Source organism: Bifidobacterium minimum, assembly GCF_000741645.1.
Taxonomy (GTDB): Bacteria; Actinomycetota; Actinomycetes; order Actinomycetales; family Bifidobacteriaceae; genus Bifidobacterium; species Bifidobacterium minimum.
On record NZ_JGZD01000004.1, the window covers coordinates 1 to 56935 of the forward strand.

General features: G+C 62.3%; 48 protein-coding genes, 2 tRNA genes and 3 pseudogenes (1 of these 53 cut by a window edge). 20 read left to right on the plus strand and 33 right to left on the minus strand.

Annotated features, from left to right (window positions below; all coding sequences use genetic code 11):
- Positions 1 to 146: 146 nt before the first annotated feature.
- Genes BMIN_RS00630 through BMIN_RS00640 form a run of 3 tightly spaced genes read right to left on the minus strand, consistent with a single transcriptional unit; the run spans position 147 to position 2379 of the window.
- Positions 147 to 773, minus strand: a complete 627-nt coding sequence (locus tag BMIN_RS00630; RefSeq protein WP_022861441.1) for an NAD(P)H-dependent oxidoreductase — start codon at positions 771 to 773, stop codon at positions 147 to 149.
- Positions 770 to 1930 carry an LLM class flavin-dependent oxidoreductase gene (locus BMIN_RS00635; protein ID WP_022861440.1) on the minus strand — a complete coding sequence of 387 codons (1161 nt, stop codon included), beginning with the start codon at positions 1928 to 1930 and terminating at the stop codon, positions 770 to 772. Before BMIN_RS00635 ends, BMIN_RS00630 begins: the two co-directional genes overlap by 4 nt.
- Complete coding sequence (locus BMIN_RS00640) at positions 1927 to 2379, minus strand: winged helix-turn-helix transcriptional regulator (protein ID WP_022861439.1); 453 nt, start codon at positions 2377 to 2379, stop codon at positions 1927 to 1929. The genes BMIN_RS00635 and BMIN_RS00640 overlap by 4 nt, the downstream gene beginning before the upstream one ends.
- Before the next feature lie 113 nt (positions 2380 to 2492).
- On the opposite strand from BMIN_RS00640, the gene BMIN_RS08470 reads away from it, so the two are divergent.
- Positions 2493 to 2633 carry a hypothetical protein gene (locus tag BMIN_RS08470; RefSeq protein WP_156097289.1) on the plus strand — a complete coding sequence of 47 codons (141 nt, stop codon included), beginning with the start codon at positions 2493 to 2495 and terminating at the stop codon, positions 2631 to 2633.
- A gap of 10 nt (positions 2634 to 2643) precedes the next feature.
- Here BMIN_RS08470 and pgl read toward each other — a convergent pair whose 3' ends face one another.
- From pgl to BMIN_RS00685, 9 genes are all read right to left on the minus strand, one after another.
- On the minus strand, positions 2644 to 3486 hold the full coding sequence (gene pgl, locus BMIN_RS00645; protein ID WP_022861438.1) for a 6-phosphogluconolactonase: 843 nt from the start codon (positions 3484 to 3486) through the stop codon (positions 2644 to 2646).
- A gap of 61 nt (positions 3487 to 3547) precedes the next feature.
- Entirely contained in the window at positions 3548 to 4483 is a 936-nt protein-coding gene (locus BMIN_RS00650) for a glucose-6-phosphate dehydrogenase assembly protein OpcA (protein ID WP_022861437.1), read from the minus strand.
- A complete protein-coding gene (zwf, locus tag BMIN_RS00655; RefSeq protein WP_026647529.1) occupies positions 4480 to 6027 on the minus strand; it encodes a glucose-6-phosphate dehydrogenase in 1548 nt (515 codons plus the stop codon). Before zwf ends, BMIN_RS00650 begins: the two co-directional genes overlap by 4 nt.
- A gap of 171 nt (positions 6028 to 6198) precedes the next feature.
- The gene (locus tag BMIN_RS00660) at positions 6199 to 7269 is read right to left on the minus strand and encodes a 2,3-butanediol dehydrogenase (protein WP_022861435.1); all 1071 of its coding nucleotides are present in this window, start codon (positions 7267 to 7269) and stop codon (positions 6199 to 6201) included.
- A 280-nt stretch (positions 7270 to 7549) separates the two neighbouring features.
- Entirely contained in the window at positions 7550 to 7909 is a 360-nt protein-coding gene (locus BMIN_RS00665; RefSeq protein WP_022861434.1) for a fluoride efflux transporter FluC, read from the minus strand.
- A complete protein-coding gene (locus BMIN_RS08775) occupies positions 7906 to 8241 on the minus strand; it encodes a FluC/FEX family fluoride channel (RefSeq protein WP_051913480.1) in 336 nt (111 codons plus the stop codon). The genes BMIN_RS00665 and BMIN_RS08775 overlap by 4 nt, the downstream gene beginning before the upstream one ends.
- On the minus strand, positions 8241 to 8486 hold the full coding sequence (locus tag BMIN_RS08780) for a CrcB family protein (protein WP_051913481.1): 246 nt from the start codon (positions 8484 to 8486) through the stop codon (positions 8241 to 8243). The genes BMIN_RS08775 and BMIN_RS08780 overlap by 1 nt, the downstream gene beginning before the upstream one ends.
- Complete coding sequence (locus BMIN_RS07930) at positions 8483 to 9118, minus strand: universal stress protein (RefSeq protein ID WP_022861432.1); 636 nt, start codon at positions 9116 to 9118, stop codon at positions 8483 to 8485. Before BMIN_RS07930 ends, BMIN_RS08780 begins: the two co-directional genes overlap by 4 nt.
- 241 nt (positions 9119 to 9359) lie before the next feature.
- Positions 9360 to 10565 (minus strand): glycosyltransferase family 4 protein, encoded by a 1206-nt coding sequence (locus BMIN_RS00685; RefSeq protein ID WP_022861431.1) that lies wholly within the window; start codon positions 10563 to 10565, stop codon positions 9360 to 9362.
- A gap of 509 nt (positions 10566 to 11074) precedes the next feature.
- On the opposite strand from BMIN_RS00685, the gene BMIN_RS00690 reads away from it, so the two are divergent.
- Entirely contained in the window at positions 11075 to 11971 is an 897-nt protein-coding gene (locus BMIN_RS00690; protein WP_022861430.1) for a VIT1/CCC1 transporter family protein, read from the plus strand.
- Between the two features lie 178 nt (positions 11972 to 12149).
- Positions 12150 to 13805 carry a hypothetical protein gene (locus tag BMIN_RS00695; protein WP_156097290.1) on the plus strand — a complete coding sequence of 552 codons (1656 nt, stop codon included), beginning with the start codon at positions 12150 to 12152 and terminating at the stop codon, positions 13803 to 13805.
- A gap of 1321 nt (positions 13806 to 15126) precedes the next feature.
- Here the strand turns inward: BMIN_RS00695 and BMIN_RS08825 are convergent.
- The 3 genes and pseudogenes from BMIN_RS08825 to BMIN_RS08835 form a co-directional block, all read right to left on the minus strand.
- Entirely contained in the window at positions 15127 to 15762 is a 636-nt protein-coding gene (locus BMIN_RS08825; RefSeq protein ID WP_338010519.1) for an IS3 family transposase, read from the minus strand.
- A complete protein-coding gene (locus BMIN_RS08830) occupies positions 15648 to 16139 on the minus strand; it encodes an IS3 family transposase (RefSeq protein WP_238565568.1) in 492 nt (163 codons plus the stop codon). Before BMIN_RS08830 ends, BMIN_RS08825 begins: the two co-directional genes overlap by 115 nt.
- 63 nt (positions 16140 to 16202) lie before the next feature.
- Positions 16203 to 16286: pseudogene (locus BMIN_RS08835) on the minus strand (helix-turn-helix domain-containing protein); the annotation flags it as partial.
- Positions 16287 to 16618: 332 nt separating this feature from the next.
- Here BMIN_RS08835 and BMIN_RS00710 point away from each other — a divergent pair.
- Positions 16619 to 17806, plus strand: a pseudogene (locus BMIN_RS00710) (IS256 family transposase).
- 344 nt (positions 17807 to 18150) lie between these two features.
- On the opposite strand, the gene BMIN_RS00715 reads toward BMIN_RS00710, so the two are convergent.
- From BMIN_RS00715 to arsB, 6 genes are all read right to left on the minus strand, one after another.
- Positions 18151 to 20058 (minus strand): heavy metal translocating P-type ATPase, encoded by a 1908-nt coding sequence (locus BMIN_RS00715; protein ID WP_022861531.1) that lies wholly within the window; start codon positions 20056 to 20058, stop codon positions 18151 to 18153.
- Positions 20055 to 20429, minus strand: a complete 375-nt coding sequence (gene cmtR, locus BMIN_RS00720) for a Cd(II)/Pb(II)-sensing metalloregulatory transcriptional regulator CmtR (RefSeq protein ID WP_476559195.1) — start codon at positions 20427 to 20429, stop codon at positions 20055 to 20057. The genes BMIN_RS00715 and cmtR overlap by 4 nt, the downstream gene beginning before the upstream one ends.
- Before the next feature lie 424 nt (positions 20430 to 20853).
- Complete coding sequence (locus BMIN_RS00725; RefSeq protein WP_022861529.1) at positions 20854 to 22218, minus strand: FAD-dependent oxidoreductase; 1365 nt, start codon at positions 22216 to 22218, stop codon at positions 20854 to 20856.
- Between the two features lie 27 nt (positions 22219 to 22245).
- Positions 22246 to 24036: an arsenical pump-driving ATPase gene (gene arsA, locus BMIN_RS00730; protein ID WP_022861528.1), complete on the minus strand. Its 1791-nt coding sequence runs from the start codon at positions 24034 to 24036 to the stop codon at positions 22246 to 22248.
- A gap of 30 nt (positions 24037 to 24066) precedes the next feature.
- Entirely contained in the window at positions 24067 to 24480 is a 414-nt protein-coding gene (gene arsD, locus BMIN_RS00735; protein WP_022861527.1) for an arsenite efflux transporter metallochaperone ArsD, read from the minus strand.
- Positions 24481 to 24533: 53 nt separating this feature from the next.
- On the minus strand, positions 24534 to 25658 hold the full coding sequence (arsB, locus tag BMIN_RS00740) for an ACR3 family arsenite efflux transporter (RefSeq protein WP_022861526.1): 1125 nt from the start codon (positions 25656 to 25658) through the stop codon (positions 24534 to 24536).
- An 89-nt stretch (positions 25659 to 25747) separates the two neighbouring features.
- Here arsB and BMIN_RS00745 point away from each other — a divergent pair, with 89 nt between their 5' ends.
- Positions 25748 to 26116 carry an ArsR/SmtB family transcription factor gene (locus tag BMIN_RS00745; RefSeq protein WP_026647551.1) on the plus strand — a complete coding sequence of 123 codons (369 nt, stop codon included), beginning with the start codon at positions 25748 to 25750 and terminating at the stop codon, positions 26114 to 26116.
- A gap of 122 nt (positions 26117 to 26238) precedes the next feature.
- Here the strand turns inward: BMIN_RS00745 and BMIN_RS00750 are convergent.
- Together BMIN_RS00750 and BMIN_RS00755 are read right to left on the minus strand one after the other, a co-directional pair.
- Positions 26239 to 26311 (minus strand) — tRNA-Ala (locus BMIN_RS00750).
- 77 nt (positions 26312 to 26388) lie between these two features.
- Positions 26389 to 26462 (minus strand) — tRNA-Ile (locus BMIN_RS00755).
- Positions 26463 to 26605: 143 nt separating this feature from the next.
- Here BMIN_RS00755 and BMIN_RS00760 point away from each other — a divergent pair.
- The gene (locus BMIN_RS00760; protein WP_033507931.1) at positions 26606 to 27235 is read left to right on the plus strand and encodes a M48 family metallopeptidase; all 630 of its coding nucleotides are present in this window, start codon (positions 26606 to 26608) and stop codon (positions 27233 to 27235) included.
- Here the strand turns inward: BMIN_RS00760 and BMIN_RS00765 are convergent.
- Positions 27147 to 28718: an aminotransferase-like domain-containing protein gene (locus BMIN_RS00765; RefSeq protein ID WP_022861523.1), complete on the minus strand. Its 1572-nt coding sequence runs from the start codon at positions 28716 to 28718 to the stop codon at positions 27147 to 27149. The two genes, BMIN_RS00760 and BMIN_RS00765, sit on opposite strands and share 89 nt — an antisense overlap.
- 247 nt (positions 28719 to 28965) lie before the next feature.
- On the opposite strand from BMIN_RS00765, the gene BMIN_RS00770 reads away from it, so the two are divergent.
- Both BMIN_RS00770 and BMIN_RS00775 read left to right on the plus strand, forming a co-directional pair.
- Positions 28966 to 30291 carry an aminotransferase class III-fold pyridoxal phosphate-dependent enzyme gene (locus BMIN_RS00770; protein WP_026647550.1) on the plus strand — a complete coding sequence of 442 codons (1326 nt, stop codon included), beginning with the start codon at positions 28966 to 28968 and terminating at the stop codon, positions 30289 to 30291.
- Positions 30285 to 31142 carry an SDR family oxidoreductase gene (locus tag BMIN_RS00775; RefSeq protein WP_022861521.1) on the plus strand — a complete coding sequence of 286 codons (858 nt, stop codon included), beginning with the start codon at positions 30285 to 30287 and terminating at the stop codon, positions 31140 to 31142. The genes BMIN_RS00770 and BMIN_RS00775 overlap by 7 nt, the downstream gene beginning before the upstream one ends.
- Before the next feature lie 143 nt (positions 31143 to 31285).
- Here the strand turns inward: BMIN_RS00775 and BMIN_RS00780 are convergent, their stop codons facing one another.
- From BMIN_RS00780 to BMIN_RS00790, 3 genes are all read right to left on the minus strand, one after another.
- Entirely contained in the window at positions 31286 to 31765 is a 480-nt protein-coding gene (locus BMIN_RS00780) for a Dps family protein (protein ID WP_022861520.1), read from the minus strand.
- A gap of 52 nt (positions 31766 to 31817) precedes the next feature.
- On the minus strand, positions 31818 to 33131 hold the full coding sequence (locus BMIN_RS00785; protein ID WP_022861519.1) for a hemolysin family protein: 1314 nt from the start codon (positions 33129 to 33131) through the stop codon (positions 31818 to 31820).
- 304 nt (positions 33132 to 33435) lie between these two features.
- Entirely contained in the window at positions 33436 to 34173 is a 738-nt protein-coding gene (locus BMIN_RS00790; protein ID WP_238565563.1) for a carbonic anhydrase, read from the minus strand.
- Between the two features lie 449 nt (positions 34174 to 34622).
- Here BMIN_RS00790 and ahpC point away from each other — a divergent pair, with 449 nt between their 5' ends.
- Both ahpC and BMIN_RS00800 read left to right on the plus strand, forming a co-directional pair.
- Entirely contained in the window at positions 34623 to 35186 is a 564-nt protein-coding gene (ahpC, locus tag BMIN_RS00795; protein ID WP_022861517.1) for an alkyl hydroperoxide reductase subunit C, read from the plus strand.
- Position 35187: 1 nt separating this feature from the next.
- Positions 35188 to 37014, plus strand: a complete 1827-nt coding sequence (locus tag BMIN_RS00800; protein WP_081648044.1) for an FAD-dependent oxidoreductase — start codon at positions 35188 to 35190, stop codon at positions 37012 to 37014.
- Between the two features lie 156 nt (positions 37015 to 37170).
- Here the strand turns inward: BMIN_RS00800 and BMIN_RS00805 are convergent, their stop codons facing one another.
- Positions 37171 to 39927, minus strand: coding sequence for a phosphoenolpyruvate carboxylase (locus BMIN_RS00805; protein WP_026647548.1), 2757 nt, complete (start codon positions 39925 to 39927; stop codon positions 37171 to 37173).
- Between the two features lie 514 nt (positions 39928 to 40441).
- On the opposite strand from BMIN_RS00805, the gene BMIN_RS00810 reads away from it, so the two are divergent.
- The gene (locus BMIN_RS00810; protein ID WP_152595220.1) at positions 40442 to 42001 is read left to right on the plus strand and encodes a threonine/serine exporter family protein; all 1560 of its coding nucleotides are present in this window, start codon (positions 40442 to 40444) and stop codon (positions 41999 to 42001) included.
- Positions 42002 to 42228: 227 nt separating this feature from the next.
- Here the strand turns inward: BMIN_RS00810 and trpS are convergent, their stop codons facing one another.
- Complete coding sequence (trpS, locus tag BMIN_RS00815) at positions 42229 to 43320, minus strand: tryptophan--tRNA ligase (protein WP_026647546.1); 1092 nt, start codon at positions 43318 to 43320, stop codon at positions 42229 to 42231.
- 155 nt (positions 43321 to 43475) lie between these two features.
- Between trpS and BMIN_RS00820 the strand changes: the two genes are divergently transcribed.
- From BMIN_RS00820 to BMIN_RS00835, 4 genes are all read left to right on the plus strand, one after another.
- Positions 43476 to 43856, plus strand: a complete 381-nt coding sequence (locus tag BMIN_RS00820) for a DUF3073 domain-containing protein (protein WP_022861512.1) — start codon at positions 43476 to 43478, stop codon at positions 43854 to 43856.
- A 360-nt stretch (positions 43857 to 44216) separates the two neighbouring features.
- A complete protein-coding gene (locus BMIN_RS00825) occupies positions 44217 to 45191 on the plus strand; it encodes a glutamate ABC transporter substrate-binding protein (protein ID WP_022861511.1) in 975 nt (324 codons plus the stop codon).
- An 8-nt stretch (positions 45192 to 45199) separates the two neighbouring features.
- Positions 45200 to 45883 (plus strand): amino acid ABC transporter permease, encoded by a 684-nt coding sequence (locus BMIN_RS00830; protein ID WP_022861510.1) that lies wholly within the window; start codon positions 45200 to 45202, stop codon positions 45881 to 45883.
- Positions 45874 to 46692 carry an amino acid ABC transporter permease gene (locus BMIN_RS00835; RefSeq protein ID WP_022861509.1) on the plus strand — a complete coding sequence of 273 codons (819 nt, stop codon included), beginning with the start codon at positions 45874 to 45876 and terminating at the stop codon, positions 46690 to 46692. Before BMIN_RS00830 ends, BMIN_RS00835 begins: the two co-directional genes overlap by 10 nt.
- A 127-nt stretch (positions 46693 to 46819) precedes the next feature.
- On the opposite strand, the gene BMIN_RS00840 is transcribed toward BMIN_RS00835, so the two are convergent.
- A complete protein-coding gene (locus tag BMIN_RS00840; protein ID WP_022861508.1) occupies positions 46820 to 47209 on the minus strand; it encodes a sterol carrier family protein in 390 nt (129 codons plus the stop codon).
- 241 nt (positions 47210 to 47450) lie between these two features.
- Between BMIN_RS00840 and BMIN_RS00845 the strand changes: the two genes are divergently transcribed.
- The gene (locus BMIN_RS00845; protein ID WP_022861507.1) at positions 47451 to 49913 is read left to right on the plus strand and encodes a glycogen/starch/alpha-glucan phosphorylase; all 2463 of its coding nucleotides are present in this window, start codon (positions 47451 to 47453) and stop codon (positions 49911 to 49913) included.
- Positions 49914 to 50116: 203 nt separating this feature from the next.
- Here BMIN_RS00845 and BMIN_RS00850 read toward each other — a convergent pair whose 3' ends face one another.
- Entirely contained in the window at positions 50117 to 50386 is a 270-nt protein-coding gene (locus BMIN_RS00850; protein WP_051126394.1) for a hypothetical protein, read from the minus strand.
- A 165-nt stretch (positions 50387 to 50551) separates the two neighbouring features.
- On the opposite strand from BMIN_RS00850, the gene BMIN_RS00855 reads away from it, so the two are divergent.
- Entirely contained in the window at positions 50552 to 51256 is a 705-nt protein-coding gene (locus tag BMIN_RS00855) for a rhomboid family intramembrane serine protease (RefSeq protein WP_026647545.1), read from the plus strand.
- 600 nt (positions 51257 to 51856) lie between these two features.
- On the opposite strand, the gene crgA is transcribed toward BMIN_RS00855, so the two are convergent.
- On the minus strand, positions 51857 to 52402 hold the full coding sequence (crgA, locus tag BMIN_RS00860) for a cell division protein CrgA (protein ID WP_022861505.1): 546 nt from the start codon (positions 52400 to 52402) through the stop codon (positions 51857 to 51859).
- A gap of 85 nt (positions 52403 to 52487) precedes the next feature.
- Between crgA and BMIN_RS00865 the strand changes: the two genes are divergently transcribed.
- From BMIN_RS00865 to BMIN_RS00875, 3 genes are all read left to right on the plus strand, one after another.
- Positions 52488 to 53279, plus strand: a complete 792-nt coding sequence (locus BMIN_RS00865) for a DUF881 domain-containing protein (RefSeq protein WP_022861504.1) — start codon at positions 52488 to 52490, stop codon at positions 53277 to 53279.
- Positions 53276 to 54397, plus strand: coding sequence for a class E sortase (locus BMIN_RS00870; protein WP_022861503.1), 1122 nt, complete (start codon positions 53276 to 53278; stop codon positions 54395 to 54397). The genes BMIN_RS00865 and BMIN_RS00870 overlap by 4 nt, the downstream gene beginning before the upstream one ends.
- 75 nt (positions 54398 to 54472) lie before the next feature.
- Positions 54473 to 55117, plus strand: coding sequence for an anthranilate synthase component II (locus tag BMIN_RS00875; RefSeq protein WP_022861502.1), 645 nt, complete (start codon positions 54473 to 54475; stop codon positions 55115 to 55117).
- Positions 55118 to 55378: 261 nt separating this feature from the next.
- On the opposite strand, the pseudogene pknB reads toward BMIN_RS00875, so the two are convergent.
- Positions 55379 to 56935, minus strand: a pseudogene (pknB, locus tag BMIN_RS00880) (Stk1 family PASTA domain-containing Ser/Thr kinase) (it continues 479 nt past the right edge of the window).

Sequence of the window (56935 nt, forward strand, 5' to 3'; positions counted from 1 at the left end):
GCCAGGCGAGGGCGGAGCGGCGCCGTCTGCGCCGCGGAGCTGTTGTGGGGCCGGCCCGTGGGCCGGTCCGTTGTTGCTGGGCCCGGAGGGGAGCCGGGAGGCCCGTCAGGTCGAGGCGTAGCCTCGCCGGGCGGTGGCGACGGCTTCTATGCCAGAGAGCGTCCGCTGGGGTGTCCGCCATCCGAGGCCCGGACGGGTTCCTTCGCTTCGTCGGCTGCGTGACGGTCGGTCCCGTTCGGTCTCAGCAGGGGTGCCAGATCGTCGAGGGCGCGGTCGATGCGCTGGGGGATTGCGGGGTCGAGCACCCGACCTCCGTCGAAGTCGGCGGAGGTGGCGAACACGGCGGTGGGGGCCGTGTAGGCGTGAAGGAAAACGAAAAGCGGCCGCAGCACATGGTCGATCATGAGCATGTGCCGGGGGCTTCCGCCCGTGGCCATGAGCAGCACGGGCTTGCGGTCGAAGGGCCTCTGCCGGACGATGTCCATGAAATGCTTGAACATCCCCGGATACGACCCTCGGTAGGTGGGGACGGAGACGACGAGCAGGTCGGAGTCCTCCACGGCCTCGAGGGCCTTCTCGGTGGCGGCGTCGACGTCGGTGCGCGTCACCGCCGAGGTGAGTCCGGGCCCCAGATGGTAGACGTCCACTCGCGTGACGTCGGCGTCGTCGTACCGACGGCGTAGCGCGGCGACGGCGTAGTCGGCCAGCGTGACCGACGTCGATGGGGTGTTGGGGCTCGCGCTGAGCACGACGACCTTCAGTGGTGAATTCACCGTTCCTCCTTGCTTGAACGATTCGTGACCTGGGATGGACGCTCCGCCCGATGGCACCATGCCTGATCGGGTGGGGCGTCAGACGCGGATGACGGGGGCGCGGACGGCGCCGCATCATCCTTCGTCAGTCTTCTGATCTCCGGAGCGACCCGCGTTCCCAGCAGTTCGATGGCCTTCAGATGCTCCTTCTGGGGCACTCCGCCGAAGCCCATCTGTAGCATGATGCGGTCGATTCCGTAGAGCCGTCGGTAGGTCATGATCTTGTCGACGACCTCCTGCGGGCCGCCGGCCACGATCATCCCGCGGGGTCCCGCCTGCAGGTCGAAGGCCTCGCGCGGCAGCGGGAAGGGCTCGTCGCGCCGGTGGTTGTTCTGGCTCATCCCCGCGACGAAATGCGGGTACATGACGTCGCGGGCGTGACGCATGTGCGATGCCACGAATCCGTGGACGCTGGCGCCGATGCGCAGGCTGCGCGGATTCACGCCGGCGCGTGACGCGGCAGCGTGGTAGGAGTCCACGAGCCCCCTCTGCGCGTCGATGGGACCGGCGAGGAAGGCGATCATCAGGGGGAGACCCCGTCGTCCCGCTCCGATGGCGGACGCGACCGTGCCTCCCACGGCCTGCCAGATGGGCAGACGCCTCTGCAGGGCATGCGGGGCGATGTCCGCATCGGTCAGAGGCGCGCGGAAGCGGCCCGACCAGGTGACGGGGTTCCCGTCGCGGATGCGCAGCAGCAGGTCGAGCTTCTCGGCGAAGAGCGCGTCATAGTCGTGAAGCGAGTATCCGAACAGCGGGAACGATTCGGTATAGGAGCCGCGTCCGGCCATGATCTCGGCGCGGCCGCCGCTGATCTGGTCGATGGTGGCGTACTGCTCCCAGATGCGCACGGGGTCGTCGCTGGAAAGCACGGTGACCGTGCTGGCGAGTCGGATGCGCGTGGTGACGGCGGCGATGGCCGAGAGGATGACCGGGGTGGCGGAGGCTATGAAGTCTCCGCGATGGTGCTCGCCGACGCCGAAGACGTCGAGGCCGACCTCGTCGGCGAGGCGTGCCTGCTCCAGGGTGTCCAGCAGCCTTTGCCGGGGTGACGGCATCCGGCCCGTGGACGGGTCGCGCGTCATCTCGCCGAAGGTGAGGATTCCGATCTCCATGCTCATGATCGGTGGCTCCGGCGCGTCGGTGGAGTCACGTCGCCATGCCGGACGAAGCGTTCGCCCCAGTCCGTGATGTCGTTGAGGACGGGGGCCAGAGCGCGCCCGGCGTCCGTCAGATCGTAACGGACCTTGACGGGTCGCTCCTGGCTGACTGTCCGGATGATGAGGCCCTCGGACTCCAGCTGTTTGAGGCGGCGCGAAAGGGAGGCGTCGCTGAGGTTCTCGGCGAAGTGCGAGATGTCGGTGAAGCTGGCGCATCCCTTGGCCAGAGCCTGGATGATCAGTCCGCTCCAGCGCTGTCCGATGATGGACATCGCGGCGACGAAGGACGGGCAGGCCTCGATGGGATGTCCGTCCGATGCCTTCTGCGTCGTCGATACCAGGGTCGTCGACGGACGGCCTCGGTCATCCGCTCCGTCCGCCGCTCCAGGTCGTGGTCGTTGGATTGTCATGCGCTCCCGTTCCCTTTACGCGGGGAATCTCCCCGCGCCATCACTGTCATCTATAAAGTAGCTTTCTTTTTGAAAGTTTTCTAGTGGCTTACGCGCACGGCATGGCAATGGCCATGGGCAAGATGGTGGACGCGGTGATGGCCAAGATGGTGGACGCGGTGATGGAGGAGGCCCTTGGGCGTGGGGGACGGGTGGGCATGGAGAGGCTGGGCGCGGGGCGCGACGCCGTGACCGGGGTGGGATGGCTGGTATGAGACCGCGGCGTCAGCGCATGGTCGCCGCCGTGGTCATCCACAGCGTCTGCGAGGTCCCCGCGGTGAATGACGCGGGAACGGAAGCGTCGCGAGGATGGCGCAGGGCGTGCGACAGCGCCGAGATTTTGGAGTCGCCCGCGGTGAGCATCCATGTCCGGGTGCTGCGGGAGAGCAGGGGGACGGTCATGCTCAGACGTCGTGCGGGAGGCTTGGGCGAGTGGTCGACGCCGACGACGAGTCGATCGGTGACGGCGATTTCGGGATGGCCGGGGAACAGTGAGGCGTAGTGGCCGTCCGGACCCATCCCCAGAATGAGCAGGTCCATACGTGGATCGTCGCCCAGTTCACGTCGCAGTTCGGATTCGTAGGCCGCCGCGGCCGCATCCAAAACTCGGGAGGTCCGCTCGTCGTCCGCGTTGTCGGCCTGCGCTGCGGGACGCGCGTCGGCGGGCATCTCGTGGATGTTGGACTCGGGAAGACGGCCCTCGTCGACCAGTCGGCCAAGGAGCCGGGCGCGGGCCTGCAGCGCGTTGCGATCAGGATCATCCGAGGCGACGAAGCGCTCGTCCGCCCACCACACGCGCACGAGACTCCAGTCGATGGCGTCCGTCAGAGAATCCCGCGACATGAGCTCCATCATCCGCAGGGCGTCGGATCCTCCGGTCAGCGCCAGATCGACATGATGGCGGGCGATCGGAGCCCTCCCGTTCCGGGCATCATCCCCGGTCGCGTCGACCGAGCACTGCGCGTCAATTGAGCACTGCGCGTCGAGGATGGTGAGCAGAGCTCGGTGCGATGCCGCCATCGCCAGGGTGGAGGCGTCGGGATAGGCGAGGACTTGTGCGGTTGTCATATCCGATCCTTGTGCGATGGATGGTCTGATGGATGGTCCGATGGATGGATTCCGATGGATGTCAGCGGTGGGTCAGATCCCAGCCGGTGTTGATCACGTCGGCGTAGATCTGGTCCGGGTCGATGCGGCGGAGCTCCTCGGTGAGGCAGTCCTCAAGGGTGCGTACCGGCACGGAGACCGGCTGCGCGGGCTGCCCTGGCTGCTTGATGACGGCCTGATCCTCATGGGGGCGCTCCAGTGAGACCACGCCGTCGGCGCGGGTCAGGAACACGCCGGTGATGGCCTCCGCATCGGCGTCGGTCTCGACGTGGACCGGCACGTTCAGGGACAGTCGCAGCCATGAGCACAGAAGCTCGGTGGGCAGGAAATCCTTGGGGCCGGTGACGCGTGCGTCGGTGATGGGAAGATGGGGCGGCTGGTCGAGCATGGAGGCCAGCATCGCGCGCCAGACGGTCAGCCGCGTCCATGAAAGGTCGATGTCCTCGGGCGACCAGTTGCGCCGCAGGCGCTCCATCGTCGCCTCGGGGTTGGTGGCCAGCATCGCATCGGTGATCCGGCTGCGCGCCATTGCCCCGATGAGGTCCTTCGAGGGGTTCGATGGCGGGTTCGTGGGCCACCACGCGACCACGGGGGCGTCCGGAACCAGCAATGGTATGACGAGGGTGTCCGGATGGGAGACCAGCCCATTGCGCGGCCACAGGATGATGATCTCTCCGGCGCCCGCATCGGCTCCGAAGCGAACCTGCGCGTTGAGGTTCGACTCATCGGTGTCCTCGTCCGGATTGGGGTTCAGGTCGGGCACCACCGCTATGACGCGGCAGGGATGCTCGCGGCTCGCGGTGTTGGCGACTTCGAGCGCACGTTCGAGCTCGGATGCCTCGGTGGAGATGAGCAGGGTGAGGACCCTCCCGGTGGCTGATTCGCCGCGCTCCTTGTGAAGCTCGTCGATCTTGCCGGCGATCTCGCGGGTGCGGGTGTTGGGCATATCGATGATCATGGCATCCTCCAGTGGCGTCCGTCTCGCGCCAGCATCTCGTCGGCCTCCGACGGCCCCCAGGTTCCCGAACGATACGATTGCGGCTGTCCCAGCGTCGCCCAGAACTCCTCTATCGGATCGAGGATCCTCCAGCTGAGATTGACCTCCTCGGTGGTGGGGAACAGCGGCGGGTCGCCCAGCAGCACGTCGAGTATCAGGCGCTCGTAGGCCTCCGGGGAGCTTTCGGTGAAGGACCGGCCGTAGCTGAAGTCCATGGAGACGTCGCGCACCTCCATCGCGGTTCCGCCCGGAACCTTCGCGCCGAAGCGCATGGTGACGCCCTCATCGGGCTGGACGCGGATGACGATGGCGTTGTTGCCCAGCTCTCGCACAGCGGTCTGCTCGAAGGGCAGGTGGGGTGCCCGCTTGAAGATGACGGCGATTTCGGTGACGCGCTTGCCCAGACGCTTGCCGGTGCGCAGATAGAACGGGACGCCGGCCCAGCGCCGGGTATCCACATCCAGTCGGATGGCGGCATAGGTCTCGGTGGTGCTGGAAGGGTCGATGCCCTTCTCGTCCAGATATCCGACCGCTCTGTGCGAGCCCTGCCAGCCGGGCCCGTACTGTCCGCGGGCGGTGTTCAATGACAGGTCTTTCGGCAGACGAACGGCGGAGAGCACCTTGGTCTTCTCGGCGGTGAGGTCCGCGGCGGAGAAGCTCACCGGCTCCTCCATCGCGGTCAGCGCCATGAGCTGCAGAAGATGGTTCTGGATGACGTCGCGCGCCGCGCCGATTCCGTCGTAGTATCCGGCGCGCCCGCCGATGCCGATGTCCTCGGCCATGGTGATCTGCACATGGTCGACGTAGTTGGAGTTCCAGATGGGCTCGTACATGGAGTTGGCGAAGCGCAGCGCGAGGATGTTCTGGACGGTCTCCTTGCCCAGATAGTGGTCGATGCGGAACACGGAGTTCGGGTCGAACACCTCGGAGACGACGCGGTCGAGCTCCTTCGCGCTGGTGAGGTCATGCCCGAAGGGCTTCTCGATGATGACGCGGCGCCATGCGTCCCTATCGGATCTCGCCAGTCCCGATGCCGCGAGCTGCTTCGAGACGATCGGGAAGGCCTTGGGGGGGACCGACATGTAGAACGCGTGGTTCCCGCGCGTTCCACGGTCGCGGTCGAGTTCGGCGACGGTGTCGCTCAGCCGGTCGAAGGCGGCGGGATCGTCGAATGTTCCCTGGACGAAGCGGATGCCGTGGATGAGGTTGGACCAGGTCGACTCCTTGAAGGGGGTGCGGCACCGATCCCGGACGGCGTCCTTGACGAAGTCGACGAAATGCTCCGTGGTCCAGTCCCGTCGGGCGAATCCGATGAGTCCGAAGCTGGGGGGAAGGAGCCCGCGATTGGCCAGATCGTACACCGCGGGGAGAAGCTTCTTGCGGGACAGGTCTCCGGTGACGCCGAAGATGACCAGACTGCACGGGCCGGCGATCCGTGGCATGCGGAGATCGCGTGGATCGCGCAGGGGGTTGATCCACGGTGAGGATTCGTTCATAGTGCTCATCCTAGCCATGGGGATCGGCGTGGGAACGAATCCCCATGGCATATCGCCGCCAGCGATACCGTTGCGGAGTGTCATCTGTCGGGGGAGGCCTGCGGTTGCGGAAAGCCCGCAATGGAGGACGGTCCCGCATAGGGTCCGGGGAATCTCATCCGCGGGACCATTCCGGTGGAATCACGCCTCTGGAGAGACCATGATCTTGACCTGGGTCTTGTCGGATGACAACGCCAGTATCCCCTTCTCGAGCGCGTCGTCGAGGCCGATGACCTTGGTGACGAGCGGGGCGAACTGGTCCCGGTGCGAATCGATGATGCGCAGGACCGCTGGGAAGCTGTTGTTGTAGCACAGCGTTCCGATGATGTCGATGCCCTGCATGATCACGTCGTCGGTGAGGTTGATGCTGACGGGCTTGCCGAACAGGGCTACGATCTGAACGATCCCCGTGCGTTTGGTGACCTTCAGCGCGGTGTCGAGAGTGGCCTGCACCCCCGCCGCCTCGAAGCCGATGTCCACTCCATGGGGTTCCTCGGCGCGGATGGCCGCAACGACGTCCTCCTGCAGCGGGTTGATCACGTGGTCGAATCCCAGCTCGCGGGCTTTCGCAAGTCGCACATCCGACACGTCGGATATGTAGATTCGCGTGGCTCCCGCGATTCTGGCGAGGATGGCCGTGAGCAGTCCGATGGGTCCGGCTCCCATGACGGCCACGGTCTGGCCGGCCCTGAGATGGCTCTTTTTGAGGGCCTCATAGACGACGGCCGTCGGCTCCGCGAGGGCGCCGAGCTGGAAGGACAGCCCGGAGGGCATCGTATGGGCGAACCTCGCCTTGACGTTCGCGTATTCGGCCATTCCGCCATCCTGGGAGAATCCGAGGAAGTTGCCGGCGCCGTCGGCGGCCTGAGCGCGATCGCAGAAGTTGTAGTTGCCGGCCCGGCAGTTGTCGCAGCTTCCGCAGGCGATGAGCGGCTCGACCGCCACGGCGTCGCCCACGGCCAGATCCGTGACGTCCGAGCCGATGGCCGTGATCTCTCCGGAGAACTCATGGCCCAGCGTTATCGGCAGCGTCCGGCCGGTCAGGGGATGGGGCTGGGTCGGAAGCCCCCAGCCCTCGAGGTAGGCATGCAGGTCGCTTCCGCAGATTCCGCAGTATTTCACGCGGATCTGAACCTCGTCGGGGCCGGGGTCCTGCCGGGGTACGTCCTCGATGCGGATGTCATTCTGTCCATGGATGCGCACGGATTTCATCGTGAGGTCCTTCCACTATGTCGAATGGCAGGCCTCCATTGGCCGCCAACGTCATCCATATTGTATGGCGTAATCCGCGAGGGGGGTGTCCGTCGCTGGTCGACGTGTCGGACCCCTTTGATATCGGGGTGCTTCGCGGCGCGGACCACGCAATACGCCAGGCACATTGCCACGCTCATACGCTGCGACCGCATATCGTGACCGCATACCGCGACCGCGCATAGCGACTGCACATCACGCCCGCGCATGCGCATACGCAGCGGGGTCAGTTCGGTGGAGGTCAGATCGTCAGCGCGTATCCTGCCAGCGTGGCCGCAAGGCTGATCACCAGCATCCCTCCGGTATGGACGATACCCTCCACCGTCCGTCCGGAGCGAAGAAGGCGCACCCCCTCCACGCTGGCGGTGCTGAAGGTCGAGTATCCTCCGAGGAAGCCGGAGCCGAGAAGGGTGCGCACCCCGTCGGACCCCGCGTGGGACAGGGCCCATCCGGTGAGCAGGCCCATAAGAAGGCATGCGGTCACGTTCACGACGATCGTGCCCAGGGGGATCGTCAGACGGTTCCGTTTGTTGATCGCCGTGTCGACGAGGAACCGGCAGACGGCGCCGAGACCGCCCAATAGCGTTGTGACGATGATCATTGCCGTCCCTCCGGTCCCGTCGCGCCGATGTGCGGGGCGCCATTCCGGGGCGTCTGCGCCGGTCCGGCAGTTGTCGCAGCGTCTGCGTCCGGGGCTTTCGTGTCGGAGGTGCCCGTGCCAGGGACGTCCGTCTCGGGGGCGCCCGTGCCGTCGTCGGTATCCCCGCCGATGCGCCGGCCTGCGGCCCCGCCGGCCAGAATGCCTCCCATGGCGGCGAGAAGACCCAGAAGTATGGAGCTGATGGCATAGGCGGCGGCGATAAGAGTCGCGTGACCGATGAGTCTGCTGTCGGTTTCGAGGATGAAGGTTCCGTACGTCGTGTACCCGCCCATCACCCCAGTGCCCACCGCGAGCCGGAAAAGCCGCCGCGCGCCGACGTCGCGCCCGTGCTGCCGAGGAACTCCAGAAGGAATCCCAGAAGGAAGGCTCCGGTGAGGTTGATGATCATCGTCATCCATGGCCAGACGGCACTCGCGGGCTGCATGGCCTCCAGAACGAGCCGCACGAAGGATCCGACGCAGCCTCCGACGAACACCGCCACCGCCGACTGCATGAGGGTTCGGTTTCGGGTGTTCATTGACGTCCCTCCGCGTCGTTCCCGGCGTCGTAGCTGCCTTTCAGAGGAACCACGATAATCGGCCGCGCCTGGATGTGCTCCAGTCTGACCGACACCGATCCGCGCATCCATTCCTCGATGGCGGCCAGAGGGCCACGTTCCCGCGTGCCCACCACGATCGCGATGGCGTCGGATCGGTCGGCCTCCCCCCGCAGGCCGTCGGCGGGATCGCCGGGCACCACCGTGAAATCCGAGGTCATGTCCGGCGGCAGATCCAGCGACATCATGCGACGGGACAGCTCGTCCGCCGCCCGAGCGCGGGACTCGTCGAGGCTGTCCGAATCAAGAGGCTCCATATATCCATCGGACGCCGACGTCATGGTGGGGTCGACGTACACGAAATGGATCCTGCGAAGTCCCATGCGGGCGGCCCATTCGATGGCCGTCCGGGCGACGGCGTCGGGTTGTCCCGGCGCGACGCCCACCAGCAGCGACCCCACCAGCAGCGACCCGACCAGCAGCGACGGAGTGTGGCCGGCTCCGTCGGAGGAGGGGCTGATGCCGGTCTGGCCGCGTTCCTCGGTGTCGGACGCCGGGGCGCCATCGGATATGGATTCACCGCGGGAGGTGGATGGCGATGTCATGAAGGACATGATGCTCCTTTCAGCGTATGGCCATACCTCGGCCATTGTCTGTAGGAACCATCAGCGTATGCGGTTCGGATGCGCGTCCACGCCCGCACCGGTCGTATCGAGCCGGAGCGTGTCGGGCGGCGTATCCAGGCGGGGCCCATCACCTGTCAGACGGCATGATAGCACCGGCGTGGACGCATCGCTCCTGAATGCCCAGAATGCCCGGCGGGCGTCCGGCTTCACCTTATCGGTCGGCTTCACCTTATTGAAGAATCCGCTTCTCCGGCCTGTCGGTGTGCCGGGAGCCGCGTCCCGCGGGGGAGGGACTGGGCGAGCGGAGGTTCCCGCGCGTGTTGCCGGTCCAGATGTCGCTCAGATCGGTGCGCGTCTGTGCGGCCATTCTGCGGATGGTCTGCTTCTGCCGTTCGCGCGTGTGGACGATGTCGATGACCTTCTCGTAGGCCTTGAGATACTGTTTCGTCATCGTTCGGTAGTTGAACAGCATGCGTGCCCGCTCGGCGATGTAGCGTCTGTCCATGTCGAAGCAGCTTTCGATCTCGTGGTAGCCCTCCACGAAGTCCTCGACCAGCATGCCGGTGCGTCCCTCCTCGATGAGCTCCGGCATGGATCCGCGTTTGATGGCCAGCGTCGGGGTTCCGCAATACGCCGCCTCGAGCACGGTCAGTCCGAAGGGCTCGCGGAATCCGGTGGGATGCAGGTTGCATCGTGCGTGGGAGAGGAGCCTGACCTTGTCCTCGAATCCCAGTTCGCCAAGGTATTCGACGAGGGGGTTGGCAAGAAGGGGACGGATCTCCTCGTCGAAGTAGCCGTCGCCCTGATGATCGATTTTGCCGGCGACCTTGATCCGCATTCCCAGATTGATGGCCAGCTGTATCGCGAGATGCGGGTCCTTCTCCCTGTCGAATCTGCCGAGGAAGCAGAGATAGTCGTCGGGTTCCGTGACGATCGGGAAGCGTGAGGGATCCTCGCCGTTGTAGACGACGCCGACGTATTGGAGGTCGGGAAAGGCGTCCTGCTGGTTGCGTGAGATGGAGGCGTAGAACAGGTCTCGGCGATGATCGTAGTAGTCCAGCTGCTGGAAGGTGACCGGACCGTGCATGGTGGTGAGGTTCGGGAAGTCCTGAAAATCCTTGAGATCGAATCCATGCGAGTGGATGATGTCCACGTCGTCGAGGATTCCCCTCAGTTTGGCGGCGGTGGTTTTCTCGATCTCCTTCGCCCGCGCCAGATAGGCGGGGAGGTCCTTCCTGTGCCGTGGGAAGAAGATGGCCTTGTCCGTGATGGGGACGATGGGGCAGTCGATGGTCGAATCGGCCGAGGCCAGAAGGATGGGTTCGTGACCCATCTCCCGAAGTCCACGGATAAGATTCGCGATGACCAGCTCCGTGCCGCCGTACTGTTTCGGCGGGACGGGCACGTAGGGTCCTGCGATGACCGCGACGCGCACTGCTGCGCTCCTTTCTCTGTCGGACCGCGGCTGCAAGCGATATGAATGCGATTGGGTGTGATGCGGGACCTGCGTCGCGGTCGTGATGGTGTTGATGGTGTGGCCGCACCACGGCGTTGCCCATGGACGATTTTAGCACTCCGCCGTCATGAGTGCTAAGTGAGCATGATGACGGGGAGAGCGTGCCGGCAATCGTGGGGCCGGTGCTGGCCGGTGTCGACCAGCGTCGACCAGCGCCAAGGGGCCACTGCATTGGCGGGGTCACTATTTTTGGTCGGGTCGCATTTGGTGGGGGTCACATTGTATTGGTGAGGCCATTGGGTGAGGTCACTGTGTGGAACGTGCGGAGACGGTGACGTGCGGATCGCCTGCGGATCGCCATGTGGTATTCCTAAGTCACGCGATTAGGATCGGCGCCGTCGTCCGCCTGCGGTTCCCTCCCCACCCGTCGTGCGCGTGGATCGGGGGCTCGGACGGATCGGAGTTCGGACGGATCGAGGGTGTGGAGGATGTCGTCGCCGAAGGCATGGGAGGTCGTCATGGAGAGGGAACCATTGGGGAACGCGGGACGTGTGGATGAGGAGCGTGCGGACGAGGAGCGCGCCACCATCCGCGAGAACGCGGCCGGTTACGACGTGCCGTCGGCCGAATCGGGCGGCTGGATAGCGCTCAATCGTCATTCGCCCGCGGCGGTTCCCGTCATCCCGCACCCCGGAGAACAGCATGAGGAGCAGGTGTCGGGCAAACTCAACTGGCTTCGCGCGGGCGTTCTTGGTGCGAACGACGGGATCGTCTCTGTGGCAGGCACCATCATCGGCGTGGCCGGAGCGGATCCGAATCCGCGCTCTCTTCTCACCGCCGGCATTGCGGCGCTGGCGGCCGGAGCCTTCTCGATGGCGGGCGGCGAATATGTTTCCGTGAGCGCCCAGAGGGACACCGAGAAGGCGCTGCTCGCCAAGGAGCGGTGGGAGCTTGAGACCATGCCCGCACAGGAGCTTGATGAGCTGGCCCAGATCTATGAGTCCAAGGGCATGACCGCGATGACGGCGTTGAAGGCCGCCGACGAGGCGATGCGACATGATGCGTTGCGCGCGCATTCCATCGACGAGCTGGGCGTCGACCCGGGTGAGCTGACGAATCCCTGGAGCGCAGCCTTCTCGTCGTTCCTGTCATTCGTGACCGGCGGCCTTATCCCTCTGGTGTTCTCGCTGCTTCCCGCCGCGGTGCCGGTGCGGATGACTCTGATCGTTCTGTCCGTCGCGTTGGCGCTGACCGTCACCGGATTCGTGTCCGCGCGGCTGGGTGGAGCCCCTCGTCGACGTGCGATGATCCGCAATGTGGCGATGGGACTGGGAACCATGGTGTTCGCGTGGGTCGTGGGCGCGTTGTTCGGCGTGGTGGCGTGACCATGGACCGCCGTGACCATGGATCGTCGTGACTATGGACCGCCGCAATCATGACCGACGGCATCGTTCGGTGCCGTCCGGGAGCTCCGGGGAACCGACATGGTTCGAAGACCCATCGCGCACCAACGGCCGGAGCGTGAAAGGCGTCCCCGGCCATCGGCCGCATTTGTGGATGAGGTTGATTGCTCTGGTGTCCATCTGCATGATCTCCGTGGCGGTCGTCGTCGCTGGCCTCGCGTTGTTTCGCATGCGTCTGGCCGGCGTCAGGGATATCCGTGCGGGAGTCGAGTACTCCCGCCGGCTGCGTCATGCCACGCGGCGGCTCTCGCCGACTCAGCTGGAGTATGCGGATGGGTACCATCCCGTCGGTGAGGTCCCCGTCACGGGCAAACGCGGCGGAGACCATGCGGTCCTCATCGTCAAGGCCGGAGCGGTAAGCAAATACGTGTGTTGGACGACCGGTTCGCCGCATCGTGCCGCTCTCGTCGTTCCGGGAATCACGTGGAAGTCATACCACGGCTCCAGCGTGACCGTATCCGTCAGTCTGCGCCATCGCGCCACGATGGTCGAGGGCACGCCGCATATCAGCGCTTCCGGTGTGGTCCGTGCGATTGATGCAGGACTTGTGGCCAACGGCGTCACGGACAACACGGCGCGGCTCAATGACGTTCTTCGGATGCTTCCCTCGCAGGGGCGCAAGACGCTGGTCTTCCCGCGCGGGCATTTCGCCTTCACCGGAGTGATCGATATGGTCAGCGATCTGACGATGCGGGGGACCTCGGGCGGAGTGAAGCACGGCACGGTTTTCCAGATGCCTCGCCATCGTCATGGTGGATTGGTCATCTGGTATCCCACGGGTGGAGCCAGCGGATATGACGGCATGCATGACGTGACGTGGAGCCATATCGCCTTCTATGGCGGGCATTCGGCTGATCTGGTTCCAACGCAGACCATCTACCAGCAGCTCATCCACGCGCGGGACATCGTCTTCGATCACTGCGTCTTCGAGATGGTGCAGAGGTGCTTCGGGCATGTGCTCGACGTCGATGGCAGCACGGGCGTGACCGTGACGCACAGCACGGTGATCGGGTCGGCCAACCGTGGCCAGACGTTCAAGGAGGCCTTCCAGATGGACGTCGCCGCCCTTGGTGCGAGCGGCTACTACGACAGGCATACGGTGTTCAACAACCTGCCGACCACACATATGACGATCGAGCACAGTCGATTCCTTCCGCTGCGGGATTCGCAGGGAAGACTGCTCCTTCCCGAGGCCGCACCCTTCGGCACGCATATGGCCTATGCGAAGACCACCGACGACTCCAGCTACATCCGCTACGGAGTCTTCAGGGACAACTACGTCGAGGATCCCGTATCCTACGAGGGCGCGGGAACGGAGAACAGCGCGGTGATCCATTTCGACGCCGCGGACGACATCACCATCACGGGGAACACCTTCGTGTGGACGGGCGAGACGCGGCAGTCGTCCTGGGCGGTGGCGTTCTACGCGCGGTCGCATCGCATGGTCAAGCCGCGCGGATGGCATGGCGTCACCATCACGAACAACGTCTTCCGTGGATTCGCGCCGCGGGTGGGTGTCTTCGATCTGTACCGGGAGCCGGACAGCGTCAGTGATCCGGGGGGTGCGACGGTGGGGCGAATCACCGTGCGGGGGAACCGCTTCGAGGGGACGCCCCTCCGTCTTGCGCTGCAGTGGCTTGGCGGGTACTCGTCGCGTTTCCTGGTGACCTATGGCCGTGATGTCCGCGGTTCGGACAACGTTGTCGATGGGGTCATCCACCTTGATGGAACCTCCGCCGACATCCATACGGGATGACAGGATGCCTCGAGCTGGGGGCATACTGCTACAGATTTCCAGGTATCCCTTAAAGAAACCCTCCTGATGTCCGTGACCGCGGTCTATCTGTTGATAAATATTTTTAATGGTGCTCCAATAGCTGATTGGATGATTACCATCCGCTTACTGGGGATTTGAGGGAATATGGGACTTTATGAAAAAAATTTCTTATCCAGAAAAGAATGAGAGGACGAACGACCAGATGAGGAGCGCCCTGTTGGTGGCCTTAGGCGTTGATGGTTGCTGGGCCCTGTTCAAAAGGTTGGTGTGATGATGTTCATCGGTACGTTGTCAGCTGTGATGTTTGCTTTCGCTATCGTTTGTCTGGTTGAATGCGTGTCTCGACTGTTTCCAAGGGCAATCAAATCTGCGTACGCCGCGGCCATAGTTCTGTTGTCGTTGGTCTGCATTGGTTCAGCATTCGTCTGTGTTGCTCTGATGCATAGTCATGGAAGACTCACGATAAACTGGATCGTCGCCATATCCCTACTCGCGTTATACGTGCTTGTACGAAGCGTAATCGTCCATGCGAAGTCGAAGAGTGAGGGAATGAACAATCCTCAGTAAACATTTCCGACAATTAAAGAGCTTTCCCAAGTTAACACTTGCGGAAACCTCTTCGCGTCCGAAATAACACCCCCCGTGCTCCCTCTCCGAGGCTTTTCCTCGGAGAAGGTTCCACGAGAATCTGATGTGAAGGAAATGTGATGTGGACACCTTTTCTATAGCTTGTTGCATCCATATGATCTAACAGGAGAGAGTGGAATCTCAATAGGGCGGATGTGTTGTTGATATGAGTGATCTGAGAATGGGATGATTGTAATGGAGCATATTCCTTTGTTTTGGATCATCGTCGGACTAGCTGCGGGAGTTCTGGCGATCATACTGCATGCAGTGATCTCACGAAAACGTCCCATATGGCTGAGGCCATCGTACACACACTCTATGTAGGTCTTATCGTGTTCCTCATGTATTCCGATGGGCAAAGCCGGGGCTGGACAGGCTGGGCAGGAGCGTGCAGAACCTCGTGGACCTGATGACGCTGCTGCCCGCCGTGCATGTGGGCGCGCTTGATTCGCCACATCCAGACCCGCGGCGATATCAACGACCCTGTCCCCGGCAAGCGTGCGATTGACGGCCTCGAGCTTGAGCGCCACCGAGTAACTTGTGATACGCGGCAAGGGCGATCGGCTTCCTTCTGCCCGGTTTGCTTCCTCGCGCCCAGTCGAACAACACGTGACGCGACGGATAGCCCAACAAACGCAAGATAAGGGGCTGCGGACGTTTTCTTGGAGATGGTTTAGGCCGCTAGCCCTTGTTGCATTCTATAGTGTACGGGACTTTTCCATCCCAGGGATTGTTTGATACGCTCATGGTTGTACCAGTGCATGTACGTGTCGACGTGTTCCATGACTTGACGGCAGGTCAATTGTTCCCAGTGCTCGGGGTAGACGGCTTCGGTCTTCATGCGGCCGAAGAATCCCTCGGCCGCTGAGTTGTCCGGGGAGCAGCCCTTCCTGCTCATGGAGCGGATGATACCGTGCTCCTGGCAGATCCGGATCCATTCGGGCCACCGGTAGTGGCAGCCACGATCTGAGTGCACGATCACCCTGGTATCATCGGGCAGGGTTCCGATCGCCTTTCTGAGCATGGTGTTGGCCAATCGGGCGTTCGGATGCAGGCCTGTCGTGTAGGCGACGATCTTGCCGTCGTAACAGTCGATCATGGGCGATACATACACTTTGCCGTCACACGCCTTGATCTCGGTAATGTCGGTCAGCCACTTCATGTTCGGCCTGCAGGCACTGAAATCCCGGTTGATCAGGTTGTCGGGGGCTGGCGTGGTCTCACCCCGGTAGGAGCTGTAACGCCTGCGGTGGGGATACGAGCCACCAGCCCTTCCTCTCTCATGATCCGGCGCACGATCTTCTCGGATACACGCAGATCCAAAGCGTGGTGGAGCCGACGGTAGCCGTAGCGTGAGGACGACTCCTTGAACAGTGCCCTCATACGCACTCGGATATCCGAGTACTTGTCATGCCCGGCACGGGCATGATGATAATGGTAGCTACTCAAGGGGATCATCAGCCTGCGAGTCAAACAGTTCAGTGAAAACATCGGGCGAAGCCGGTCGATGAGCCTGGTCTTCTCCCGGTTCGACAGGCGCCTCAGGCTGGCGCCTGGGTCTTTTTTTACCACGTCGACCACCTCCCGCATCAACGCGTTCTCCAGTTCAAGCTCCTCGACCCGACGGCGTAGCTCACCAACATCATCAGAAACAGGGCGGATTCTGGGCTTGTCTTTCTCCGTCATCGTGGTCCTCCTCCTAGGTTGCACTGCTACCAGACCCTTCTCACGATACGAGACCATCCAATGATGCACCACGGCTGGGCTGATACCCAATTGCGCCGCCGCCTGTTTCTGTTGCAGACCGGCAAGACACAGGCGTACGGCTCTCACCCGCTTGGAGAACGGGATGATCGGCTTGGCAATGGCATCGGCATACCGCGGATCCTCATGCAGCCAACGTTCCAAACACTGACGGGTGGGATAACCCAGATGCGTCCGCGACCTGCTGGGTCGTCATATCAGTGGAGAAATACAACTCCACGGCACGACCACGCTCCTCTTGACTGAACATAGAATCCTCTCGTTCAATCTCCAAGAAAACGTCCGCAGCCCCTAACGTCCGGATTCTTGCGCAGTTTTGAGGTGGTGGGAGCATAACCCGTCCTGTGTGTACGATTTTCAATCGCTGAAAGAGAAAACCGATTGGAAAGCAGGTACGGGCCATGCCCAAGCACATTTTACAGGTGAATCAACCCATGTTCGAGACTCAATTGGATCGCATGGTGTCCGAGAAGGTCACCGAGATCCGTGGGCCGGATGCCGGACGCTTCAGGCCGACGAGATCGCCGGCGCGGCCCGCTACGAGCGTTCCGATGGCAGGAAGGCGTATCGTGCCGGCCATTACGAACGCGATCTGACCGTCAAGGCCGGGAAAATGGCAGTGAGGGTGCCGAAGCTGAAGGGCGCCCTGTTCGAGTCGGCGGTGATCGAACGGTACCGACGCCGGGAGGAATCGGTCGAGGAGGCGCTCATCGACATGTACCTGGCCGGCGTCTCCACGCGTCGCGTCGACGACATCAGCCAGGCCCTGTGGGGCGAGCGGATGCCGTCGCAGACCCTGTCGGACAAGCTCAGGAAGGTCTACGGGGACATCGACGCCTGGCGTGAACGCCCGCTGTCCCAGCCCTACCCGTATGTGTTCATGGATGGCGTGTGGCACAAGCGTTCGTGGGGTGGCGCCGTGGAGAACGTGAGCATACTGGTCGCGATCGGCATCGGGTCGGACGGGCACCGGGAGGTGATCGGCGTGGCGGAGGGCATGAAGGAGGATTCGGCGAGTTGGAACAGCTTCGTCTCCTCGCTCATCTCGCGTGGGCTTACCGGCGTGCGCCTGGTGACCGGCGACCGGTGCGCCGGACTGGTGAACACCGTCAGTGGACTCCTGCCACGGTCCCGCTACCAGCGGTGCATGGTGCACTTCATGCGTGGGCGTGCTCTCGAGAGTCTCCCCTCGTCACACCCGGTGGGCCGGGGACGCGCTCAAGGCCGTGTTCGCGATGGAATCACGCGACTCGGCCCTGGCCAAGGCCGAGCAGGTCGCCACCGAGATGGAGGAGCGGAAACTCAGGGAGGCCGCCAAGTGCCTGCGCGAGGGCATCGACGAGACCACCACGTACCTGCTCAAGGATTACCCGGTCGAGCATCGCCGGCGCATCCGAACGAACACCATGATCGAACGATTTAACCGGGAGATCCGCAGGAGAACCCGCGTGGTCGGCAGCTTCCCCGACGGCAGGAGCGCACTCATGCTCATCAGCGCAAGAATCCGCTACGTCACCGGCAACCAGTGGTCCACCCGCCGCTACCTGGACATGTCCCGACTCCACGACACCATACAAGAAGCGAACTGACAACGCACACAGGAAACAAAAACCAAAGTGCGCAAGAACCCGGGCACTACCCGCGTCATAGGCGAATATTGAGGTTCTTGCTCCGTATGTAGGCGGTAATGAGAGCACTCAAAGTATCCATTCCATTAAAGCAGTGTGTCCAGTAATGGTGGTAGGAAGTTCCACCTATGACGTGGACTATTATTTCTCCGATCTGGATGGCTATGTTTTTCATTGTGTAACAGCAATCACTGCCTTTTTTCGATTATAGAGTAGATACTCAGCACTGTAATCAATACTAACGGTACTTTCGATCAGAACTGAGCGCCGATAGTGGTATTTTTTCTTGTCGTACGTTGCGAATCTCATGTGCTGCTCCGTCGTTGTGCTGCGCGCAGTCCGTTGAGGATGACGATGACCTCGGCGCCTTCGTGAACAAGTACCACAGCGGCCAGGCCAAGAACTCCGGTAATGGCCAGCGGGAGCAGAATCGCAATGATGAGTATTGACAAAACCACGTTCTCGTTCATGATCGTGCGCCCGCGGTGTGCGTGCGCAAGAGCTTGAGGGATGAGACGCAGGTCGTTCCCAGTAAATGCGACGTCCGCTGATTCAATCGCAGCATCGGCACCTTTGACTCCCATCGCGATTCCTACGTCTGCGGCCGCTAGGGCGGGTGCGTCGTTAATGCCGTCGCCGATCATCGCCGTGGGCTGCGTTCTGCATAGTTCTGCGACAGCGGCGTCCTTATCTTCTGGGCGCAGTTCGGACCGGACGTCGGTAATACCGGCCTGTGCAGCCAAGGCTCGCGCTGTGCGTGGATTGTCGCCAGTCAACATGGTTACGCCGATTCCGCGTTCGTTCAGCGTGCGTATTACCTCGGGCACTTCGGGACGCAGTTCGTCGCGCACTCCTACTGCCCCAACGGGTCTGCCGTCGCTATGCACGATGACGACGGTCATTCCCTCCATCTCCATCGCTCGCACCTCATCAGCCAGGGGGCCAGCATCGAGCCATCGAGGACTCCCGACGCTGACACAGACACCATCGATTACCCCAGAAATACCGCGACCCGCCGTTTCCGTGACATCATCGGCCTGTGGAGCGTCACTCACTGCGCTTGCGATTGCAGTGGCAAGCGGATGCGTACTGTGACCTTCCAAACTTGCCGCCCACTTCAGAACCTCGTTTTCACTCACACCATCGTCCGTCACTACGCGGGTCACGGTGGGGTTATTCACTGTCAGAGTGCCAGTCTTATCGACTGCGAGATGTCGGATGCCACCAAAACGTTCAAACGCCGCACCGGATTTGACGACCACCCCGAACGCGGAAGCCGCACCAATAGCAGAGACGACGGTGACCGGGACAGCTATTGCCAAAGAACACGGGGATGCTGCGACGAGCACAACCAGTGCGCGCGTAATCCATAGCTCAACGTTCCCACTGAGCAGTGACCCGAGTAGGCCGACCAGTACTGCGAGAATCATTACTCCGGGCACAAGCGGACGTGCGATCCGATCAGCTAGTCGGGCACGCTCACCTTTCTCGCTCTGGGCCTTCTCGACAAGCTCCACAATTGTGGTAAGCGAGTTATCGGTGCCAGCGGCCGTGGCCTCAACGTCGAGCGTGCCCGTGGTGTTAATGGACCCTGCCGAGACATCCATGCCAGGTTCAACTTCGACTGGGATTGACTCGCCGGTGATCGCGGATGTGTCCAGGCTGCTCCGCCCGGCACGCACGATGCCATCAGTGGCAATCCGCTCGCCCGCCCGAACCACCAGCACGTCACCAACGCGCAGATCCTTTGCCTCGACCTCAACCGTTGCATCGCCACGTTTAACCAGTGCGGTCTTTGGCACGAGTTTCAACAATGCCCGCAGTCCAGCGCGAGCACGATCCATTGCCTTGTCCTCAAGCGCTTCCGAAATTGAGTAGAGGAACGCCAGCGCTGCTGCTTCCTCAACGTATCCAAGAATCACAGCACCAGTCGCGCTGATCGTCATCAGCAGACCGATACCAAGCTTGCCTTTCGTAAACAACCCTCGCAGCGCACCCGGAACAAAAGTGTACGCGCCCAAAAGCAGGCCGATCCAGAACATCACTAGACCTGCGGTCTTTGCGCCGGTCAAATCACACACTAGGCCAGCAGCGAATGCAATACCCGATGCAATCGGAATCAGAACGCTCGGACTGCGATACCACGGCCGATCGTCATCATCATCGTCATCGAAGTCAGGATGCTCAACCTGCGAATTTGTTACCGTACTCACGCTCGCACCTCCCGTGCCTCGCAGCCCCTAACATTGCAGTCGGAGTCCATGCATGGCACGCTCTCATCAACTGCAAGTGTCACATCAATAAGGGCAGTCAGCGCATGGGCTAGATGGGGGTCGGCGATTTCGTAACGGGTCTTCCTGCCCTCGGGTTCAGCCACCACGATGCCGCACCCGCGCAAACACGTCAAATGGTTTGACACGTTCGAACGAGACAGCCCCAGTTCTAGAGAGAGAACGGCAGGGTAACTGGGCCCATCTAACAGCGCCATCAGAATCCGTGAACGGGTCGGGTCTGCCATGGCCCGACCTAGCCGGTTCATTACATCAAGTCGATTCGTAATAGTCAGCATGCGATGACTATACATTAGATGATGTACTGTTGTCAAGTCCGGACATCAGGTAGTAGGCAGCTACGGAAATCAGGCACTAACGAAGTCCATAAATCGGGTAGCGCACGTCAAAGAATTGACACAAATTTTGCAACGCGGATGAAGTGCAATCAATAATTGCATCACATTCTGTAGGCAAGAAATCTCGTCATGAACTCCACGGTGAAAACTCTGACCCCGCCTAGTTATATGGCCGTGTAGCGGATCGGCGACAGCCGGTGGAGTGGTCACGTTGAGCGGAAACACTTGCCCTACTCAGGCAAACGTTCTTACGATGCAAGTGCACGGAGTCCTGCGAGACAACGCATTCTCTATGAGTTTACCGACAAGAATCTTGGTTCAGATGGAATTTTGATGTGAGAGCAAATCGTCTCAGCACATAGGAATTGTTTTCTGAGGATTATTGCCAGTGTTGTGCGGTTGTCTGAATGGCGTCCCATGGTGCGGCGAGGGGTGGTGTGTAGGAGAGATCGAGGTCGGATAACTGCTGGATGGTGAGTCCTGCGAATATGGCGGTTGCGATCACGTCGGCACGTTTGGAGACTTCACTGCCGTAGGTTCCTACGAGTTGGCCTCCGAGTAATTGGCCGGTGGTGGGGTCTGCGGTGAGTCGGATGGTGATTGGGTGTGAGCCTGGGTAGTAGGCTTTGTGGTCGTCGACCGTGGCTGTCACCGAGCGTGCGGGAAGTCTGGCACTTTGGGCGTCGGTCTGGCGCAGTCCGGTACTTGCGGCGACGAGATCGAAGACCTTGACCGCTTGCGTGCCGAGGACGCCCTTGAAGGTGGCATCGCCGCCGGCGGCATTCTCTCCGGCAATGCGGCCTTGTTTGTGGGCTGTGGTGCCTAATGGCATCCATGTATTGCCGAGTAAACGGTGTTTGGTGATCACACAGTCACCGGCCGCGTAGATATCGGGCAGGCTGGTGCGCATCTGGTCGTCGACTGTGATCGCTGCGCCTGGCCCTGTCGTGGCTCCGGCCATCGTGAGCAGGCTCGTGTTGGGGCGTATTCCAGTGACGGCGATGACGAGATCGGTGCTGATTTTCTGGGTGCCGGTGGGGTCGTCACTGATGACGACCGGGCCGCGTTCGCCGCGTTGGATGCTGCGTACACTGGTATTGAGGTGTACGTGGACACCGTGGTGGACGAGCTCGCTGTGGACGAGGGATGCGAGGTCAGTGTCGAGGGTGGAGAGGACTTCGGGGCCGTGTTGCAGCATGGTTACGTCCAGGCCACGCCGGGTGAGGGCTTCTGCCATTTCGAGGCCGATGTAGCCGGCGCCGATGATGACGGCGCGGCGGGGATGCCGGGTGACGAGGGTGCGCTGGACTGCGTGCATCTGGTCGATGGTGTGAAGCTGATGCACGCAGTCTGCAGGGCCGAGAGCATCGGGACCGGTCAAGCCCGTGATGCCGGTGGCGGCGGGTCTTGCTCCGGTGGCCACGACGAGCCGGTCGTATCCGATCGTGTCTTGGTCCCCGTCGGGTGTGGTCACGTTGATCGTGTGGGCGGGGGCGTCGATGTTGGTGGCGCGGGTGCCAAGGCGCAGGGCAAGCCCGGCTGCTTCGAGGTCGGTCTGGGTGCGGTGGGCGAGGTCGTGCCAGTCGGGCACGTCGCCGGAGAGGTGGTAGGGGATGCCGCAGATAGAGTAGTTCGGATACTGGTCTGCGACTACGAGGGTGACGTCGGTCTGGGGGTCGAGTTGTCGGGCGCGCAGGCCGGCCATGATGCCGGCGTCCGAGCCGCCGATGATGAGTAGTCGCATGGCGCGTGGTGTCCTTTGATGTCGTGGTTAGCGGGTGGAGGCGGAGCGCGCCAATGGGGCGCTCTGGCTGAGACTGTGCAGAATGTCCTGCCCGATAGGGGGTGTGGGCAGCAGGGGAACGACGGCCATGCGTTCGGTGAGGTGCTGAACGTGTTTGATCTGGGGGAGTTCCCCGTCTGCGACGGTGTGAAGGAATTCGGAGGTGGGGTGAGCGGCGGCAACGGAGCGGTTGACGACCCATGCCCAGGGGGTGATGGATGCTCGTTCGAGGTCGCGTTGCAGTTGCTCGGCTTCGAGGACGGGTGTCGTCTCGGGCAGTGTGACGATGATCATCTTCGCGTAATCGGGGTCCTGGAGCCGTGTCAACGGGGTGGCGGTGAGATTGTCCCCCATCTGATGGAGCATCTCGCGGTGATAGGAGCCGGTAGCGTCGAGCAGCAGGAGCGTGTGTCCGCTGGGCGCGGTGTCGATGACAACGATGCGATCATGTGCTTCGCGGATGGCTTCAGAGAACTTGCGGAAGACGGCGACCTCCTGGGTGCAGGGGGATTGCAGGTCTTCCATCAGTTGGGCGCGGCCCGTCGCGTCAAGGCGGGTTCCTTTGGTGGCCAGGACTTCGTCTTGATACTCGCGCAGAGCCTGATCGGGATCGATCTTCGCGATGGTGAGGTTCGCGACGGTGCCATTAAGCGTCTCGGTGAGGTTTCCCGCGGGATCGGTCGTGGTGAGTAGTACGTCGCTGCCGCGTTCGGCAAGGGCCACGGCGATCGCCGTGGCGACGGTCGTTTTGCCGACTCCGCCCTTGCCTAGAGTCATGAATAGGCCGTGGGTCTGCGCCGCCAACTGGTCCACGAGGTCCGCCAGGGGCGGATAGTCCCTGGGGGGTTCGTGGGCGGGGTAGGCGGAATGTACGGGATGCGTGGGAGTGGTTGCGAAGAATTCACGGAGCTGGTCGGCACCTACGACGTTGCGCGCGTGCAGCGTGGTCGTGGTGCGGGGCAGGTGGGCGAGGCGGCTGGGGAGTGCGGCGAGTTCCCTGTGCTCTTGGTCGCGGATCGCGGCGGCCAAGGGATCGTCGTCGAGATCGGGCATGAGGGCATTGATGAGTAGATGCTGGTTGCCCATGCCGAGAGCTGTGAGTTCCCGACTGGTGCGCTCGGCTTCGTGGATGGCCGAGTGCTGGGCGCGGGCGACGAGCACGAGCACGAGCACGGTGCGGGCTGGGTCGGAGAGCGCATTGACCGTGGCGCGGTAGACGGTGCGGCGTGATTCGAGGCCGGCCATGGGGCCCAGGCAGGAGGTGTCGCCCTTGCCTTCGTCGATGAACTGGCTCCAGTCGCCGGGTAGCTCCAGGAGTCGGATGGTGTGACCTGTGGGGGCCGTGTCGAAAAGCACGTGGTCGTAGCCGCCGGTGCGGTCGGAATCGGCGATGAGGTCGGCGAATTCATTGAAGGATGCGATCTCGGTTGTGCAGGACCCGGACAATTGTTCGGTCATCGCTTGAATCTCACGCTCTGGAAGCAGGCCGCGTACCGGGCTGATGATCGATTCACGGTATGCGGCGGCGGCGGCCTCCGGGTCGATCTCCAGGGCATCGACACCGGGAGCGGCGCTCAGGGGCGTGATCCGGTTGCCGATTGGCTGGCCGAAGACCTGTCCAATGTTCGAGGCAGGGTCCGTGCTCACGAGCAGCACCGTTTCGCCTCGATCTGCCAGCGTCAGCGCTGTCGCGCAGGCCGCAGACGTCTTGCCGACGCCGCCCTTGCCGGTGAAGAACGCGAACTTGGGAAGGTGGTCAAGAAAGGTGGGTTGGTTCATGGTTTCTGGTCCCCTATTCTGCGGCGTGGTTCAGCAGCATCCGCTTGCCCCGCAGCAGCATCCGGACTGTTCGGCTGTGTTCTCGGAGACAGGGGTTGTCGAGGGCGCGTCGATACCTGCCATGCGGAATAGTTGGTCGCGTGTCGGGTATGTGCCGGTAAGGACCGTCTGCCCGTCGACCTGGACGATGGGCAGCGCCTGTGAGCCGATACTGTCGAGTGCGTTGCGGACCTGAGAGTTTGCGACGAAGTTTTCCGGCTCGCTGGCAAGGTTGTGGCGCGTTATCGAGATCCCATTGCCCGTGATGGCCGCACAGTCGGCGGTGAACGCGATCAGTGTGGCATCCGGGTCACTGCCACAAACCCCGGAACTGCAGCACATTGCCGGTTCATAAACGTCAATGCGAGGGAGTTGAGTCGCTTGGTGTGATGTTGTATTTTGCATGATGAGATGCTCCTTACTTTCTTGTTTGTTAATGGCTTGACTATTTGTTGTGTTTACTGAATCCTGACCGGTTCTAAGTCGTCGCCGGTCCGGTCGTGGAGTGGGAACAGGTGAGGCCGTAGCCACAAGGCGACATAGACGAGGCCGAGCAGTACCGGCACTTCGACCAGCGGGCCGACGGTGCCGGCCAGGGCCTGGCCCGAGACGACGCCGAAGGTGCCCACGCACACGGCGATCGCGAGTTCGAAGTTGTTGCCGGCACCGGTGAACGCGAGGGTGGTGGTTTTCTCGTAGCCAAGGCGCAGGGCGTGGCCAAGGATGAAACCGAGAGTGAACATGGTCGCGAAATAGATGACGAGCGGCGCCGCGATGCGGGCGACGTCCCACGGTTCACGCGAGATGCGTCCGCCTTGCATGGCGAAGAGCACGACCACGGTGAACAGCAGTCCCCAGGTGGCCAGTGGACTGATCCGCGGAAGGAACCGGCGCTCATACCATGCACGACCCTTAGCACGCTCTCCGAGCACACGGCTGGCCCAGCCGGCCAGCAGTGGCACGCCGAGGAATACGAGCACGGATTCGACGATCGCCCAGAATGAGAAACCGGCCGATGTTGTGGGCAGGCCGAGCCAGCCGGGCAGTATCTGGAGATAGAACCAGCCGAGACCGGCGAACGCGAGAATCTGGAAGATCGCGTTGAGGGCGACGAGAACGGCGGCGGCCTCACGATCCCCGCAGGCCAGGTCGTTCCAGATGAGTACCATCGCGATGCAGCGAGCCAGTCCAACGATGATGATGCCGGTACGGTATTCGGGCAGGTCGGGCATCAGCAGCCAGGCCAGTGTGAACATGAGGGCCGGGCCAACCACCCAATTGAGGGCAAGGGATGCGATGAGCAGCCTACGGTCGTGGCTCACCCGACCCAGCCGGTCGTAGCGGACCTTTGCCAACGGCGGGTACATCATCAGCAGGAGGCCCACGGCGATCGGCAGGCTCGTGGAACCGAGTTTCACCGAGTCGATGAGCCCTGCCAGCCCCGGCCACACCCGGCCCAGGCTCACGCCCACGGCCATCGCCGTCAGAATCCAGACCGGCAGCAGCCGATCGGCTGCCCCGAGTCGTGCAGGGTTTCGCGGACGCGCGTCCACTGCGGGCGTACCCAATCCGGTCTCATGCATCGCACCCTCCTAACATAGACAAACATCTATATGACTAATCCTGACTCAACGTATAGACGTTTGTCGATATGAGTGGGAGACTGGAAGACATGACCACCACGCAACAGAACCCTACGAACTGTCAGCAGGATGCCTGCTGCACGCCGACACCGACAGTGCTGCGTTGCCCTGCCAAGAGCCGCGACCTCGCGCGCAGAATGAAAGCGCTCTCAGACCCTACTCGCTTGCAGCTCTTGCAGCTCGTTGCCGCTCATCCAGGGGGAAGGGCCTGCATCTGCGACCTCACTACACCGCTCGGCGTGACCCAGCCCACCGTTTCCCACCACATGAAGCTCCTGGCTGAATCCGGCTTCGTGACCCGAGAGCGGCAAGGAAAATGGACCTACTACACCATGAGGCCCGAGGCGCTCGATGACCTCGGGCAGCGCCTCGCCAACCTGAACCACCCATGCAGCTGAGACTTTCCAGACTGCCTATCCGCGCACTGTCCCAGCGAAGGCAGGGAACAATGGACAGATGCAACTAGCCGGATTTCGGCATGAAAAAAGGCCTTCGGGGAATCGTCCCCGAAGACCATCTGTGGAGCTAGCCGGGTTCGAACCGGCGACCCTCTGCTTGCAAAGCAGATGCGCTACCAGCTGCGCCATAGCCCCAAATGCATATCCGATGAGAATCATCCATGCCGGCGAAAAAAAGAGCGGCAAAACACTTGCCGCTGAATTCTTGCCTGTGGGCCCGGGAGGACTTGAACCTCCGACCTCATCCTTATCAGGGATGCGCTCTAACCACCTGAGCTACGGGCCCGCTAGCGCGCCATAAAGCGCACAAATAGCTAGGATAACCAGTGTCACGAGTACTGTCAAGACGCCATATAGCGTGTCGTGCTGATGGCGGAGGTTGTGCGTTCGCATGATCGGCCGTCCCCTCCCCGCGGCACAATACCAGTCATGCCACGACGACGATCCACCACGCATGCACGACGGCCGGTCCTGCATGAGAGCACCATCATCGTTGATGGACTGGCGGTGACGGTCCTACGCAAACGCATCGCAAACATGTATCTTCGGGTGCGCCCTCAGGGGGCGATGGTCGTGGTGTCCGCGCCGGCGGATCTCGGTGACGAGCGGATCGCCGCTTTCGTGCGCTCAAAAGCCGGTTGGATCACCGTCCAGCGTTCGCGGATTCTCGACGCCGAGGCGAATGGCGACGTCCTCGTGTGGACTCCGGATGCCGAGGCCGCGGCCCGACGCGTCATCGAGCAGCGGCTTCCCGGTCTTCTCGCACGGTGGCGGCCCATCGTCGGCAGATCCCCATCGGCGGTCACCATCCGGAAGATGACGACCCGGTGGGGTTCCTGCACCCCGGCGACGGGCCGAATACGCCTCAACCTTCAGCTTGGCCTGATGGAGCCGAAGTTCCTCGAATACGTGGTGGTGCATGAGATGACGCACCTGTGGGCGCGGGGGCATGGCGAGCGTTTCCAACGTCTTATGGATGGGTGGCTGCCGGGTTGGCGCGGCGTGCGTCGCGAGATGAATCGCCAACGGGTTCTGCCGTCGCCGTCGCGGCCTTGCTGATGGATTCGGCGACCTCATCGGTCAGCGTGGACTGATCCGAGATCGTGACGCGCATCCCCGGTCCCGATTCCGCGGCGGTTCCGACTCGGAAGCGAGGTATGAAAGCCGCTCCGCCGGTCACGCGAATGCCGTTCGCGGCCAGTATCCTCCGCGCCGCGTCCTCGTCCGTGACGGGTATCCATATGTTCAGTCCGTCTCCGGTTCGAATGGCCAGTCCCTGTTTTTCCAGCAGCGCGCTCATCGTCCTCTGGCGCATCGCATAGGTGTGCCGGGCGCCGATGATCCTGTCGAACGTGCTCTTGTCCGCGAGCATCTCGTAGAGGATCTCCTGCAGAAAGCGGCTCACCCATCCGGCCCCTCGCCGCCGTCTGGCGATGATGGCGTCGACCGTTGCGGCGCTTCCGGACAGTGCGGCAAGCCGAAGATCGGGGCCATGGGATTTGGAGAAGCTGCGGATGTGGATGACCTGCTGCGGAATGTGCGTGGCCAACGACACCGCGAAGGCGTTGGCGACGTCTCCGCTGTGGTCGTCCTCGAGGACAAACGGCATCGCGTGGTCGTCGTCAGTCGGGCGGTGACGCGGGCCCAGGTCCGGACCACGATCGCCTGGTTCGGGATCGTGGGCCTGCGGGTAATGCGACCGCAGCACGTCGGCCAGCTCCTCGGCGCGTGTTTCGTCAAGACTCGCGCCAGTGGGGTTTTGCGCTCGCGGCTGGAGGACGATCATTCCCACGCGGTAGCGATTGTCGTCGGCTCCGGGTCGGGGCTGCGTGATCACCGTCAGGGCCCTGTCCAGATCCGCCGGAATCATCCCGTGGGAGTCCATGCCGATTCCGACGGGGATGGCTCCCTGCGCCTCGATGAGATCGAGGATCAGCGGATACGTGGGACTTTCGGTGATCGCGAAATCGCCGGGATGAAGGAAGGATTCGATGGCCAGCGCCAATCCGTCGCCGCCTCCGGAGACCATCGTCATCGATTCGGGATCGTAGGGCCATGAGCGACGGAGCGCGGATTCCAGAAGAGGGAGGATCATCGGCCCGTCGTACGAGTTGACGAAGGCCTTGCGCTTTCCCAGCTTTTGGAGGAATGGTCTGATGTCCGGAAGAAGGGCGGAATCCGGTGTTCCCGTGGACAGATCCATGACGGGCCGGTCATGGCCGGGCGTATCGCGCGTCGATTCATGGAGGGAACCTTCCGCGTGTGATTGGCGGAGGACAAAGGTGCCGGCGCGGCCGCGGGATCGTATGACGCCGGATCTCGCCAGGGCGTGATAGGCCGTGGAAACGGTGGCGGGGCTGACGTGTAGCTGCCGGGCGAGGTCGCGGACGGTGGGCAGACGCTGCCCTTCGCGAAGTATCCCCGATATGGCGAGCGAGGTGATCGATTCGATGATGCGGTGCGGTGTGGGCGACGTCGTGACGGTCAGCATCATGCCGGCGAGGTCTGGGGTGGCGTCGGATCCCTGCCGTGTATCCACCATTCCTGCCTCGAATCATCGTGTGTGCGCCGGATCATCGCTGGGGTCTCATGGTCGGCTGGCGTTTATGATCAACGAGAACGATAACACGATTATCGATATTCTTCTTTTTATCTCCGTAACGCTGCGGCAATTTGCGGGAAATTGTTCTCTGACTTGCGAAATGTCCAATAAGGATAATGACAGAACTGGGCATGCGGAGCCATACATGGAGAACCGCGCATGCATAGGGAACTACGAAGGAGACGATATGGGACATGATCTGTCGTCGGATACGACGATATGGGACGATGCGGTCGCGTTGGACAGGCGGCACGTGTTCCATACATGGCATGCGCAGCGGAATCTGCATCCCGAGGAGATAGTCGGCGGGCACGGCTCGTGGCTGCGGTTCGCGGACGGGCGCGACCGGCTCGATCTGACCAGCCAGCAGGTGAACGTCAACATCGGATACCAGCTTCCCGCGGTGATCGCCGGAATACGCAAACAGGCCGAGCTTCTGTGCACCATCGGTCCCGACTACGCCAATCTCGCGCGGGGCCGGGCGGCGTCGCTGGTGGCGAGACGGGCGCCCGAGGGATTCGACAAGGTGTTCTTCACGAACGCCGGCGCCGACGCCAACGAAAACGCCATGAGGGCGGCTCGCCTCGTCACCGGGCGCGACAAGATCATCTCCTCGTACCGCAGCTATCACGGGAACACCGGATCCGCCATCAGCGCCACGGGGGATTGGCGGCGCAAGCCCAACGACTACGCGCGCGGCCATGTCCACGTCTTCACGCCGTATCTGTACCGTTCGGAGTTCAGCGCCACGACCGAGCAGGAGGAATGCGACCGGGCTCTGCGCCATCTCGAGCATGTCATCCAGTTCGAGGGGCCCGACACCATAGCCGCCGTCCTTCTGGAATCGATTCCCGGAACCGCGGGAATCCTGATCCCTCCGCAGGACTACTTCCGCGGTGTCCGCGAGATCACCCGGCGTTATGGGATTCTGATGATCACCGATGAGGTGATGACGGGATTCGGCCGGACGGGATTCTGGATGGCGTTGGATGATTACGGATACACGCCTGACATCATCACCTTCGCCAAAGGATGCAATTCGGGGTATGTGCCTGCGGGCGGTGTGATCATGTCCCATGACGTCGCCGCGCATTTTGATGACGTGGTGTTCCCGGGAGGACTGACCTACTCGGGGCATCCTCTGGCGATGGGGGCGATTGTCGCGGCGCAGGAGGCGATGGAAAGCGAGCATATCGTCGACAACGCGCATGACGTCGGCGAGAAGGTTCTCGGACCGCGGCTGACTGCCCTGATGGATGGCCATCCGAAGATCGGCGAGATCAGGGGGAAGGGCGTCTTCTGGGCCGTGGAGATGGTTGCCGATAGATCGAGCAGAAAGCCACTCGACGATGCGACGATGGGCGCCATCGTGCGGGCGGGGCATGAGATCGGCGTGGTGATCGGCGTCCATGCGAACAGAATCCATGTCACTCCGCCCTGCGTGATCACGCCTGACGAGGCCGCGGACGGCGTGGATATGCTGGAGAAAGCTTTGAAGGAGGCCGGATGCTGAATAAATCCTCGATGAATGATCATGACGATCGCGATGATGGTAGTCGCGATCACGACGGAAACGGGAACGGCGATAAAGGACGGGGGGTCGGTCCGGGATCGATGCGGCGTGCCGTCGTCACCGGCGCGTCTAGCGGAATAGGCGAGGCCACCGTTCGCGCGTTGGTGGCCGACGGCTGGTCCGTCACGGCGCTGGCCCGGCGTGAGGATAGGTTGGCGGCCCTGTCGGATGAACTGGGCGATGCCTGCGACTACCGCGTGTGCGATATCACCGATGAGGACTCCACGTCGGCTGCCGTGGCGGCGATCGAGAAGACTGGCGGGGCGAAGGCTCTGATCAACTGCGCGGGAGGGGCGCTGGGCAAGGATCCCGTGGCGACGGCGGATCTTGACGACTGGCGTTCGATGTATGAGCTCAACGTGTTGGGGACCCTGCGGATCACCCAGAAGCTGCTTCCGGTACTGAAACGGGCGGCCGGAGGCGGCACGGTTCTGTTCATCTCGTCCACCGCGGGGATCGAACCGTATGAGGGCGGAGGCGGCTACTGCGCGTCGAAATTCGCCGAACGGGTCATGGCCAGGGTGCTCAGGCTCGAGCAGATCGGCGAGCCCGTCCGCATCGTTGACATATCGCCTGGCATGGTTCGTACCGAGGAGTTCTCGCTGAAGCGTTTCCATGGTGATGCCGAGCGCGCGGCAAGCGTCTACGACGGTGTTCCGGATCCGCTGGAGGCCGAGGACATCGCCGAATGCGTGCGCTGGGCTCTGGACCAGCCGGACACGGTGGATGTGGACTCGATCGTGGTCCGTCCTCGTGCCGAAGGCTCGTATACGAAGGTTTTCCGCCGGTAGTCGGTAGTCGATAGCAGCCTGCCGCCAGCCGGGTAGATGACACAGGCGGCACCACCGTGATGGGTGGTGCCGCCTGATGGATTCACGCAAGCGGACCGCGCCTTGCATCAGCGCGATTCGCGGCTTAGTCCGAGGGCTAGGGCTTACTCCAGATGGCTCCGCATGAACCACTGGAACTTCTCGAGCTCCTGGACGTGGTCCTGGATGATGTTGGAGCTGATGACATCCAGCTCGTCCAGCTCGGCGATGGCCTTGCGGTCGTCGGCGATGAAAACGTCGTAATAGTCGATCAGGGCCTTGAGATAGTCGGCGGTGGGTCTGCGCCCTGTCAGATCGACGCCCTTCCATGTGCGCTGACGGACGATCGCGTCGGGGCGTCCGTCAGGTGATCCGCCCAGAGTGGAGATGCGTTCGGCGGTTTCGTCGGCCTGCGCAAGCACGGCATCGACCTCGGGGTCGATCATCTCGTGAACGGCGATGAAGTTGGGGCCGGTGACGTTCCAATGCGCGTGCTTGAGGACGAGCGCCGCCTCCTGCTCCTGGGCCAAGCGGTTCGAGAGAATGGCGATGATCTTTTCCGATGCGGCTTCATCAAGACCGGGTACCACGAATGAGAGTGTCATGATCCGTCCTTTCCTAATATGAAACGGTGCTTGTTATTGTAGTGGCTGAGTCCTATTCGCGTGAGTTTTCCGGAAGGTTGATCTGACGGCGGACCTCCACGGTGTCGATTCGTCGACCATCCACCTTGGTGATGACCATGTCGTAGCCGTCATCCGTGTGAAGCACATCGCCCACTTCGCCCATTTTGCCCGTATGCGCAAGGAAATATCCAGCCACGGTCTCGTATGGACCGTCATCCAGCACTATGCCGGTCAGATCCGCGAAGTCCTCAAGTGTGGTGCCGCCGTCGACGGTCGCGACTCCGTTGACGAACGCGCTTGCTCCCTCCGCTGACGAGTTGTCGCCCGGTAGGTCGTATTCATCGCGAATGTCGCCGACCAGCTCTTCGGTCATGTCCTCGAGCGTCACGATGCCATCGGTTCCGCCGTATTCGTCGATAACGACCGCCAGATGGATTCCCCGCTTGCGCAGCAGCTCCAGACTGGGAAGGAGCTTGGAGGTGCCGGGCAGCGATATGCCTTCGCGCGTCACGTCCGCCACGGTTTTGGCGTTGGGATCGCGCACGTCAAGAAGGTCGCGCACGTGGACGAACCCCAGCACGTCGTCGAAGTCCTTGCCGGTCACGGGATATCGCGAATAGGGCATATTCCGCACGTAGGTGGCGGCGTCCGACAGCGACTGGTTGCCGTCCAGGAACACCACGTCCGCTCGGGGGCGCATGACCTCGGCCACAATCGTTTCGGATGCGTCGAATACGTCGTCGAGGATGGTCCGCTCATCCTTGCTCAGCCGTGAGTTGGTGTTCACCAGAACGCGAAGCTCGTCGTCGGATACCTCGCTTTCCGTTTCGTTCGGGTCGAATCCCATGAGCCGGACGATGCCATCGGTGTTCTTGCCGATAAGCCAGATGATCGGTCGGCAGATCGTGGCGAAGACGTCAATGGCGGGCACCACGGCTCGTGCTATCTGCTCTGTGCGCTGCATGGCGATGCGTTTGGGGACCATTTCGGAGAGGACGATCGAGCAGTAGGAGATGATGAGGGTGAGAGCGACCGTGGTGAGGGGATTCGCGACATGGGCAGGAACACCCCAGCTTTCGACCACGGGCACGAGTGATGGCGAGATGGCGGATTCGCCGAAGGACGCCGACAGGAAACCCGACAGCGTCACGCCGATCTGAACGGTGGACAGAAAGGTGTTGGGGTCGCGCGCGATGGCTGCCACGCGCGCCCCACGCGCATCCTCCTGCTCCATCTGGTCGATCTGGGATCCACGGAGGCTCACCAGTGCGAGCTCGGTTCCGGAGAACACGGAACCGAGGAGGAGGAAGACGAAAACCAGCAGAATGTTCAGACCCAGCGACATATTCCCAACTCTAGCGTCATCCCGGGTGCACCCTGTCTTATATCGCTTATTCGCTTATATCGCGTGTTCGCGTGTTCGGAAATCATGCCTGATTCGGGTAAACGGGATGTGGTGCAGGCGGGATGTAGCGCGGGCGGGATGTAGCGCAGGGCGGCGAGATCATGCGCTGGGTGACGCGGGGGTACGCGGAGCAGCGCAGGTGAGACACGTGGGCCATGCTGGTGAGACGCATGGAGACGGAACGGGGATTCCACGGAGCATACGGGGGTTCCGATACTCGCAAGCACGTGGGTGCCGGCATGGGCTAGAACGACAGCACCTCCACCACGCCATCGGACACGCGGTATCGTGCCCCCACGATGCGCAACCGTCCCTCACCCAAAGCCGCACTGATGGATTCCGACTCCGTGACCAACCGTTCGATGGTCCGGGCGATGTGGACGCGTTCGAAGTCATCCGTATCGTCAAGCCCCGCCCGCCGTGATTCGAGGACGGAGCCGCCCACGGATCTGATGATGGGCGAGGGGGAATCCGTCACCAGACGATCCAGCTCGTCAAGACGCTCCTCATCCAAGGGACTCAGCGCGGCAACGGCGCTTTGGATGGCGCCACAGTGCTCATGCCCCAATACGACCACAAGACTGGTGTGAAGGGTGTCGACCGCGAACTCAAGCGATGAGACCACCGCGGAATCGAGAACCTCCCCCGCCGTCCGCACCACGAACATGTCGCCCAACCCCTGATCGAAGATGATCTCCGGAGGGACGCGTGAATCGCCGCAGCTCAGAACCGCGGCGTCCGGGTGTTGGGCGTCGATGAGGGACTCGCGTGTTGCCGGATCCTGCCAGGGATGCTCGGGCTGCCCCTGTGCGAACCGTCTGTTTCCGGCAAGAAGACGGCTCCACGTCGCGTTGGCGGTGGACTCATGCTCCGAGGATCCGCCGCCGGCCTCGGTCGCCGAGAGTGGCGTGCGTCTGGTGGGATCCGTGCCGTCTGAATTCTCCTGTGAGCCAGCATTGTTGGTCGTTTCCCCGCTCATCATGCTCTCCATCCGGTTCAATCATGCGCTTTTGCATCGGGACCCGAATTGTGGGGCCCGAATCGTTGGAACCCCATTCGTTGAGATCCTAGTGACATCCTAGAGCCTCGGTCTTCCAAACTGATTGCGCGGGTTCGATTAGGTGGGTTCGATCGCGCGGGATCCGCCTGCCGGGGAATTGTGCCGCAGCTGTGCCTGCTGTGCCGGACGTATTCGTCGAACTCTGTGTTTCACGTGAAACGTCCTTAACCGATACGACCATGCGTCCGTGATTGTGACCCTTCCCACAGTTTTCCCCCTGACGTAACCCTGTCCGCGGCGATAGCATGGAGCTACGGACGTCTTACGGAAAACGGCGCGATGGCGTGTTTCCCGATCGGTTGTTTCCGTCTGGCGTCGATGGCACAAAGGCCGGCGCTTCGGCCTCAAAGAACAAGGTAATGAGGATTATCATGACGATGCTTCAGCATGAACTGACGGATTTCACGGTCAACGCCTTCCAGAACGACGACTTCCATGAGGTCAGCAAGAAGGATGTCCTGGGCCACTGGTCGGTGTTCTTCTTCTATCCCGCGGACTTCACGTTTGTGTGTCCTACGGAGCTTGAGGATCTGGCCGACAAGTACGAGGACTTCAAGAAGATAGGCTGCGAGATCTACTCGGTCTCGCACGACACCCATTTCGTGCATAAGGCGTGGCACGACGCCAACGAGAAGATCGCGAAGATTCAATACCCCATGCTCGCCGACCCCACGGCTCTGCTGGCTCGCGACCTCGACACCTACAACGAGGAGCTGGGACAGGCCGAGCGTGGCGACTTCATCATCAACCCCGAGGGCAAGGTCGTTGCGTACGAGGTCATTTCGTCCAACGTCGGACGGAACGCGGAGGAGCTGCTGCGCCGGGTGCAGGCAAGCCAGTTCGTCTATGAGCACGGCGATCAGGTCTGCCCGGCCAAGTGGACCCCCGGCGAGGACACCATCGCCCCCAGCCTCGATCTCGTTGGGGAGCTCTGATATGGGTTCGTCTGAAACGGCATCGTCTGAAACGGCATCGTCTGGTGTGGACACGTCGCGTCCCGCGGACGTGTACGACGTCGTCGTCATCGGTGGAGGTCCGGCCGGACTGACGGCGGGCCTTTATCTGGCGAGGGCGCGGTACCGTGTGCTCATCCTCGAACGGGCGGATTATGGCGGGCAGATAGCCATCACGGCTGATGTGGTGAACTATCCCGGCATCATCAGTACCGACGGTGCGAAGCTCACCGAGACCATGCGGCGTCAGGCAGAGAATTTCGGGGCGGAGTTCCGAGCGGCCGAGGCCACCGGTCTGGATGTGGACGGCGATATCAAAACCGTGCACACGTCGCGTGGCGACGTCAGGGCCTTTGGTGTGCTGGTGGCGACCGGCGCGAGCCCCCGCAAAATCGGCTTCGCGGGGGAGGAGGAATACGCAGGCCGTGGTGTGGCCTATTGCGCCACCTGCGATGGCGAGTTCTTCACGAATCGCGAGGTCTTGGTTGTCGGAGGAGGCTTTGCGGCCGCCGAGGAGTCCGTTTTCCTTACGAAGTATGCAAGCAAGGTCACTGTGTTGGTCCGTGAGGACGACTTCACCTGCGATGCATCCGTGTCGGCCGAGGCCAAGGAGCATCCCAAGATCGAGGTGCGGTACCACACCGAGCTTGAGGGGGTGTCCGCCGGTCAGGGTGGTTTGGTCGAGGCCGAGCTGAAGGACGTCCACACGGGCAAGCGGGAATCCTGGCATCCTGCGGATGACGGAACCTTCGGCGTCTTCGTGTTCGCGGGTTATGTCCCGCAGACGGATCTCCTTCGTGACGTCGTGGCGCTTGATTCCCATGGCTATGTGGTCACTCATGGATATATGGAGACATCCGCTCCCGGAGTCTATGCGGCCGGTGATCTGCGCGTGAAGAATCTTCGCCAGGTCGTCACCGCTACGGCTGATGGTGCCATTGCGGCAGTGGAACTGGAACGGTATGCGTCGCAGATGAGCGCCAAAACCGGCATCGTCCCTCCACGCCCCGCGGAATCGAACTACGAGAAGGAGAAGGCGAAGGAGGCTGCGGCCGCCGATGCCGCGCAATCTTCTCCCGCTCCTGCTCCCGTGTCGACGTCCACCGACGCTACTGCGGCCGCCAAGGGGTCGTCGGGCTTCTTCGACGATGCCATCCGTCAGCAGCTTGGCGTCGTTTTCGGGCGTATGGCGCATCCGGTCGTGCTGCGTCTTTCCCTGGACGGCACGCCGTTGTCCAAGGAGCTGGAAGGGTTCGTCGATGAGCTGGCCTCGCTGAGTTCGGGGAAGCTGTCCGTTGACCATGATGATCCGGCCACGCAGGACGACGCGGGCCGGGCGATATTCGATTCCGATGCCGCGCTTCCTCGGAGCCGTCCTGAGGTGCGAATCTGCGCCACCCGTCCGGATGGTTCGGTGGTCCCGACGGGGATGGCCTTCCACGGGGTTCCCAGTGGGCACGAGTTCAATTCGTTCGTGCTGGGGCTGTACAATGCCGCCGGGCCGGGACAGAAGGTCGACGCGGACACCGAGTCCCGCATCGAGTCGATCAAGGATCCGGTTGACGTGATGCTTCTGGTGTCGCTTACCTGCACGATGTGTCCCACGACCGTGCTTTCCTCGCAGCGGATCGCGGCCTCTAACCCGAACGTTCGCGCGGAAGCCTACGATCTGGCGCATTTCCCTGAGCTCAAGGACAAGTACAACGTCATGAGCGTGCCCTGCATCGTCATCACAGGCGGGGATGGATCGCGAAAGGTCGAGTTCGGGAAGAAGAGCGTCCCCCAGATGCTCGATTTGATCGGGGCGTGACTCCGGCGACGATAAATCCGAACATCACAGAACCGGGGTTCCATGAGCGCGCAACTCATGGAACCCCGGTTCTGTGTAGGTGGCCGTTTCAAAGGCGGGCTCTGGACGCGGTCTGGACGAATGTCCGGCCGAGGCGTCCAGAGCCCATATGAAGGATCATCCCGTGTTCTGGAGACCCGCGGCGACTCCTGATACCGTGCACAGGATGAGGTAGATGAACCCGGCCTGCTGGCTGGTGCTCAGCTCCTCCTTGTCGACCTTCTTGCGCAGCGACCGCAGCGCGAGCACCTGCGTGACCGACAGCGCGTCCACGTACGGCGAACGGATGCGGATGGCCTGGCCCAGCACGTGGCGGTGTTGCAGCGGCCATTCGTCTCCGACTATCTGCAGCGCCCACTTGCGGGTGAGCTCCATCTCGTCGAGCACCTTCGTGGCTAGATCGTCGCGATCGCCAAGCGACAGATACATGCGGGCGATGCGCTCGTCGGTTTTGGCCAGAGACATCTCGATATTGTCGATGAACGTGCTGAACAGCGGCCATTCCTCGTATGCTTTGCGCAGCGTGGCCAGATCATTGAGCTTTTCGCACGCGGTTCCCAAACCGTACCATGCGGCCAGATTGATGCGTGCCTGTGCCCATGAGAACACCCAGGGGATGGTGCGCAGATCGTCCAGCGACTTCGCGCCCAGACCACGCTTTGCGGGGCGTGAGCCGATTGGCAGCAGTCCGATCTCATTCAGCGGCGTCACGGTCGAGAACCATGGCGCGAAATCCGGGGTGTTCAGAAGGTCGAGGAACCGCGAATGGGCGGATTCGCCGAGCTTCGTGGCCATGGCCGTGTACTTCCTGGTCATATCCGTGTTGGTCTTCTCCACGCTGGGAGCCGACTGCAGCAGCGTGGCCGCCGCGACGGACTCGACGTGGCGGATGGCCAGAACCGGGTTCCCGTACCGGGCGAAGATGACCTCTCCCTGCTCGGTGAGCTTGAACCGGCAGTTGACCGATCCCACCGGCTGGGCGAGCACGGCGCGGTTGGCGGGACCGCCGCCACGGCCCACGGCGCCTCCGCGCCCATGGAACAGGGTGAGATCGATATCGTGCCGATGGGCCCAGATGGCGATCCTCTCCTGCGCGTAATGCAACGCAAGCGTGGCCGATGTGGGGCCGGCGTCCTTGGAGGAGTCGGAGTATCCGAGCATGACCTCCATCTTGCGTCCCGTCGCCTTGAGACGTGCCTGCACCTCCGGGATCTTGATGATCTCCTCGAGCACGTCCACGGAGTTCTGCAGATCCTCAAGCTGCTCGAACAGAGGTATCACGTCGATGGTGGGCACGTCCTCGGGGTGGGCGAAGGCAAGCCTGTTGAGCTCGTAGACGTCCCGGACGTGCTGTGCCGACTTGGTGAACGAGATGATGTAGCGGCGGGCGGCCTTGATGCCGTTGCGCTTCTGGATCGCGCCCAACGCACGGAAGGTGTCGAGCACTTCATGGGTCATCGGCTGCAGCGGTCCGCGCTCGCCGTGCAGGCCATGCTCGCGGATGTCCTCCAGAGCGCGGCTGTGCACCACGGAATGCTGACGGAACTCCATCTCGACCATGTGGAAGCCGAATGTCTGCGCCTGCCAGATGAGGTCCTGCAATGGCCCGTAGGCCGCCCTCTTCGCACCGGACTGCGCGAGCGAGCGTTGGACGATGTGGAGGTCGTTGATGAACGCGTCGCAGCTGGTGTACATGAGGTCGGCGTCGCGCAGCAGCGTGTAGTGCAGACGGTCCGCCATCACGAGCATAACCGCGCGGTGCGGTTCCTTGGTGGATATCAGGGACGCCTTGTCCGTAAGCCGTTCGCTCATTTCCTTCTGGTGGTTCCAGAGGTTCATGAGCTCGGAGCTGGCCGGGGTGGTGTCCGATTCCATCGTGAGATTGCGCCCGACGGTCCGGGTGGCATCCTCCAGCGCGGTGATCACGTGGTCGCTGAACTTGCGGGCGACCTGACGGCTGACCTTCGCCGTGACGTTGGGATTGCCGTCCCTGTCGGAGCCTATCCAGCTTCCCGGATGGAAGAACGCCGGGCACACCGGCTCGACCAGACCCGCCTTGTCGCCGAGAACCCAATCGTCGAATCGACGGTAGATCGTCGGAATCGTCGTGAACAGCGTGTTGTCGAAGATGTCGAGGATCGTGTTGGACTCCTCGACGGGGGTGGGCTTCTTCAGGGCGATGGGGGATGTGCGGAACAGCGCGTCGATCTCGTTGTAGAGACGGCGGGTGTTCTCCTTCTTGTCCGATCCGCCCAGTGTCCGGTTGTCGCTCAGCAGCCGCGATATGCGTCGTATCTTGCCTTCCACGGCCTTGCGTCGCGCCTCGGTGGGATGGGCGGTGAACACGGGATGGAACTCGAGCTTGTCAAGCAGATCCTTGGCCTTGGCCGGACCCATCTCGCCGATGAGCTGGTGGTAGGCGTTCGTCATCTCGTTGACGGGATCGACAGCCTGATTGTCCTCCACCTCGGCCTCACGCTGGTGGAGGACCGAGACGCGGTAGTTCTCCTCCGAGAGATTCGCCAGATGGAAGTACGTGGTGAACGCGCGTGCCAGTAGCTGGGCGTCGTGCAGGTTCATGGCGTCGATGGTCTCGACGGCCTTTTCCAGTCCATTCTCATCGGGATGGGGATCGACCAGGGTCTCCGAGAAACGCTCCGTGCTGGCCTCGACGGCATAGCTGAGAACGGTATCGAAGGTGGAGAGCAAATCCTTGTCGTATTCGCCGAGAACCTCACGCAGGAGCTGCAGACACAGATCCATATCGTATTTAAGGGATTCGGGAAGACCACGTTCCTCGGGACCCTTGGTCCCCAGGCCGGATGTCACGATCGTGGCATCCGCTGGCGTGATCTGTTGATGTGATGATGTCATCAGACCTCCTCTGCCGAACATACGGTTGCCTGGTCATCCAACCCTCCGCGGCTCCTCCGCGGTTGTGGTGGTCGGGCGTAGCAGGCCCACAGCCGAATTCGGCGGTTGCGATGCATATTCTAAGGCCTCGCCGTCGACACTTATGTTACGGAGTTCATGTGATGGGCATCTCGCCGCCGTCTGACGAGCGGCGAAGGTAAGGGGCGGAAGGGAGTCAGCATGAGGACGGATGGCGCGGTCCCGCCGATTCCACGGCCATGCGACGAATGGTTCCGGTATGCGGCCGGCGTCCGCGCCCGCAGGATAAGACGACCATGCTCTGAGGTACTACTGATGTGTGACCACTCCTTCTGAATCAATCCAGAACCATGCCGTCGAACCCGTCGATTCCTCCGATTCCTCGCATCCTTCCGGGCATTCGAATCACTCGGACTCGTCGAATCGCTCGGACTCGTCGCTTCCCTCGGTCGCGGCGGCCGTCAACAGGTTCCACAGTCATGCCATTCCGCTGGACATGGAGGACATCGAGCGGGACTGGGACAGGCCCGTCGCGGAGGCGGGCATCGCGGCCAAGGCCAGCGTCATCGTTCGTGTGGGCATGCTGGATCTGGGCGCGGGAACCGGAAGCTTCCGTGTGCGGGAGATGATGCATCGCATCTCGTATCCGTTGGGGGTCCATGTCCGTGCGGATGTGAACCTCACCGACATCGAGGCCACCTGCACCGATGGCCATGAGCGCATAACGGAGGTGGTGGATCTTCCCACCACGGGCGTGAACACGGAACGCATCTGGCTGTTGGAGCATTTCGCCGACTGGTTCAGCGTGAACCTCGGTCTGGGCTCCATGTATCACGCGCGTCCCAGCATCTCCGAGGAGCTCGTCGACGGTCTGGCGAGTCCCGAGTCGCGTCATTCGGCCATGCGTCCGCTGAATCTGCACTCCAGACGCGCCGGGAGACTCGGGGGACCCGGGGATGCGAGGCGACGGCCCGTCCCGTCCCGGCAGGGGCCTCAACCCCCGAAGGGAGAGTATGCCAAACATTTCGATCATGTGGGCGCGGCCGCGGAGCGCGATGGTCGACCGTCCCCCATCACCGTCAGTGAGGTCCATGACCGGCTGGATTTGATCGAGCGCAGGAAGCCGCTGTACGCCCCGTGGTTCTCGGGACTCGCCTCGGCGGTGGCGTGCGCGGCCTTCGTCTTCCTTCTGGGCGGAGGGTTGTATGACATGGTCGGTGCCTTCATCGGCGCCGGTCTGGGACAGTGGCTGCGTCGGCGGCTGTTCGCGCATCGGCTGAACCAGTTCTTCGTCACGTTCGTCTGCGTGGCGGTGGCCGCCTTGGCGTGCGTGGCCGCGTTGAGGCTTATCGGATTGTTCGACCCGGTGGCGCTGCAGCACGACACCGCGTACATCGGGGCGATGCTGTTCGTCATCCCCGGCTTTCCGCTGATCACCGGTGGCCTCGATATCGCGAAGATCGACTTCCCCTCGGGGATCCAACGGCTGTGCTACACGTTGGCGATCATATTGATGGCCACCCTCGCCGGATGGATGGTGGCATCCATCGTCGAGCTGAACCCGCAGGGTTTCGAGCCGCTGGGACTGAGTCCGTGGCTCAACGGCGGGCTGCGTTTCGCCGCCGCCTTCGCTGGCGTGTGGGGGTTCTCGGTGCTTTTCAACTCACCGCAGCGCATGTGCCTGACCGCGGCGACGATCGGCGCGATCACGGACACGTTGAGGCTCACGATCACGGATGCCGGGGTTCCCGCCGAGGCCGCGGCCTTCGCCGGCGCCCTGCTCGCGGGGCTGCTGGCGTCGGCGTGGCGGTCGTCGGTGAGACGGGGGTGGCTGCCCCCGCATCTGGGGTATCCCCGCATCTGTCTGACGGTTCCCTCGATCGTGATCATGGTCCCGGGTCTGTATATGTATCAGGCGATGTTCCATCTGGGGCAGTTCGATGTGCAGCTGGCGATGGATTGGGGATTCCGGGCGTTCATGGTCATCCTCTGCCTGCCCATCGGTCTGGCTATGGCCCGGGTGCTGACCGACAAGAGCTGGCGGTATGACGTGTGAACCGGTATGACGTGTGAATCGGTGTGACGTGTGGTGGGGTTGGTGGCTGTCCCCGCGGCACTGCTGCTGTCGGGGCGGGAGGGGGAAAGTCCAACGGACCGTGGAGATCTCCAAACGAGGTCTCCACGGGATGACGGTTGAGCACGGGGCCGGTCAGAGTGTGATTCAGCGATTAGACACTGGCACTGTGGTCGGAACGGCTGCATGACAACCGTCGGTTGCGGATGTCAGTACTTCATGCCCATGGCCGTGCGAACCTCGTCAAGGGTCTCCTCGGCGATGGCGTTCGCCCGCCGGTTGCCGTCGTGCAGCACATCGCGGATCGAATCCATGTCCTTCGCGAGTTCGGCCCGACGCTCGCGATGGGGCGCCAGGAACTCGTTCACGTTCTCGATCACGTACTTCTTCAGGGCCCCCGCCCCGGATTCGCCGATCTCCTCGGCGATGTCCTTCGGATCGCGGCCAGTCACCAGCCCGGCCGTCGTCAGCAGCGCGGACACCTGAGGCCTGTTCACCGGATCGAAGGTGATGCGGCGCTCGGAGTCCGTGGGGCTTTTCCTGATGAGCTTCGCCGTCTCCTCGGCGGTCGCGCCCAGCATAATCGAATTGCCATAGGACTTGCTCATCTTCCGGCCGTCGAGACCCGGGATCTCGGGCGCGTCCGACAGGATGGCCGCAGGCTCCGGGAACACGGGGTTCTTCGGCGCGTAACGCTCGTTGAACCGTCGTGCGATGGTGCGGGTGATCTCCACATGGGGGAGGTTGTCCTTGCCGATCGGCACCACGTTCGCCTTGCAGAAAAGGATGTCGCACGCCTGATGGACGGGATAGGTCAGTAGCAGTCCGGTCAGCGCGTGGCCGGAGGCCTCCATCTCGGATTTGACCGTGGGGTTGCGGTGGAGCTCGGCCTCCGTCACCAACGACAGGAACGGTAGCATGAGCTGATTCTCGGCGGGGGCCGCGGAATGGGTGAATATCATCGTCTTTTCGGGGTCGATTCCGGCGGCCATGTAATCGAGCACCAGATTGAGGACGTTCTCCCCGATGTGCTCGGTGGTGTCGCGGTCCGTGATGACCTGATAGTCGGCGATGATGATGTTCGTTCGCACGCCACGGTTCTGCATCGCCACGCGCTCGCGTATCGAACCGAAATAGTGTCCCAGATGCAGACGCCCGGTCGGCCGGTCGCCGGTGAGCATGGTGAATGACCCCGGATTCGTCTCCAACTTCGCGAGGGTGGCGTCGGACAGTCGTTTCGCCGTCTGGAAACTCGCGCTGATCTCATTGCCCGCTGCGGTCACCCGAAGCTCGTCGCTCATCGTCATGGTCCTTAGATGTCCTTAGATAGAAAAGGGTTCGACACGTGAATACTGCCCTTATCGTAAAAGTTCAAGACGACAACCATGCGGAATCGAACAGGTGGTACGCTCTTATGTGATGAATTGATAGCTTTGGTGAATGATCAGGGGGTCAGATGGGCCGCGGACGGCAGAAGGCGAAGCAGCAGAAAATAGCCCGTAAGCTGAAGTACCTGACAACCGATACCGATTATGACGAGCTTGCCAAAGAGCTCAAGGGCGAGGAACCGGGGACCGAGTCCGTCGATCCCTTTGCGGGCGTCGAAGGCCATGACGAGGAACGCACCTCGCCGGATTCGCCCGCGGAGTCTTCCCTTCCAGCCGATGACCTCGATGAGTACGCCCGATGGGCGGCGGAGGCCGCGGCGAAGGCCACCAGCGCGGAATTCCCTCAGACGCATATCCGCTCCGACCATCATGCTCATAAGATCATGCCGATGCCGCGGCCGCACGTCTCCGACGATTCCAAGGCCAAGGGAAAGAAGTCCTCTGACTGACCTTCCGTCTACTGACCTTCCTCCCTTTCACCCTTCCTCCTGACGAGTCCTTCCGTATCGGTGGGAGCGCGTCGCGTGGACGGTCGTCGTGCCGGCATGTCTTCCATGAATCATGTCTTCCATCAGTCGTGGGGCACAGGTGTATGCGGGTGTATGCACGGGCTGAAGGCGCGTGTGCGTACCATGCTTGCGCGCGTCATAGGTAACGGCGATATCGCCGAAGGCGTCATGATACCGTGCGGCGTTCGCGATCTTTTATACTGGGCTGAACCGCGTCATGCATGGCCGGAATCCTGCGGAGCAATGCAATCCTGCAGAGGTAGTGGTAAGGGTAATAGGGATAACGAAGAGAGAAGAAACATGACAGTTCTGACACATCGGCGAAAGCTTGCCGTATCCGCCATCGCACTCATCGCCTCGATGGGGATGCTTCTTTCTGGATGCGGCTCGCAGAACGGGAGCGACACGGGGGCCTCCGCCTCCGCCGCGGGTGACTCGACGGCAGCCGGCAAGGCGCTTGACGCCACCGCGTACGACAAGCTCATCGCCGCCGGGTCGGTGGCAGACGCCTCCGACGTTTCGGCCAGCAGCTGGGCGTCATCCGTGAAGAAGGCGGGCGTCCTCAAGGTCGGCGGCACCAAGACGTCCACGCTGTTCTCCCTGCAGAGCCCTGACGACAACAAGGTTCGTGGCTTCGATGCGGGTCTTTCGCAGCTTCTGGCGCGCTACATCATCGGCGACGCGAAAACGGAGATCAGCGTCGTCGACTCGTCCACCCGCGAGACGGTCCTGCAGAACGGAACCGTCGACTCCGTCTTCGCGACCTACTCGATCACGGACTCCCGCAAGGAGAAGGTCGACTTCGCGGGGCCCTACTATGTGTCCCATCAGGGGATTCTGGTGAAGTCCACCACCAACGACATCTCGTCCGTCGATGATCTGGCGGGCAAGAAGGTCGGAGTGCAGGCGGGATCCACGGGTCGGCAGATCGTGGAGAAGTATGCTCCCAAGGCCACCGTCCAGGAGTTCCAGACGGACGCCGAGATCGTCCAGGCGATCAAGCAGGGCAGGATCGACGCATACGTCGTCGACCAGTCTCTGGTGCTCGGCGATGTGGCCCGCGATCCGGACTCCATCAAGTCCGTCGGTGATGGGTTCGGCAGCGAGGATCCATACGGAATCGGACTTCCCAAGGGGTCGGACGCCGCGGCCTTCGTCAACGCGTGGCTGAAGAAGATCGAGGAGGATGGCACGTGGGCCAAGCTCTGGAAGATTACCATCGGTGACCGCACCGGCGTGACCGACGTCCCCACGCCTCCCACAATCGACGAGTGAGGGACTGAATGGGATCCGGACAGACTGTGTGGGGCCAGCTCGCGCATCTTGTGGGGACGTATGGCTCCCAGTATGTGGACGGCTACGGGGTGACGCTGCGCATAGGCGTCATCGCCTTCGTGGGAGGTCTTCTTCTGGGCCTTGCCCTCACCGTTCTCCGGATATCACCGATACCGCCGCTCCGTGCGGCGGTATCCGCCTATGTGGAGCTGTTTCGCAACATACCCGTGCTGTGTCTCCTGATCTTCGTGGTCTTCGCGCTCCCCGAGGTCGGGGTCGTCATCGACTACGAGCCCTGCGTCGTCCTCACGCTGATTCTCGTCTCATCCTCCTTCGCCTGCGACAATCTGCGCACCGGAATCAACGCCATCGATCCCGGACAGATCGAGGCCGCCCGATCGTTGGGACTGTCCTTCATGGGGATAGTCACCTCCGTGGTGCTTCCGCAGGCTCTGCGAAACGTCGTCCAGCCCATGGTGACGTTGTTCATCTCCGTGATCATCAGCTCGTCCACGGGCGCGCTGGTGCCTCTCGCGCATAATGAACTCACCGGACTGGTCTCGCGGATCAACACCACCGACGCGATGGGCATACCGACCTTCCTCATCGCGGCCCTGTTCTACGTGGCCACGGGTCTGGTGATCGCGGGGGTCGGACGGATAGTCGAAAGGCGGGTGGCGATATGGCGTTGAGTCCGACCGAGGCGGCGCTTTTCGAAACCGGTGGACCGAGGTCACGCCGGCGGATCGTCATCGGCACGATCGCATCCTCCGTGGCGTTGGTCGTGTTGGTCGCTTACGTCGTCATGCGGCTGTATGACAACGGACAGTTCGACCCTCAGTACTGGAGTCTTTTCACCGAAGCGAATGTGTGGGTTTTCCTGGGACAGGGATTTCTGGGCACGCTGCGTGCGGCTCTGGGAGCGGGGGCCATCGCGCTCGTCGGCGGTCTGGTGCTCATGTTCGGACGCATATCGAGCGTTGCTCCGGTGAGATGGATCGCCACCGCGATCATCGAATTCGTGCGTGGCACGCCCACGCTGCTGTTCATCTACTTCTTCTTTCTGGTGCCATCCCAGTTCGGCGTGCACATCAGCACATACTGGATGGTGGTGATACCGGTGTCGCTGTATGCGTCCGCGGTGCTCGCCGAGGTGTATCGGGCCGGCGTGCGCGCCGTTCCCCGCGGGCAGGGAGAGGCGGGGGCATCACTGGGACTGAGCCGTAGGCAGATCTACGCGTCCATCATCCTCCCGCAGATGTTCCGCATCGTCGTGCCGACGATGGTGACGCAGCTGGTCGTCGTGGTGAAGGACACCACCTTCGGATACGTGGTGACGTATCCCGAAATGATGCAGAACACGAAGGTCGTCATCGCGAACTACAACAGCCTGCTTCCCGTGTATCTGGTGACGGCGCTGATCTACGTCGCGGTGAACTACGCGATCTCCTGGTCGGCCCGGAAGATCGCCTCACGCATGGGCGAACCTCTTCTGGCGTAGATTCGATTTCCCTGTAGCGACCTCCCTGTAGCGGCGGCCCGGCGCGTACGGGCCTGGCGGGGCGCCGTCTGCCGCGCCATGCAATTTGCCGCGCCATGCGAAGGGCAGCGCCATGCGAAGGGCAGCGTCATACGAGGGGCAGCAGTGCGCTGAGATCGTCGCGTTCTCCCATGGCGGCGATGGCCCCGCGCCGACGCTCATCGTCCCAACGCGTCATTCCGGAGGCAAGCCTCAGCCACGTCGTGGGATCAAGTTCGATGACGTCGGGCGGCGTGAGATTATGGGGATCGGACCGTGGCCCGTCGAGGATCTTGACGGCCCCCCAAGGCGCGACCCTGACCTCCACGGCGCCCCCCGGCGCCTTCATCTCCAGCAGGCGCAGCGAATAGCGCACGGCCATCGCGACGGTCGAACGGTCAAGCGACTCGGAGGCCTTCTCATCGGTTTCGGCCAGCGTCCTCCACTGATTGAACGACTCGCGTCCGCACTCGAGGTCTCGGTCATGAATGACAGCCATATTTCCGGTATTGTGCCCGCCCTGTACGACTTCGATCCGTCGGGCTCTCTTCCGGCCGCGTTCCGAAGCCCTCCCGGCGACCGGGATATTGCGTGGATGACGCTCTCAGGGGGGCCGTATGTTGTAGTCTTTCATATGAGAACGTATGCGCAGGTTCCGTCGTGTCCGTTGCGGTATTGCGGGTCACAGCGTGTCAAAGCGCGCGTTCCGACAGCATCATTCGTCAAAGGGAGTCAGAATAATGACCGAAATCACCGCACCGAAGGCGCCCGTCACCTCCGACGAGTTCACTGGCGAGATCCGTGAGCAGTTGAAGTACACGCAGGGTGTGACGCCGGAGCAGGCGACCGCGGCTGATGTATATGTGGCTGCCGCCGCGGCCGTCCGCCGCCATCTCGTCGACGCCTGGATGAAGACCCAGAAGGATATGGTCTCAGGCGACACGAAGGCCGTCGGGTACCTCAGCGCAGAGTTCCTCATGGGCAAGCAGCTCTCCAACGCTCTGCTCAACGCCGGACTCACCGAGCAGTTCGAGGCCGCCGTCAAGGCTCTGGGCTTCGAGCCCCAGCAGATCGTGGACGCCGAATACGAGCCCGGGCTGGGCAATGGTGGTCTGGGTCGTCTTGCGGCATGCTATATCGATTCCCTGGCGTCGATCGGCGTTCCCGCCTTCGGATACGGAATCCAATACCGCTATGGCATTTTCAAGCAGAAGTTCGACGACAAGGGCCGTCAGATCGAAACCCCCGATTACTGGCTGGCCAACGAGGAGCCGTGGGGTCACATCGACTACAACCGTGACCAGCGCGTCAGCTTCGGCGGCAAGGTCGTCGAGGAGAACGGCAGGCGCGTGTGGAAGCCCGCGTGGTCGGTTCGCGCGGTGCCCGTCGACTACATGGTCCCCGGATACACCTCGCAGCGCGTGAACACGCTGCGCCTGTGGACCGCCAAGAGCTATGACGAGTTCGATCTGCTGACCTTCAACGAGTCCGAATATCTGGACGCCGTCAAGCCGCAGGTCGCCGCCGAGAACATCACGAAGATCCTCTACCCGGAGGACTCCACGCCCCAGGGCAAGGCCCTGCGTCTCGAGCAGCAGTACTTCTTCGTCGCCGCGTCCATCCACGATGCGATCCGCGTGTTCTATCCCGGTGAGGCGAACCCCGACCTGACGAACTTCGCCGACAAGATCGTCTTCCAGCTCAACGACACCCATCCCGTCATCGGCATCCCCGAGCTCATGCGCGTTCTCATGGACGAGCACGGATACGATTGGGACACGGCGTGGGGAATCACCCAGAAGACCTTCAACTACACCTGCCACACGCTTCTTCCCGAGGCTCTTGAGGTATGGCCCGCGGATCTCATCGGCGAGCTTCTTCCCCGTCATCTGGAGATCATCAGGAAGATCAACGACCAGTTCGTGGCCGAACTCGAAAGCAAGAACGTCGCCGCCGATCAGATCGAGCGAATGCGCATCTACACGGATGACGAGCGGCCCTCCGTGCGCATGGCCTTCCTCGCGTCGTACGCGGGCTCCTACGTCAACGGCGTCGCCGAGCTGCATTCCGAGCTCCTCAAGGACGTCACGCTCAAGGACTTCTCTGACGTGTATCCGCAGAAGTTCGCCAATGTGACCAACGGCGTCACCCCTCGTCGTTTCGTGCGACTGTCGAACCCGCGCATGTCCGCCCTCATCACCGAGGGGCTGGGCACCGACCGGTGGATCTCCGATCTCAGTCTGCTCAAGGGACTCGTCCCGCTGGCCGACGATGCCGAGTTCGTCCGTAAGTTCGCCGATGTCAAGCAGGCGAACAAGGATGCGTTCGCGGTGTTCGCGAAGAGCCATTACGGAATCGATCTTGATTCCAGCACCATGTTCAACACGATGGTCAAGCGTCTGCACGAGTACAAGCGCCAGAGCCTCAAGATCCTCGCGCTCATCTCCACTTACGCCGACATCAAGAGCGGCAAGGTGAACGTGGACGACGTCCTTCCGCGCACGGTTATGTTCGGCGCGAAGTCGGCCCCAGGCTATGCGATGGCGAAGCTCACGATCCGCCTGATCAACAACGTGTCGCGTGTCGTGAACAACGACCCGGATGTCAAGGGCAAGCTCGCCGTGCATATGCTGCCGAACTACAACATCGAGATGGCGGAGAACCTCATCCCCGCGACCGATCTCGACGAGCAGATCTCGCAGGCCGGCAAGGAGGCCTCCGGAACCGGCAATATGAAGTTCGCCCTCAACGGCGCGCTTACGGTGGGAACCCTTGATGGCGCGAACGTCGAGATCCGTCAGCTGGTCGGCGCCGAGAACTTCTTCCTTTTCGGCATGACCGTCGACGAGGTGGACAAGCTCTACGCCGAGGGATACGACCACGGTGGCTCGCGCAAGTACTATGAGGCCGATCCCCGCCTCAAGCAGGCGGTGGACATGGTCGCGGACGGCACCTTCTCGGATGGCGACAAGGATGTCTACAAGGATCTCGTCAACGATTGGTTGACCCATGACTACTTCATGACGATGGCCGACTTCGGGGCCTATATGGACATCCAGGCCGAAATCGAGAACACCTATCGCGAGCCTGCCAAGTGGGCCCGCATGGCCGTGCTCAACGTCGCGAACTCCGGATACTTCAGCTCCGATCGTTCGATCGAGGACTATCTTGAGCGCATCTGGCACACCGGCGCGCTCGCCTGATGTCGAGTGACTTGCACCGATTATGCGGAAGGCCCGCGCCCCTTGGGGCGCGGGCCTTCCGCATAATCACTTCCGTTTGGTCGATGGTGATCGCGGGTTTGGTGGTGATCACGGCAAAAGATCACGGCAAAAGCATGGATGCGGAGCTGGGACCCCGAAGCTCTCCCATGATGCGTCGACCGTCGGATGCGTCGAACGACGCATCAGGCCTTGTCGGCCGCAGCTGCGTCGGGCGCGTCGAACGCCGGTGCATCCTCCTCGTCGGAGGCCTTTCCGGCCTCGTCCGTGCCGTCCTTATCCTCGTCCTTGGAGAGGCCCAGATCGACCGGAGACGAACTGTTCTCCCATGGCTCCTCCCACGGGTCGTAATCGGGGTTGCGCTGCTTGTAGACGTAAAGGCCCACAACACCCGCGAGCAAAGCGCCGAAGAGCAGCGCGAAGAACTTCCAACCGTTAGAAGACTTATTCTCCATGACGGCTCCTTTCATCATGAGCTTTGCTGGCCTGCCCATCCAAGCCAACTCCTTCCATCCTAATTGTGTGAATGTGATGATTGGGTGCTTGTGACGTCAAAGGTGCCCCTTGTTCACCGTCGGCCCGGATTCCTCCGTGTCGTCCGTAAGGATAAAGTGGTCACCATGCGCGTTCCTGATAGACGGTCCATCGTCGGCTCCTGGCGCTCGGGGGAACCCGTGGTCGTGTGGGGCATCATCGTCGTCTGTTCCGTGGTGTGGCTTGTCCAGACGGGATTGCGCATCCTGGCGCCCGATCTCTATTCGTCGCTGATGATGTCGACGATGTTCGTCCCCGCGCTGGTGCCCGCCTACCCGTGGTCGTGGCTTACGTCCATGTTCCTCCACGCGCCGAGCATCCTTCACGTACTGTTCAACATGCTTACGCTATGGGTCGTCGGGCCGTATCTGGAGAGGGCTCTGGGCCATATTCCCTTTCTGGTCATGTATCTGGTGTCGGGACTGGGCGGATCGGTGGGGATACTGGCGTGGGCGAGGATCACCGGCCAGTGGATGACGGCGAGCTATGGGGCGTCCGGGGCGATTTTCGGCCTTTTTTCCGCGGTTCTTGTGGCCTATCACGCCATGGGAGAGGATATCCGGTCGTTGGTGGTGTGGATCGCCATCAACCTGGCGATTCCGTTTGTGGTGTCCAACGTCGCGTGGCAGGCCCATGTCGGCGGTCTGGTCGCCGGTGCCGTCCTCGCGTGGCTTATGGTGTCGGGCGTTCGTTCGTTGCGCGGTCGCGGGGTGGGGACGCGCATGGCCGTGTATGGGGGAGCTTTGTCGCTGGTGCTGGTGGCGGCGGGCGTGTTCCTTATCGTGGCGTGAGATGCCCGTCGCATAGGGAATATGCGGTGGCCGGGCGGTGGGTGGACTGTGACCGGACTGTGACCGGACTGTGGCCGGGCGGTGCTGGTGGCGGTGGTTGGACCCGTCCGTGCCCGTGACCACGACCGTGCCTGTGCCCGTGCTCGTGACTGCGGTTGTGGCGGGGAACGACGCCAAACTCCATCCGTGTAGTTTTCCACATCTGTGGACAATCATGTGGATAACCGGGGGAAAGGATGCGCGCAAGTAGCGGTGCCCGAGTGGTCGTGGTGGCTGCACTGGGGGTCAGACTCCAGTGATTGCAAGGGGGAAGGGGTAATGTGAGGGGCATTGTGGATACTGTGGATATTGTGTGTCTAAGTTATCCACATGCATGCACACGTTGATGGCGCGAAAACAGCTGGCGTCGTCATAGCGGTCACCGGCCCATCGCGATCGGCACCGGCTCCACGACCCGCGTCGATGCGCCCCACGACGACTATGGCCATGCCCGCGGCCGACGATCATGAACGACAAACGACGAAGGGCAGGCCAACCGCTGGAACGGCGGGCCTGCCCTTCATACAAGGGTTGCTCAAGGATGCTTTTGGCGGTGGCTGTTTAATGCCATCCCATGGTCATGAGGAAGCCCGTCATGATGATCGCGAAGGCGATGACGAGGTTCCACGCGCCGATGTTGGGGATCGGATATCCCGGAGAGAGGTAGTACACGACCGCCCACACGAGGCCGATGACCATCAGCGTGCAGAACAGGGGGACGAACCACACGGGATTGGCGCGGGTGCCCTTGATGGACTCCTCCACCCTTTTGCTGTTCTCCGACTGGCGTTGCATCATGCGGCGCATCTGGGGAGTCAGCGAGTCCTTGTCCACGTTCGCGCTCAGCAGCGCGTCGATTTTATCCATGGGAAGGCCCAGGTCGTCGTCTGTGGCGTCCTTGTCCTTGTCCTTGGCCGCCTTATCGCCGGTGGCATCCGTCGTGGCGGCGTCATCCGCGGAGGATGGCGTCGCATCGGTGTCGTCCTGCGCGGCAGAGGTGGCGGCGTCGGCGACGACCTCGTCCGTGGTCTGCGTGGTCGGGGTCGAGGGGTCCTGCCCGCCGTTCGTCCCGGTGGGTTCGGTTCCGGGAAGCTCTTCGTCAGCCATGAGCTTTATCTCCATTCGATAGGCTAACAAGTCATAATAGTGGGTAGAGTCGGACGAGGCGAATACCGCGAGAAAGGTGTCAGGCATGGGCACGAAGAAGACGGGCAGACATGGGGCCCGGCGTTCGCTGTCCGCGACCGTGGCGGTTTTCGTCGTCCTTGCTCTGACGGGCTATCTTCTGGTCACGAATCTGCGTGTCAATCGCAGCGCGATGGTCACGTCGGACACGGGCGAGATGATCGCCCAGCGTGTGCAGAAGGTGGATGCCCTGCGCAAGGAGGTCAATTCCCTCAGCGTCGAGGTCAACACGCTCAACGCCTATTCCGGCAAGGAGACGTCCTCCTCGTCCGAAGACGCGGGATCGGGAACGATGCTGCCCAAGGTCAAGGGACCGGGAATCACCGTCACTCTTGATGATTCGCCTTTGTGGGAGACGGTCGTAGGGGACTCGGGGTCGAGCGCCACCATCAACGACTATGTGGTTCATCAGCAGGACGTCGAGGCCGTGGTCAACGCTCTCTGGCAGGGTGGCGCCGAGGCGATGATGATCCAGGACCAGCGTGTGCTTTTCAACTCGGCGGTTATCTGCAAGGGCAACGTCCTCATGCTTCAGGGGAAGCAGTACTCGCCGCCGTATACCATATCGGCGATCGGGCCAGCGGACAGTATGATGGACTCACTCGACTCATCCGATGCCGTGCGGATCTATAAGCAGTACGTCACCGCATTCGGTCTGGGGTGGGAGGTCGTCAGCAAGGAGCATCTGACCTTCCCGCAGTCCCCGGCTCTTCTGCAGGCGTTGAAGTACGCGACCGTGAGCGGTGACGGCGCCTCTGATCAGGCGCAGAAGCAGTCCAAGGAGGACTCAGGACAATGAAGCAATCCAAGCCCGACTCGGATGGCCGGACGTCGCGGACGCGTTCCTCGTCAGGTGGCGTCGTGTATACGGTTCTTGGTCTGTTGGGGGAGATCCTCATCACGTTGGCCGCCATATGCGCGTTGTATGTCGTCTGGCAGCTGTGGTGGACGGGAGTGGAGGCGGAGCGCAGTCAGGCCGACATGCGGCAGTCGGTCTCATGGGAGGATCCGGGGTCGTCCGGCAAGGTCTCCATAGCCAAGGCCCAGAAGGGCGATCCGCCGGAGCAGCCCACCAGTGCCAGCTCCAACGAGCTCATCGGCGAGGTCTATATCCCGAGGTTCGGAGATTCCTGGGTGCGCAATCTTGTGGAGGGCACCGATATGGCGCAGCTGAACCTCCATGGTTTCGGGCATTATATGAGTTCTCAGATGCCGGGGCAGGTGGGCAATTTTGCCGTCGCGGCCCACAGAAGCGGCTATGGGCAGTCCCTGGGGGACATCGACAAACTCCGGTCGGGTGATCCGATCATCATCCGTACCAAGGATTATTGGTATGTGTACCGATACACGACCCATGAGATCGTGCTTCCCAGCGATGTGAGCGTCGTGTCGTCGAACCCGGAGCATCCCAACGAGAAGCCGACCAAGCGGATGATCACCATGACCACGTGCGAGCCCCGATACTCGTATGCCACGCATCGGTGGATAGCCTACGGCGAGTTGTCGTACTGGGCGAAGGTGTCGGATGGTATCCCGCAGGAGCTGGCCTCCACGGATGGAACAGGTAAGGTGACCTTCGTCTCGCGGAACGCGGGGGAGTCGGATGCGCTGATCACGATGCCTGGTCTGACGAGCATCATGGCCGTCCTCCTGATCGTCTACGCCGTGTTGGCTGCTGCCGCCGCTGCCGCCTGGCAGTGGCCCGCGATCCGCGCATGGCGCGAACCGCGCAGAAGGACGTCGACCGGTCTCTACGGGTGGCTCGTCCGTCTGCAGCCCGGTGTTCTGCCGATTCGTCTGGTGCTGGTTCTTCTGCTGCTTCTCGTGGCAGTGGCGGCCATGTTCCAGTGGGCCTTCCCCTGGGCAGCCGCGAACATCCCCTATCTGCAACGTATGTCCAACTATGTGACGGTGTAGATTCGAATGGTGGACGCATGTGGGAGTGATGAGCGCATGCGGGGTGACGGGCGTTCGATATCGGAAGGAACGACGATGAGCAATTCCGCGCGGATTCTTGTGGTGGACAACTACGATTCTTTTGTGTACACCATCGTCGGGTATCTCAGGACCCTGGGGGCCCGTGTGGACGTCGTGCGCAACGACGCCATCGATCCATCGCATGATGATGTGATAGCCCCGTACGATGGCGTTCTGATCTCTCCTGGACCGGGTACGCCGTCGCAGGCCGGTGCAAGCGAGGACATCATACGGCTGTGCGCCTCGACGGGCACGCCCATGTTCGGCGTCTGCCTAGGGATGCAGGCGCTCGCCGAGGTGTATGGGGCCACCGTCGACCACGCTCCGACCATCATGCACGGGAAGACGAGCCAGATAGACCATGACGATGATGAGATCTTCGAGGGTGTGCCCAACCCGATGACGGCCACGCGGTACCATTCGCTTGCGGTCGAGGAGGATTCCGTGCCGCCCGAACTGGCGGTAACCGCATTCACGCGCGACGACCGCACGGTTCAGGCGATCCGGCACAGGACGCTTCCGCTCTACGCGGTGCAGTTCCACCCTGAGTCCGTCATGACCGAAGGCGGATATCGGCTGCTGGCCAACTGGCTGCGGCTGTGTGGACAGGATGGCGCCGTGGGGAAGTCCCTGGGGATGCGTCCAAAGGTCGCAGCGTAACGCCTCGGTAGTCCAAACGCACGTGTGTCCGTGGATTTTGCGTGCGTGGGTTCTCCGACATCCACACACGGCTTGAATGCAGCGACGACCGACCGCAGGCCGGAGTGTCGATAGGGGACGGCGGTCCCTGCCGGTACGACGGGACCGCCATGCGACTAGCCGGGGCCTGTTTCATGCGTCCGTTGCATGTGTCGTCCGCCTATGGTCATGCCTCAGCTATGTGTGTCAGTTCTATGTGTGGTTGGCGTCGGTCGTCCACCATCAGTCGCCTGTGGTTGCCGGTGAGCTCGTGGTAGGGCTGGTGGTGGGACTCGGTGATGACCCCGCCTGGGTGGTGAGGGTGATCGTCGACCCCTTGTCCACCGTCTGGCCCGCCTGAGGCGACATGGCCGTGACGATATCCGTATCGGCGGGGTTGCCGGTGGCCGGGGAGACGTTCAGACCGGCGGCCTCGAGTATCCGCTTGGCTTCGGCGTAGGTGGTGGTTCCGAGGTTGATGCCCGACGGGACGGTCACCTGCTCCTTGCCCTTCGAGACATAGACCGTGATGGTCGTCCCCTGCTCCACGGTCGAGCCGGATGCGGGATTGGTGCGCGTGACCTTGCCGGATGCGACGGTGTCGGAATATTCCTCTTCGACGTTCGTGTTGAATCCCTGATCGTGAAGCGTCGAGAGGGCGGAGTCCTTGCTCTGCCCGGTCAGTCCGTCGGGAACCTGCGTCATTCCCGACGATATGTACAGCAGAATCGTCGATCCCTTCTCGGCCGACGTCCCGGCATCGGGATTCGTGCGGGTCACATGGTCCTTCGCCACGTCGGCGCTGTCCTCGGTCTGGGTGCTTGACCCCACCTCGAACCCAGCGGCCTCCAGAGCCTTGCGCGCCTCGTCCTGGGTCATGCCCTTGACCGTGGGAACCGTGACGGATTGCGGGCCGGCCGAGAACCATACGGTGACGGTGGAGCCCTTCTTAACCTGGGTCCCGGCGGTCGGACGCTGCTTGGTCACGTTTCCGGCCGGAAGCGTCGAGTCGGTGTCCGTCTTGGACGACAGAACCAGGCCCAGAGCCTCCAGCTTCTTCCTGACGGCGGCCTCGGTGCTGGATTGGCTGAACGTCGGCACCGTCACCATGGCGTTCTTCTCCGCATTGGATCGATTCACCATGATGATTCCCGCGACGATCAGCGCCACGACCACCAGGCCCGCGATGACGCTGCCGATGATGATCCTCTTGCGACGCTTGGTCTGTGTGCGCTGGGCCGTCCGCGTCTCGGCGGCGGGAACGGGGTCGGCGAACTCCTCCATCAGGGGGTTGAACGCCTGCGTGGAAGTGGTTTCGCCCGGGAAGGCCTGGGTCGCGCCGGTCTGGTTCCCCGCGTCCATCGCCTTTGTGGCGGAGAGATCGGTCAGGGGATTGAAATCGGCCGCTGTCGGAACCCCGCCGTTCATGAACGCAAGGATGTCGGCACGGAACTCGGTGGCCGTGGCATACCGGTTCTGTCGGTCCTTAGCCATGGCCTTCGCGCAGATCTTGTCCCACATCGAAGGAAGACCGGGAATGATGGCGCTGGGAGGTGTGGCCACCTCGGATACGTGCTGGTAGGCGATGGCGACGGCGGAGTCGCCGGTGAACGGGGGCTTCCCGGTAAGCATCTCGTACAGGACGCATCCGGCCGAGTACAGGTCCGATCGCATGTCGACGTTCTCGCCGCGCGCCTGCTCCGGGGAGAGGTATTGCGCGGTTCCGACGACCCCCTGGGATTGGGTCATGGTGGCGGCCGAATCGTCAAGCGCGCGGGCGATGCCGAAGTCCATGACCTT

What these genes read in the sequence shown, in the direction of transcription:
- crgA (WP_022861505.1), bottom strand. Translation starts at nt 52,402, where the DNA reads ATGGCTGACGAAGAGCTTCCCGGAACCGAACCCACCGGGACGAACGGC.
- ahpC (WP_022861517.1), top strand. Translation starts at nt 34,623, where the DNA reads ATGACGATGCTTCAGCATGAACTGACGGATTTCACGGTCAACGCCTTC.
- BMIN_RS00870 (WP_022861503.1), top strand. Translation starts at nt 53,276, where the DNA reads ATGAAGCAATCCAAGCCCGACTCGGATGGCCGGACGTCGCGGACGCGT.
- zwf (WP_026647529.1), bottom strand. Translation starts at nt 6,027, where the DNA reads ATGAGCACTATGAACGAATCCTCACCGTGGATCAACCCCCTGCGCGAT.
- BMIN_RS00775 (WP_022861521.1), top strand. Translation starts at nt 30,285, where the DNA reads ATGCTGAATAAATCCTCGATGAATGATCATGACGATCGCGATGATGGT.
- BMIN_RS00840 (WP_022861508.1), bottom strand. Translation starts at nt 47,209, where the DNA reads ATGGCTGTCATTCATGACCGAGACCTCGAGTGCGGACGCGAGTCGTTC.
- BMIN_RS00835 (WP_022861509.1), top strand. Translation starts at nt 45,874, where the DNA reads ATGGCGTTGAGTCCGACCGAGGCGGCGCTTTTCGAAACCGGTGGACCG.
- BMIN_RS00790 (WP_238565563.1), bottom strand. Translation starts at nt 34,173, where the DNA reads ATGATGAGCGGGGAAACGACCAACAATGCTGGCTCACAGGAGAATTCA.
- BMIN_RS00855 (WP_026647545.1), top strand. Translation starts at nt 50,552, where the DNA reads ATGCGCGTTCCTGATAGACGGTCCATCGTCGGCTCCTGGCGCTCGGGG.
- BMIN_RS00690 (WP_022861430.1), top strand. Translation starts at nt 11,075, where the DNA reads ATGTCGTCGCCGAAGGCATGGGAGGTCGTCATGGAGAGGGAACCATTG.
- cmtR (WP_476559195.1), bottom strand. Translation starts at nt 20,429, where the DNA reads ATGTATAGTCATCGCATGCTGACTATTACGAATCGACTTGATGTAATG.
- BMIN_RS00665 (WP_022861434.1), bottom strand. Translation starts at nt 7,909, where the DNA reads ATGATCATCGTCACAACGCTATTGGGCGGTCTCGGCGCCGTCTGCCGG.
- BMIN_RS00850 (WP_051126394.1), bottom strand. Translation starts at nt 50,386, where the DNA reads ATGGAGAATAAGTCTTCTAACGGTTGGAAGTTCTTCGCGCTGCTCTTC.
- BMIN_RS00875 (WP_022861502.1), top strand. Translation starts at nt 54,473, where the DNA reads ATGAGCAATTCCGCGCGGATTCTTGTGGTGGACAACTACGATTCTTTT.
- BMIN_RS00635 (WP_022861440.1), bottom strand. Translation starts at nt 1,930, where the DNA reads ATGAGCATGGAGATCGGAATCCTCACCTTCGGCGAGATGACGCGCGAC.
- arsB (WP_022861526.1), bottom strand. Translation starts at nt 25,658, where the DNA reads ATGCATGAGACCGGATTGGGTACGCCCGCAGTGGACGCGCGTCCGCGA.
- BMIN_RS00845 (WP_022861507.1), top strand. Translation starts at nt 47,451, where the DNA reads ATGACCGAAATCACCGCACCGAAGGCGCCCGTCACCTCCGACGAGTTC.
- BMIN_RS00810 (WP_152595220.1), top strand. Translation starts at nt 40,442, where the DNA reads ATGGAGGACATCGAGCGGGACTGGGACAGGCCCGTCGCGGAGGCGGGC.
- BMIN_RS00830 (WP_022861510.1), top strand. Translation starts at nt 45,200, where the DNA reads ATGGGATCCGGACAGACTGTGTGGGGCCAGCTCGCGCATCTTGTGGGG.
- BMIN_RS08780 (WP_051913481.1), bottom strand. Translation starts at nt 8,486, where the DNA reads ATGAACACCCGAAACCGAACCCTCATGCAGTCGGCGGTGGCGGTGTTC.
- BMIN_RS08470 (WP_156097289.1), top strand. Translation starts at nt 2,493, where the DNA reads ATGGGCAAGATGGTGGACGCGGTGATGGCCAAGATGGTGGACGCGGTG.
- BMIN_RS00745 (WP_026647551.1), top strand. Translation starts at nt 25,748, where the DNA reads ATGACCACCACGCAACAGAACCCTACGAACTGTCAGCAGGATGCCTGC.
- BMIN_RS00785 (WP_022861519.1), bottom strand. Translation starts at nt 33,131, where the DNA reads ATGTCGCTGGGTCTGAACATTCTGCTGGTTTTCGTCTTCCTCCTCCTC.
- BMIN_RS07930 (WP_022861432.1), bottom strand. Translation starts at nt 9,118, where the DNA reads ATGTCCTTCATGACATCGCCATCCACCTCCCGCGGTGAATCCATATCC.
- arsD (WP_022861527.1), bottom strand. Translation starts at nt 24,480, where the DNA reads ATGCAAAATACAACATCACACCAAGCGACTCAACTCCCTCGCATTGAC.
- BMIN_RS00820 (WP_022861512.1), top strand. Translation starts at nt 43,476, where the DNA reads ATGGGCCGCGGACGGCAGAAGGCGAAGCAGCAGAAAATAGCCCGTAAG.
- BMIN_RS00660 (WP_022861435.1), bottom strand. Translation starts at nt 7,269, where the DNA reads ATGAAATCCGTGCGCATCCATGGACAGAATGACATCCGCATCGAGGAC.
- BMIN_RS08830 (WP_238565568.1), bottom strand. Translation starts at nt 16,139, where the DNA reads ATGACGGAGAAAGACAAGCCCAGAATCCGCCCTGTTTCTGATGATGTT.
- BMIN_RS00770 (WP_026647550.1), top strand. Translation starts at nt 28,966, where the DNA reads ATGGGACATGATCTGTCGTCGGATACGACGATATGGGACGATGCGGTC.
- trpS (WP_026647546.1), bottom strand. Translation starts at nt 43,320, where the DNA reads ATGAGCGACGAGCTTCGGGTGACCGCAGCGGGCAATGAGATCAGCGCG.
- BMIN_RS00825 (WP_022861511.1), top strand. Translation starts at nt 44,217, where the DNA reads ATGACAGTTCTGACACATCGGCGAAAGCTTGCCGTATCCGCCATCGCA.
- pgl (WP_022861438.1), bottom strand. Translation starts at nt 3,486, where the DNA reads ATGACAACCGCACAAGTCCTCGCCTATCCCGACGCCTCCACCCTGGCG.
- BMIN_RS00725 (WP_022861529.1), bottom strand. Translation starts at nt 22,218, where the DNA reads ATGCGACTACTCATCATCGGCGGCTCGGACGCCGGCATCATGGCCGGC.
- BMIN_RS08775 (WP_051913480.1), bottom strand. Translation starts at nt 8,241, where the DNA reads ATGGGCGGGTACACGACGTACGGAACCTTCATCCTCGAAACCGACAGC.
- BMIN_RS00765 (WP_022861523.1), bottom strand. Translation starts at nt 28,718, where the DNA reads ATGGTGGATACACGGCAGGGATCCGACGCCACCCCAGACCTCGCCGGC.
- BMIN_RS00780 (WP_022861520.1), bottom strand. Translation starts at nt 31,765, where the DNA reads ATGACACTCTCATTCGTGGTACCCGGTCTTGATGAAGCCGCATCGGAA.
- BMIN_RS00650 (WP_022861437.1), bottom strand. Translation starts at nt 4,483, where the DNA reads ATGATCATCGATATGCCCAACACCCGCACCCGCGAGATCGCCGGCAAG.
- arsA (WP_022861528.1), bottom strand. Translation starts at nt 24,036, where the DNA reads ATGAACCAACCCACCTTTCTTGACCACCTTCCCAAGTTCGCGTTCTTC.
- BMIN_RS00760 (WP_033507931.1), top strand. Translation starts at nt 26,606, where the DNA reads ATGCCACGACGACGATCCACCACGCATGCACGACGGCCGGTCCTGCAT.
- BMIN_RS00640 (WP_022861439.1), bottom strand. Translation starts at nt 2,379, where the DNA reads ATGACAATCCAACGACCACGACCTGGAGCGGCGGACGGAGCGGATGAC.
- BMIN_RS00800 (WP_081648044.1), top strand. Translation starts at nt 35,188, where the DNA reads ATGGGTTCGTCTGAAACGGCATCGTCTGAAACGGCATCGTCTGGTGTG.
- BMIN_RS00865 (WP_022861504.1), top strand. Translation starts at nt 52,488, where the DNA reads ATGGGCACGAAGAAGACGGGCAGACATGGGGCCCGGCGTTCGCTGTCC.
- BMIN_RS00805 (WP_026647548.1), bottom strand. Translation starts at nt 39,927, where the DNA reads ATGACATCATCACATCAACAGATCACGCCAGCGGATGCCACGATCGTG.